The 57,671-nt window shown below is 59.1% G+C and carries 47 protein-coding genes, 1 tRNA gene and 1 riboswitch (2 of these 49 cut by a window edge); of the genes, 23 read left to right on the top strand and 25 right to left on the bottom strand.

Features of this window, described 5'->3' with window-relative positions:
* Positions 1-302 carry the beginning of a dipeptidase gene (locus DRW39_RS09915; protein ID WP_116106882.1) on the bottom strand. It extends 949 nt beyond the left edge of the window, so only the first 302 of its 1,251 coding nucleotides appear in the window; the start codon lies at positions 300-302; the stop codon falls past the left edge of the window.
* Between the two features lie 163 nt (positions 303-465).
* Between DRW39_RS09915 and DRW39_RS09910 the strand changes: the two genes are divergently transcribed.
* Together DRW39_RS09910 and DRW39_RS09905 are read left to right on the top strand one after the other, a co-directional pair.
* Positions 466-2,679: a transferrin receptor-like dimerization domain-containing protein gene (locus tag DRW39_RS09910; RefSeq protein WP_116106881.1), complete on the top strand. Its 2,214-nt coding sequence runs from the start codon at positions 466-468 to the stop codon at positions 2,677-2,679.
* A gap of 57 nt (positions 2,680-2,736) precedes the next feature.
* Complete coding sequence (locus tag DRW39_RS09905; protein WP_157976031.1) at positions 2,737-3,225, top strand: hypothetical protein; 489 nt, start codon at positions 2,737-2,739, stop codon at positions 3,223-3,225.
* On the opposite strand, the gene DRW39_RS09900 is transcribed toward DRW39_RS09905, so the two are convergent.
* Both DRW39_RS09900 and DRW39_RS09895 read right to left on the bottom strand, forming a co-directional pair.
* On the bottom strand, positions 3,222-4,322 hold the full coding sequence (locus DRW39_RS09900) for a VWA domain-containing protein (protein WP_232830112.1): 1,101 nt from the start codon (positions 4,320-4,322) through the stop codon (positions 3,222-3,224). The genes DRW39_RS09905 and DRW39_RS09900 overlap by 4 nt on opposite strands.
* Complete coding sequence (locus tag DRW39_RS09895) at positions 4,315-5,634, bottom strand: serine hydrolase domain-containing protein (protein WP_116106879.1); 1,320 nt, start codon at positions 5,632-5,634, stop codon at positions 4,315-4,317. The genes DRW39_RS09900 and DRW39_RS09895 overlap by 8 nt, the downstream gene beginning before the upstream one ends.
* Positions 5,635-5,746: 112 nt before the next feature.
* Here DRW39_RS09895 and DRW39_RS09890 point away from each other — a divergent pair, with 112 nt between their 5' ends.
* A complete protein-coding gene (locus DRW39_RS09890) occupies positions 5,747-8,032 on the top strand; it encodes a DUF5682 family protein (protein ID WP_116106878.1) in 2,286 nt (761 codons plus the stop codon).
* A 297-nt stretch (positions 8,033-8,329) separates the two neighbouring features.
* The gene (locus DRW39_RS09885) at positions 8,330-9,451 is read left to right on the top strand and encodes a P1 family peptidase (RefSeq protein ID WP_232830111.1); all 1,122 of its coding nucleotides are present in this window, start codon (positions 8,330-8,332) and stop codon (positions 9,449-9,451) included.
* A 182-nt stretch (positions 9,452-9,633) separates the two neighbouring features.
* Here DRW39_RS09885 and DRW39_RS09880 read toward each other — a convergent pair whose 3' ends face one another.
* The 3 genes from DRW39_RS09880 to DRW39_RS22830 form a co-directional block, all read right to left on the bottom strand.
* A complete protein-coding gene (locus DRW39_RS09880; RefSeq protein WP_116106877.1) occupies positions 9,634-11,541 on the bottom strand; it encodes a TonB-dependent receptor plug domain-containing protein in 1,908 nt (635 codons plus the stop codon).
* A gap of 168 nt (positions 11,542-11,709) precedes the next feature.
* Positions 11,710-11,905: riboswitch (cobalamin riboswitch) on the bottom strand.
* Positions 11,891-12,631 carry a hypothetical protein gene (locus tag DRW39_RS09875; RefSeq protein ID WP_116106876.1) on the bottom strand — a complete coding sequence of 247 codons (741 nt, stop codon included), beginning with the start codon at positions 12,629-12,631 and terminating at the stop codon, positions 11,891-11,893. (Overlaps the previous riboswitch by 15 nt.)
* 69 nt (positions 12,632-12,700) lie before the next feature.
* The gene (locus tag DRW39_RS22830) at positions 12,701-13,696 is read right to left on the bottom strand and encodes a helix-turn-helix transcriptional regulator (RefSeq protein WP_116106875.1); all 996 of its coding nucleotides are present in this window, start codon (positions 13,694-13,696) and stop codon (positions 12,701-12,703) included.
* A 199-nt stretch (positions 13,697-13,895) separates the two neighbouring features.
* Between DRW39_RS22830 and DRW39_RS09865 the strand changes: the two genes are divergently transcribed.
* Positions 13,896-16,118, top strand: a complete 2,223-nt coding sequence (locus DRW39_RS09865) for a DUF5916 domain-containing protein (RefSeq protein ID WP_198664837.1) — start codon at positions 13,896-13,898, stop codon at positions 16,116-16,118.
* Between the two features lie 77 nt (positions 16,119-16,195).
* Positions 16,196-17,086, top strand: a complete 891-nt coding sequence (locus tag DRW39_RS09860) for a DUF6089 family protein (RefSeq protein WP_232830110.1) — start codon at positions 16,196-16,198, stop codon at positions 17,084-17,086.
* On the opposite strand, the gene DRW39_RS09855 is transcribed toward DRW39_RS09860, so the two are convergent.
* Together DRW39_RS09855 and DRW39_RS09850 are read right to left on the bottom strand one after the other, a co-directional pair.
* Complete coding sequence (locus tag DRW39_RS09855) at positions 17,058-18,161, bottom strand: quinone-dependent dihydroorotate dehydrogenase (RefSeq protein WP_116106873.1); 1,104 nt, start codon at positions 18,159-18,161, stop codon at positions 17,058-17,060. The genes DRW39_RS09860 and DRW39_RS09855 overlap by 29 nt on opposite strands.
* Positions 18,162-18,170: 9 nt before the next feature.
* Complete coding sequence (locus DRW39_RS09850; protein WP_116106872.1) at positions 18,171-18,986, bottom strand: universal stress protein; 816 nt, start codon at positions 18,984-18,986, stop codon at positions 18,171-18,173.
* 157 nt (positions 18,987-19,143) lie between these two features.
* Here DRW39_RS09850 and DRW39_RS09845 point away from each other — a divergent pair, with 157 nt between their 5' ends.
* The 3 genes from DRW39_RS09845 to lpdA all read left to right on the top strand — a co-directional run bounded on the left by DRW39_RS09845 (position 19,144) and on the right by lpdA (position 23,012).
* Positions 19,144-20,286 carry an ATP-binding protein gene (locus DRW39_RS09845; protein WP_116106871.1) on the top strand — a complete coding sequence of 381 codons (1,143 nt, stop codon included), beginning with the start codon at positions 19,144-19,146 and terminating at the stop codon, positions 20,284-20,286.
* Positions 20,287-20,379: 93 nt separating this feature from the next.
* A complete protein-coding gene (locus DRW39_RS09840; RefSeq protein WP_232830109.1) occupies positions 20,380-21,540 on the top strand; it encodes a stage 0 sporulation family protein in 1,161 nt (386 codons plus the stop codon).
* 68 nt (positions 21,541-21,608) lie between these two features.
* Positions 21,609-23,012: a dihydrolipoyl dehydrogenase gene (lpdA, locus tag DRW39_RS09835; protein ID WP_116106869.1), complete on the top strand. Its 1,404-nt coding sequence runs from the start codon at positions 21,609-21,611 to the stop codon at positions 23,010-23,012.
* 56 nt (positions 23,013-23,068) lie between these two features.
* On the opposite strand, the gene DRW39_RS09830 is transcribed toward lpdA, so the two are convergent.
* The 5 genes from DRW39_RS09830 to DRW39_RS09810 form a co-directional block, all read right to left on the bottom strand.
* Positions 23,069-24,103 (bottom strand): endonuclease/exonuclease/phosphatase family protein, encoded by a 1,035-nt coding sequence (locus tag DRW39_RS09830; RefSeq protein ID WP_116106868.1) that lies wholly within the window; start codon positions 24,101-24,103, stop codon positions 23,069-23,071.
* 6 nt (positions 24,104-24,109) lie between these two features.
* Positions 24,110-25,114 carry a rhomboid family protein gene (locus tag DRW39_RS09825; RefSeq protein WP_116106867.1) on the bottom strand — a complete coding sequence of 335 codons (1,005 nt, stop codon included), beginning with the start codon at positions 25,112-25,114 and terminating at the stop codon, positions 24,110-24,112.
* A gap of 96 nt (positions 25,115-25,210) precedes the next feature.
* Positions 25,211-26,077, bottom strand: coding sequence for a rhomboid family intramembrane serine protease (locus DRW39_RS09820; RefSeq protein WP_116106866.1), 867 nt, complete (start codon positions 26,075-26,077; stop codon positions 25,211-25,213).
* A gap of 62 nt (positions 26,078-26,139) precedes the next feature.
* Positions 26,140-27,990 (bottom strand): DNA mismatch repair endonuclease MutL, encoded by a 1,851-nt coding sequence (mutL, locus tag DRW39_RS09815; RefSeq protein ID WP_116106865.1) that lies wholly within the window; start codon positions 27,988-27,990, stop codon positions 26,140-26,142.
* Between the two features lie 37 nt (positions 27,991-28,027).
* Positions 28,028-28,348 carry a hypothetical protein gene (locus tag DRW39_RS09810; protein WP_116106864.1) on the bottom strand — a complete coding sequence of 107 codons (321 nt, stop codon included), beginning with the start codon at positions 28,346-28,348 and terminating at the stop codon, positions 28,028-28,030.
* A gap of 214 nt (positions 28,349-28,562) precedes the next feature.
* Here DRW39_RS09810 and DRW39_RS09805 point away from each other — a divergent pair, with 214 nt between their 5' ends.
* From DRW39_RS09805 to metF, 7 genes are all read left to right on the top strand, one after another.
* On the top strand, positions 28,563-28,928 hold the full coding sequence (locus tag DRW39_RS09805; protein ID WP_116106863.1) for a BlaI/MecI/CopY family transcriptional regulator: 366 nt from the start codon (positions 28,563-28,565) through the stop codon (positions 28,926-28,928).
* Positions 28,925-30,211 carry a M56 family metallopeptidase gene (locus tag DRW39_RS09800; protein WP_116106862.1) on the top strand — a complete coding sequence of 429 codons (1,287 nt, stop codon included), beginning with the start codon at positions 28,925-28,927 and terminating at the stop codon, positions 30,209-30,211. Before DRW39_RS09805 ends, DRW39_RS09800 begins: the two co-directional genes overlap by 4 nt.
* 1 nt (position 30,212) lies before the next feature.
* On the top strand, positions 30,213-31,535 hold the full coding sequence (locus DRW39_RS09795) for a M56 family metallopeptidase (RefSeq protein ID WP_116106861.1): 1,323 nt from the start codon (positions 30,213-30,215) through the stop codon (positions 31,533-31,535).
* Between the two features lie 141 nt (positions 31,536-31,676).
* Entirely contained in the window at positions 31,677-32,171 is a 495-nt protein-coding gene (locus DRW39_RS09790; protein WP_116106860.1) for a hypothetical protein, read from the top strand.
* Between the two features lie 91 nt (positions 32,172-32,262).
* Positions 32,263-32,754 (top strand): DUF6702 family protein, encoded by a 492-nt coding sequence (locus DRW39_RS09785; protein ID WP_116106859.1) that lies wholly within the window; start codon positions 32,263-32,265, stop codon positions 32,752-32,754.
* Between the two features lie 5 nt (positions 32,755-32,759).
* Positions 32,760-33,839 (top strand): ATP-binding protein, encoded by a 1,080-nt coding sequence (locus DRW39_RS09780; RefSeq protein ID WP_116106858.1) that lies wholly within the window; start codon positions 32,760-32,762, stop codon positions 33,837-33,839.
* Between the two features lie 553 nt (positions 33,840-34,392).
* A complete protein-coding gene (metF, locus tag DRW39_RS09775) occupies positions 34,393-35,355 on the top strand; it encodes a methylenetetrahydrofolate reductase [NAD(P)H] (RefSeq protein WP_116106857.1) in 963 nt (320 codons plus the stop codon).
* A gap of 105 nt (positions 35,356-35,460) precedes the next feature.
* Here metF and DRW39_RS09770 read toward each other — a convergent pair.
* Together DRW39_RS09770 and DRW39_RS09765 are read right to left on the bottom strand one after the other, a co-directional pair.
* A tRNA-Met gene (locus DRW39_RS09770) sits at positions 35,461-35,534 on the bottom strand.
* Between the two features lie 263 nt (positions 35,535-35,797).
* On the bottom strand, positions 35,798-36,562 hold the full coding sequence (locus DRW39_RS09765; RefSeq protein WP_116106856.1) for an NIPSNAP family protein: 765 nt from the start codon (positions 36,560-36,562) through the stop codon (positions 35,798-35,800).
* A gap of 199 nt (positions 36,563-36,761) precedes the next feature.
* On the opposite strand from DRW39_RS09765, the gene DRW39_RS09760 reads away from it, so the two are divergent.
* Positions 36,762-38,036: an alpha-amylase family glycosyl hydrolase gene (locus DRW39_RS09760; RefSeq protein ID WP_116106855.1), complete on the top strand. Its 1,275-nt coding sequence runs from the start codon at positions 36,762-36,764 to the stop codon at positions 38,034-38,036.
* A gap of 86 nt (positions 38,037-38,122) precedes the next feature.
* Here DRW39_RS09760 and DRW39_RS09755 read toward each other — a convergent pair whose 3' ends face one another.
* On the bottom strand, positions 38,123-38,989 hold the full coding sequence (locus DRW39_RS09755; protein ID WP_116106854.1) for an aldo/keto reductase: 867 nt from the start codon (positions 38,987-38,989) through the stop codon (positions 38,123-38,125).
* A 69-nt stretch (positions 38,990-39,058) separates the two neighbouring features.
* Here DRW39_RS09755 and DRW39_RS22890 point away from each other — a divergent pair, with 69 nt between their 5' ends.
* Positions 39,059-39,313, top strand: a complete 255-nt coding sequence (locus DRW39_RS22890; protein ID WP_116106853.1) for a DUF3253 domain-containing protein — start codon at positions 39,059-39,061, stop codon at positions 39,311-39,313.
* Here DRW39_RS22890 and DRW39_RS09745 read toward each other — a convergent pair.
* The 5 genes from DRW39_RS09745 to DRW39_RS09725 form a co-directional block, all read right to left on the bottom strand.
* The gene (locus tag DRW39_RS09745; protein WP_116106852.1) at positions 39,310-42,711 is read right to left on the bottom strand and encodes a HEAT repeat domain-containing protein; all 3,402 of its coding nucleotides are present in this window, start codon (positions 42,709-42,711) and stop codon (positions 39,310-39,312) included. The two genes, DRW39_RS22890 and DRW39_RS09745, sit on opposite strands and share 4 nt — an antisense overlap.
* Before the next feature lie 232 nt (positions 42,712-42,943).
* Positions 42,944-43,426, bottom strand: a complete 483-nt coding sequence (locus DRW39_RS09740) for a DUF4199 domain-containing protein (RefSeq protein WP_116106851.1) — start codon at positions 43,424-43,426, stop codon at positions 42,944-42,946.
* Between the two features lie 271 nt (positions 43,427-43,697).
* Positions 43,698-46,523, bottom strand: coding sequence for an ATP-dependent chaperone ClpB (gene clpB, locus DRW39_RS09735; RefSeq protein WP_116106850.1), 2,826 nt, complete (start codon positions 46,521-46,523; stop codon positions 43,698-43,700).
* A gap of 14 nt (positions 46,524-46,537) precedes the next feature.
* Complete coding sequence (locus DRW39_RS09730; protein ID WP_116106849.1) at positions 46,538-47,776, bottom strand: carboxypeptidase-like regulatory domain-containing protein; 1,239 nt, start codon at positions 47,774-47,776, stop codon at positions 46,538-46,540.
* Positions 47,763-48,338: an RNA polymerase sigma factor gene (locus DRW39_RS09725; protein ID WP_116106848.1), complete on the bottom strand. Its 576-nt coding sequence runs from the start codon at positions 48,336-48,338 to the stop codon at positions 47,763-47,765. The genes DRW39_RS09730 and DRW39_RS09725 overlap by 14 nt, the downstream gene beginning before the upstream one ends.
* A 161-nt stretch (positions 48,339-48,499) precedes the next feature.
* Here DRW39_RS09725 and DRW39_RS09720 point away from each other — a divergent pair, with 161 nt between their 5' ends.
* On the top strand, positions 48,500-49,162 hold the full coding sequence (locus DRW39_RS09720; RefSeq protein WP_116106847.1) for a transposase: 663 nt from the start codon (positions 48,500-48,502) through the stop codon (positions 49,160-49,162).
* A gap of 114 nt (positions 49,163-49,276) precedes the next feature.
* A complete protein-coding gene (locus DRW39_RS09715) occupies positions 49,277-50,359 on the top strand; it encodes a mannose-1-phosphate guanylyltransferase (RefSeq protein WP_232830108.1) in 1,083 nt (360 codons plus the stop codon).
* 161 nt (positions 50,360-50,520) lie between these two features.
* Here DRW39_RS09715 and DRW39_RS09710 read toward each other — a convergent pair whose 3' ends face one another.
* From DRW39_RS09710 to DRW39_RS09695, 4 genes are all read right to left on the bottom strand, one after another.
* A complete protein-coding gene (locus tag DRW39_RS09710) occupies positions 50,521-50,949 on the bottom strand; it encodes a hypothetical protein (protein ID WP_157976030.1) in 429 nt (142 codons plus the stop codon).
* A complete protein-coding gene (locus DRW39_RS09705) occupies positions 50,936-52,768 on the bottom strand; it encodes a peptide MFS transporter (RefSeq protein ID WP_116106845.1) in 1,833 nt (610 codons plus the stop codon). The genes DRW39_RS09710 and DRW39_RS09705 overlap by 14 nt, the downstream gene beginning before the upstream one ends.
* Before the next feature lie 128 nt (positions 52,769-52,896).
* On the bottom strand, positions 52,897-53,256 hold the full coding sequence (locus DRW39_RS09700; protein WP_116106844.1) for a hypothetical protein: 360 nt from the start codon (positions 53,254-53,256) through the stop codon (positions 52,897-52,899).
* Positions 53,257-53,261: 5 nt separating this feature from the next.
* Positions 53,262-55,682 (bottom strand): penicillin acylase family protein, encoded by a 2,421-nt coding sequence (locus DRW39_RS09695; RefSeq protein ID WP_116106843.1) that lies wholly within the window; start codon positions 55,680-55,682, stop codon positions 53,262-53,264.
* Between the two features lie 194 nt (positions 55,683-55,876).
* On the opposite strand from DRW39_RS09695, the gene DRW39_RS09690 reads away from it, so the two are divergent.
* The 3 genes from DRW39_RS09690 to DRW39_RS09680 all read left to right on the top strand — a co-directional run.
* Positions 55,877-56,293 carry a hypothetical protein gene (locus tag DRW39_RS09690; protein WP_116106842.1) on the top strand — a complete coding sequence of 139 codons (417 nt, stop codon included), beginning with the start codon at positions 55,877-55,879 and terminating at the stop codon, positions 56,291-56,293.
* A gap of 34 nt (positions 56,294-56,327) precedes the next feature.
* Positions 56,328-57,125, top strand: a complete 798-nt coding sequence (locus DRW39_RS09685) for a TIGR02757 family protein (RefSeq protein WP_116106841.1) — start codon at positions 56,328-56,330, stop codon at positions 57,123-57,125.
* Positions 57,126-57,237: 112 nt separating this feature from the next.
* Positions 57,238-57,671: the 5' portion of an alpha/beta fold hydrolase gene (locus DRW39_RS09680; protein WP_116106840.1), read on the top strand. 412 nt of this gene lie beyond the right edge of the window; the window shows 434 of its 846 coding nt (coding positions 1-434); the start codon lies at positions 57,238-57,240; the stop codon falls past the right edge of the window.

Genomic DNA, 57,671 nt, shown 5'->3' with positions numbered 1-57,671 from the left:
GCGGGAATGTAGATCGACATGAAGGGGGCATCAAGCCCACCCTCGACGGCGCGAACGTAATCAAAGTCTCCCTCGTCGGTTTCCACGGGGATTCCGAGCATCTCCCGTTCGAGGCGAAAGTTGGTAACCTTCAGGCGGTAGGGCAGGTCGACGTGTCCGTCGATGATGATGGTTTGCTGGGCCAGGCTGTCGGCGTGCGCGCGGAGTTCGACGTCGGACATTTCGCCGGCCGGGGTCGAACCGCTGTTACCGCAGGCTTGTAGGATGAAAAAAAGGAGGAGGGGCAGAAGGAGGCGGGTCATCTGTCTTGGTTGTGCGTAGATATGTAAGGAGATCGACTCCGGCGTGCCGGTACGAACAAACATAACCAGAATTTTGGAAGCCGCAGCCGGATGTTTTGCCATAGTCGCGATCGGATAATCGCAACCGTGATTTTTGCCTACATTTCATGCTCAATCCCTGACCATGACCGCCACCAAATCAATCTGCCTGCTTATCGTTGCGCTGCTCTCATTACCGGTGCACGGCCAGGAGGCATCGCTGATGGGGTTCACCGAGAAATCCGCCGCCACGGAGCGGGAAACGGAGGCCGCTTACGATGAGAAAATCACCCCGTCAAATCTCGACGAGTGGATGCAGTATATGACGGCGCACCCCCACCACGTGGGCTCGCCCTACGATAAAAAGGTCGTTGATTTTATGGCCGAGAAGTTCCGCTCCTGGGGCTACGACGTCGAGGTGGAACGCTTTGACGTTTTGTTCCCCACGCCAAAGGTGCGCAAGCTGGAACTGCTCGAGCCTGCTACCTACACGGCTATGCTGCAGGAGCCACCCGTTGATGGAGATCCTGCAACCAACCAGACGGACGAAGCCCTACCCCCCTATAATGCTTTTTCCATCGACGGGGATGTCACCGCCGAACTGGTTTTCGTCAACTACGGCGTCCCGGCGGACTACGAAGAGCTGGAAAAGCGGGGCATCAGCGTGGAAGGCAAGATCGTCATCGCAAAATACCAGGGATCGTGGCGTGGTATTAAGCCGAAAGTAGCCGCCGAGAAGGGCGCGATCGGTTGTATTTTGTATTCCGATCCCGAAGACGACGGCTACTACCGGGGAGAAACCTACCCGGAGGGAGCCTATAAGAATGAGTACGGTGTCCAACGGGGAGCCGTGATGGATCTTCCCCGCGCTCCCGGGGATCCGCTTACCCCCGGCTACGGTGCTACGCAAGATGCCGAGCGGCTGGATATATCGGAGGCCGAGGGGTTGACCGAAATTCCCGTGCTTCCCATCTCCTACCACGACGCCGAACCCCTGTTACGTGCCCTCGGCGGACCGGTAGCACCATCAAGTTGGCGCGGTGCCCTTCCGATGACCTACCACATCGGTCCCGGGCCGGCCAAGGTGCACCTGCAATTGGAATTTAACTGGGAACTCGCCCCGGCCTATGACGTGATTGCTACCCTGGAGGGAGCGGAATACCCCGATGAATGGGTCATCCGCGGAAACCACCACGACGCCTGGGTACACGGGGCCAACGATCCCATCAGTGGAATGGTGGCCGTGATGGAGGAGGCGCGCGCGGTGGGTGAGCTGGCCAAGGCCGGCATGCGTCCGAAGCGAACCATCAAGTACGCCGCCTGGGGAGCCGAGGAGCCCGGCCTGCTGGGGTCGACCGAATGGGTGGAAACCCACGCCGATGAGCTGAAAGATAAAGCCGTGGCTTACATCAATACCGATGGCTCCGGCCGTGGATTCCTTCAAGCCGGCGGCTCGCATACCCTGGAAAAATTTTTCGGACAGATCACCGAAGACGTTGAAGATCCGCAGACCGGTGTCACCGTTTTCGAACGGCGCAAAGCCGCCGAAGCCGTAGGAGGCACGGATATCGCTTCCTTCCCCCTTTCCGCCCTTGGGTCAGGTTCCGACTATTCGCCCTTCTTCCAACACCTGGGCATCGCCGCATTCAACATGGGATTTGGCGGGGAGAGCAGTGGTGGGGAGTACCATACGATGTACGATTCCTACGCCCACTATAAACGATTCAAGGATCCCGACTTCAGCTACGGGGGCGCGCTTGCCAAGGTTGCCGGGCGGACCACCCTGCGACTGGCCAACGCCGACGTGCTGCCTTTCGAATTCACCCGCATGGCCCAGACCTTGCGGGAGTACGGTGACGAAGTCATGAAGCTGGCGGAGGATGCCCGTAAGCAGACCGAACGGGAAAACCGGCTCGTCCGGGAAAATGCGTACGTGCTGGCAGCCGATCCGAAGGAAGCTTTCTCGGCCCCCGAGGAGAAGGAAGAAGTTCCCTACCTCAACTTTGCCCCGCTGCAAAATGGCCTGGGCCGCATCAGCGAGCTGGCGGATGACTACAGCGCCGCGGCGGCTACGGAGCTCTCCGAAGGTCAACGGGAGGAGATCAACCGCCTCTTCATGGACCTCGAACGCCAACTGACCCGCGAGGAGGGCCTGCCCCGGCGGCCGTGGTTCGTTCACCACGTATACGCCCCCGGTTTCTACACCGGATACGGCGTGAAAACCCTTCCGGGGGTGCGCGAGGCGATCGAGCAGCGCAACTTTGACGAAGCGCAGGAGCAGATCGACAAACTGGGTGAGGTACTTGGCGCCTATGCCGACCAGATGCAGAACATTATCGGTATTGTTGCCACCAAATAACCAACCTCTCAGTCCAGGTCCTTGTCCTTACCCCGCACCCCGCACCCCGCACCGCCTATGCGTTTGATTCTACTCTTGTCCGCCTTCCTATTCACGACTGGCGTTTTCGCCCAGCGCGTCATGCTTTTTGAAAAGCTGACGAGTTCCCGAAGTGAACGGGTTTACGAAGGCGAATTGCTCCGCTTTCGGATGGAGGGCGATAAGTTTTGGCAGGAAGGTTACATCCGGGAAATGCGACCGGATATTCAGGCACTGGTCATCAACGATCGCTACATTCTGCTCGACGAAATAGACGCGGTATACCGGGGAAGCACCATTGCGAACCGTCTCGGTTATGGGCTAATCACCTTCGGAGCCGGTTGGTCGCTGTTTGCCGCCCTGGGTTATGCCACCGATAAAATTGATTCAACGAACTACAGCGCAGATGATGCCCTCGTGACGGCTACCTCCGTCGGCGTGGGATATCTCCTCGTGAAGCTTCTGGGGCGGCGTAAGTTCCGTACCAACAAGTATAAAAGGCTGCGTATCGTCGACCTCAATTTTTAACCGTACAAGGCCCGCGCCAGGGTTTCGGGGAAAGCTCCCGGAGTACTGGAGAACGGACGTAGGCCAAGTTCAGTCAGCTGCGCCGCAACGTCGTGGTCGTAGGCCGGGGCCCCCTGGTCGTTAAGGGCCAGAACAGGAAGGAAAGTTAGCCCGCTCTGCACCAGGCGCCGGGCGCTCTGTAGCATATTTGGTACCGACCCGCCTTCGAAGAGATCGCTCAGCAGCACCAACACGGTATCGCGCGGGGCGACATTCAGTTGTTCGGCGTACCGCAGGGCCCGTCCGATATCCGTGCCTCCGCCGAGTTGTAACGCGAACAGTAGCTCGATGGGGTCGGGGAGTTCGGCGGTCAGGTCGACCACGCTGGTGTCGAAGGCAATGACGTGCGTTTTTACGCTTGGCAGACTGGCAAGAATACAGGAGAGTACCCCGGCGTACACGACCGAGGTGGCCATGGATCCGCTTTGGTCGATGAGCAGGATCACGTGTTTCAGGCTGCTGCGGCTGCGTTGGTGGCCCCTTAAGTTTACGGGTAAAACGGTGCGGTGCTCCGGCTGGTAGTGCTTTAGGTTGACGCGTATCGTCTGGTGCCAGTCGATATCGCTGTGCTTGGGCCGTCGGTTTCTGGCTTGCTGCCGGCGGCGTCCGCTCACCGCTTGCAGCAACGGTTGGCGCAGTTTCTTTTCAATTTCCTCCACGACCCGCTTCACTACCTGACGGGCGCTCTCGCGGCTGCGCTCTGGAAGAACGTTCTTCAGACTGAGCAGGGTGCCGACCAGGTGAACGTCAGGCTGGATCGTTTCCAGTAGTTCCGGTTCGAGTAGCATCTCCTGCAGGCCCAGGCGCTCCAGCGCATCTCGCTGCAGCATTTGTACGGTATCCGTAGGAAAGTACTTGCGAATGTCCCCGAGCCAGCGATTGACGTTCGGACTGGATGGGCCGAGGCCGCCCTTGCGGTCCTCGCTGTTGTACAGGGCTTCGAGTACGGCATCCATGCCCTGCGCCCGGCCGGGTAGGGGTGGACCCCCATCGGAGCTCTGCGCGTCCTGCCCGAGGATCAGGCGCCACTTGCGAAGGTGTTCGTCGCGGTCACTCACGGGCGGCAAGGATGCGGCTGATCAGCCCTTCGAAATCGGTGACTTTATCCTCTCCGTGTCCGAGGCGGGCAATGACCAGGTTGCGACTGGGAATGATAAAAACCCGCTGGTCCTGAAAGCCCCGCATCATGAAGGCGTCTTCGGGCAGGGAGGGCGTTTCCGGTCCGGGTAGCCACAGTTGCGCCCCGTACAAATCCTCGCTACCCGCGGCGGGTTCACGCATATAGTCGATCCAACCGGGGGGAAGTAGGGTATCTCCCTGCCAGACGCCATTTTGGAGCATGAACTGGCCGAGGCGTGCCCAATCCCGGGTCGTAGCCCAACCGTAGCTACTCCCGACGGGGCGGCCGGACTGGTCGGGTTCGATCACTAAGCTAGGGGCTATAGGCCCGTAGAGGGAATCGAGAAACGCATAGAGCCGGTCGTTTCCACCCAGTTCTTCGCGGAGGAAGTCCATCAGCATATTCGTAGTGCCGCTGGAGTAGTTCCAAACGGTACCGGGAGCTTGAGTCAGACGGTGGCGCTGGGCGAACTCCGCGAAATCGGCTTTTTCGTGCAGCATAACCGTGGCATCCGTGATGCTCCCATATCCTTCGTTCCATTCGATGCCGGAATTCATGTGCATCAGGTCGGTGAGTGCGACCCGCGAGCGGTCATCCGTCCAGATACCCGGGAAGAGTTGGTTGGTCCGTTCCACCGTTTCCGTAGGGGATAATCCATTTGATGCATGCGATTCCAGGTAAACACCGATAGCCATACCGGTCAGCGTCTTGGTCATCGACCAGCCGAGCAGGGGGGTGGTGGCATCGAAGCCCTCGCGGTAGCGCTCCGCGACGAGTCGGCCGTTTTCAAGGATCACCATTCCCCGTGCTCCGCCCCCCGGTACGTCCCGCATGCCGTAGTCGAGGGCGTCGTCGTAATCCGGAAGGAGTTCCGTTGACAGTTCGGCCGGATCGGGGAAAACAGGGGTGTTTTCAACCACCGTAGGTAGCGGCATGGCATCGTCGTTGATCAGGACGCATCCACGTTCACCAAGGAACGCCGCACGCCGCGTCACCAGACCGAAAAGGGAAGATTCGACTGTTCTGTCCTGTACACCGAGGCTAAATTGACCCAGCACGCTAAAATTAAGGTCGTTTTCACTGATATCTTCCAGCGTCCGTCCCTGTAGAAAGTGGCAGCTACAGGCATGCTTCGCCGCATATCCCCCGCCGATATGAAGTAGCGGCTTCACCCAGAGAAAGGCGCTGAACAGTAAAACGGCGACCAGAGTAAGTCCGACCAACCATCGCTTGCTTGAGGAAACGTGCATGGGGCGAAGATAAGCAGGCTTAGAGCGGGGCGGGCAATTACGGCAGCTAACCCGAATAGCCGCATCGGCGAACACACGTAGGGCTCAGCCACCAAAGCGATACCTTTGCGTCATGCAGCTCCGCACCTTCGGCATCCGGCACCACGGACCGGGCTCCGCCCGGCGCCTAAGGACTATGCTGGAGACTTGGAAACCCAACCTGATCCTGTTGGAGATGCCCGCCGACGCGCAGCCGGCCCTGCGTCAATTGCTGTACGACGGCATGCGACCGCCCCTGGCCCTGGTGCTCTACGACGCGAAGGATATTGAACGGGCCAGCTTCTTCCCCTTTGCCCGCTTTAGCCCGGAATACCAGGCCATTCAGTGGGCCGCGGAAAACGGAACGGAAGTTCGGGCGATCGATCTGCCGGCGAAAAACTTCCTGGCCGTAAGGGAAGAAGAACAGTTTATCCTTTTTCCAACCGAAGAGCCCGACGCTCCGTCGGTCGTTCCGGGCAAATCCCGCAAGCAACTGGCTCGCCAGCTCCGCTCCGACCCCCTGTCGCTGGTAGCGGAATTGGCCGGCTACCCCGACAGCGAGAGCTGGTGGGATGCCACCCTCGAGCGGACGGCTCAGGGACCGGAAGCGACCTTTGCCGCGATCGAGAATATTGTCTCTGAGCTCCGGAATGCCTTCCCCGAAGCCTCCAACGACGAGAACGAGCAAAGGGAAGCCTTCATGCGGGGCGAGGTCCGCAAGGCCCTGAAAGAAGATGTTGATCGAATTGCGGTGGTCGTCGGCGCCTGGCACGTACCCGCCGTGCAGGACACACCCAACCGCCGCGCCGCCGCCGACAAGGCCATCCTCCGGGGGCTACCGAAGGTGAAGGTTAGCCAGGCCTGGGTACCCTGGTCATTTCCCCGCCTCGCCCGGAGTGGCGGTTACGGAGCCGGTGTCACCTCTCCGGCCTGGTATGCCACTCTGTTCGACTTTCCGGATTGCGCGGTGGATCGCTGGATGGCTTCCGCCGGGCAACTCCTCCGGGCGGAAGGATTCGAAGCGAGTCCGGCCATGGCCACCGAGGCCGTCGGGCTGGCGACCACCCTTGCCACCATTCGCGACCACGAACGGCCGGGGATCGAGGAGCTCGAGCAGGCGGTGCTCAGCACCCTGGCGGCCGGAAAGCGGGAGCGACTGGAACTGATCCACAAACGGCTTACGGTGGGGGAGACCGTCGGCTTTGTTCCCCCGGGCGTAACTACAGTGCCGCTGCTGGAAGATCTGCGTGCCGAGGTGAAGAGTACCCGCATGAGCAAGTTGTGGGAAAGCGCCGGTGAACAATACCTGAAGGCCACCAAGTCCGACCCCCGCGGAGGGATCGATCTCCGCCAGGCGAATGACCTCCGAAAAAGCCACCTGCTACACCGGTTGAACCTGCTGGATATTCGCTGGGGCAAACTCCAACCCGGCGGCCCCGACAGCCTGAGCAGCTTCAAGGAAGTCTGGCTCATGGAATGGCAGCCCGAGTTCAGCCTGCTCGTCATCGAACGGGGGAGCTACGGTAATACGGTGGCCACCGCGGCGGCAGCCTACAGCCGGGAAAAGGCGGCGAGCCTGACGTCCGTGCGGTCGCTGGCGGATCTGACGCTGCAGTGCCTGCAAGCCGGATTGGCCGGCGTCGTACCCCGCCTCATGGCGCTGCTGCGGCAGCGGGCCGCCGAAACGACGGATGTTACGGCCCTCTTACAGGCGCTGCCGGCCCTGGTACAGACCAGCCGCTACGGAGACAGCCGTAAAACCGATACCACCGCCCTACTGCTGGTCATCGACGAGATCGTCCCCCGGCTGGCCGCGGGCCTCCCGGCCGCCGCTACCAATATCGACGACGAGCAGGGGGAAGACATGGTCAAGCTCATCGCGTCGGCGCACTATCACCTGGCCCAACTGGGTAACGAGGAACTGGACGATGTGTGGTTGTCCGGCCTGCTACGCGCGGCGAACGCCGGAGTGTACGCCGGGGTAGAAGGGCACTGCGTACGCTTACTCTACGACCGGGACAGGCTTGCCGCCGGTGTAACGGCTGACCGGTTCTCCCTGGCGCTATCGAGAGCACGGGGGGCCGGGGCGGTCGCCGCCTGGATTGGTGGCTTCCTGTATGGGGGCGGCCAAATGCTGTTACACCACGTACCCTTGTTCCGGTTGATCGATGATTGGGTGGCTGATTTACCGTGGGAAACTTTTGAAGAAATAATCCCGCAACTGCGCCGAACATTCGCGGAATTCTCCCGGTTTGACCGTCAACGCCTGATGCAATTGGTTGATTCTGATGAGAACGAGCAATTGGATGTAGAGATTTCTGCCGACCAGGTGCCCCAGACAAATGAACTACTTCAGGATTTGCTGAAGTGGGTCGCTTGAATCCATTCCGAAAAAATAGTTTCCCCTTCACCGTTACCCTTTTATAAGGTTGACGTCTGACCCTCAAGTTTTGGCTACATAACAGTTTTAACCGGATGCCCAACCCGGCATGACTCTATGGACAAGAATTATTTTGACACTTTTGAATAGACACGATTTTTACAGACACTAGCAACACACGTTTTTTTTACAGACACGAACAACACACGTTTTTTTACAGACACTATCAACACAATGCGCGCGCTTTCTCCACGGAAGGCGCGCTTTTTTTGTCCCTATGCCTCGTACTTTCGGGTCATGACTATCTCCCGCATCCTCTTAGTTCCTATTCTGTTCTTTAGCTTATCCGTCATGGCACAGCAACGACCCCGCGAGCGGGGCATCCCATTCGGCGTGATGACCCCCGGCGAATTCAACGCCATAACGGATGTCACCGGCGTGCGGGTAGGCCACACCACGCTGGTGCGGGGCGATAGTGTACGCACGGGGGTGACCGCCATCTTACCGCATGCCGACGATCTCTACCGGCAGAAGGTACCCGCCGCCATTTACCTGGGTAACGGCTATGGCAAACTGGCCGGCTATAGTCAGGTGAAGGAACTGGGCGAACTCGAAACCCCGATCGTTCTGACAAATACCCTGAGCGTGGCTACCGGTATGAATGCCCTCATTACCGCCTGCCTTCGCGACAATCCGGAGGTCGGAAGCGTGAATGCGGTCGTGGGCGAAACCAACGATGGCTACCTTAATGACATCCGGGGGCGTCACGTCACCGAATCCGATGTTTTGGCCGCCCTGGCAGCCGCCTCGGCGGGTCCCGTAGTGGAAGGCAACGTAGGTGCGGGCACCGGCACGCTCTGTTTCGGATGGAAGGGGGGTATCGGAACCTCCAGCCGCAAGCTACCCGGCAGTCTTGGTGGGTATACGGTTGGCGTACTCGTACAGACCAATTTCGGCGGAGTGATGCAGGTCGCGGGGGTACCCGTGGGGCCGCTACTGGGTGAATACTACTGGAAGGAGGAGATCGAGCGTAGCGCCGACGGCAGTTGCATGATCGTCGTGGCCACGGACGCCCCCATCAGTGCCCGCAACCTGGAACGGGTAGCCAAGCGGGCCATGCTCGGACTGGCCCGCACGGGCGGTATCGCCAGCAACGGCAGCGGGGATTACGTCATCGCCTTTTCTACCGCCGCCGAAAATCGAATCAGCCCGGGCCTGACGGAGCCCACCACCGTAACCGAGCTGCCCAACGGCGCCGTTTCCCCGCTCTTCCTGGCCACCATCGAGGCCACGGAGGAAGCCATCATCAATTCCCTCTTCGCCGCCGATGATATGACCGGCTTTCAGGGCCATTCCCGGGAGGCACTGCCCAAAGATAAAGTGATGGACCTGCTCCGGGAAAGGGGAGTGGTGAAGTAGGCTCCCTGGTCTGCCCCCCCTGGTCCGCCCAGCGCTAGCTGGTCTGCCCAGGGGGGGAGAGATTCTCTTCCAACCCGTCGGCGGACGAACTGCGCTACGCTCCGTTCGGCGGACGACTTGCGATCCCACCGACCCGTCGGCGGACGAACTCCGCTACGCTCCGTTTGGCAGACGACGGGCGACTAGTACGTCCAGGCCACCCCCAACCGCGGCGTAATCCCCAGCGTCGAGTAGCCGCTGACCTCCGTGAAGTCCGTATCCGTCAGGTTGCGGATTTCTGCGAAGAGGCTCAGGTTTCGGTTTTCCAGCAGCTTATATTCGGCGTATAGGTTGACGATGAGGTAGGGGTCGAGGTCCAACGTAACGGGGGAGAAATTCGCATCGTAGTAAATATCCGGGCGCTCACCGGTGTAGGCCGCGGTCAGCCGGGCGGAGAAGGCTTGGTTGGCCCGGTAGGTCAGTCCCAGCAAGCCGGTCGTACGGGGCCGGCGATAAAATTCGTCGCTTTCCGTCGTACCACCCGATCCGTCGGGAGAACGAAGTTGCCCTTTTACGTAGGTGAAATTACCGTCCAGCCGGAAGCGTGCGCTTAGATCGGTGAACCCCTCCACCTCGACACCACGGTCGCGCAGTTCGTCCTGGTTCTGGTAGCCGAGCGTACCGTCGTAGGTGACCACCTGGTCGATCTGCCGCTGGAATACGGTCACCGTGGCCCGGCGTTCCCCGCGACGGCTTTGCACACGCAGACCGGCCTCGTAGGAGGTGGATACCTGGGGTTGCAGCTCCGCGTTCGCTCCGAAGGGACCGTAGAGCTGATCCAGTGTCGGACTCTGGAAGGCGCTGCCCACCGAGAGACGGCTACTCACGCGATCCGTGTGCCGGTAGCCCACGGCCAGCGACCCGTTGCTCTGGCCGCCGAACACCGAGTGGTGATTGTAGCGGTAGCCCCCTTCGAGTAGGAGTCTTTCGGCGACGTTGAGATTCGCTTGCAGGTAGGGGCTGATATTCGTGACCGTAGGGGTTTCCGCCTCGGTGGCCAGGCTTTCGTGGCGTACTTGCCCGCCGACCGTCAGGGAGAAGGCCTCTGAAGGGAGGTAGTTGTAAAAGACGTCTCCCTGCTGGGCACGGCCCTTGTAGATCGATTCACCGAATGCGGCATCGTCGAATACCCGGTCCGTAGCGGCGTAATTGTAGCGCCCCCCCAGCTCCCAGGTCGCCTGGCGGTAGTTCACGGCCAGACTCGGAAGCCACAGGTCGTTGCGGTACTCGTTCTCGGCGTCGGTGAAGGCCCCTCGGTCGTAGTCACCGGTAAAAATAGCCCGCCGCAGGGCCGGCCGGATAGTGAGGGACTCGGTAGGTCGCCAGGTCAGGTTGCCGTAAACGGTGCGTCGGGCGGATCCGTCACGGTTGAAGTCCTCGGTGGTCTCGTCCATCGGTTCCGCCTCGCTGATCCCGTCCGTGGTGAAGTAGTCGTAGCCCAGCCGGTAGTCCAGCTTTTCAGTACTACCCGCGATCGCCGCGGTACCCGTGTAGGTACTGTAGCGTTCTGCGGCGGCGCGCAGGTTAATGCGAAATGGCAGCGGGGAATTCCCTTTTTCATACTCGGATCCCTGCCCTCCCGATGAGGTAACCAGGTTAATGACCCCGGCAACCGCGTCGGAACCGTAGAGTAACGAACGGGCTCCCCGCAGGATCTCGATCCGCTCCACTCCCTCCAGCGACAGCAGGCGAAGGTCTACGGCTCCCCCGAGCGAGGAGGGGTCGATCAGCGGCTGGCCGTCTACCAGGATGAGGGTGTACTGATTAGCGCCGTTACGCAGGAAAATGCTACGGTCCTTGCCGTAGTTGGAATAGGCGCCATTCACCACGATACCCGCCTGCTCGTTCAGCAGCTGCGCCAGACTCGGTGCCCGGGCCACGGCGGCCGAATCGATGATCGTCACGTGCTGCGGGCTCTCGGCGAGCGTACGTGCATAACGCGCTCCGGTGACGATCACCTCGTCCGAAGTCGTGGAAAGGGGAGGGGCGTCCTGCGCGGAGACGGCGAGCGAGAAGAGTAGAAAAAGGAAGAATAAGGAATGCCGGTACATGCGGTTGTGGTTGCCGGCGGGATCGTACGGTACACGAATAGTAGGTAGTGCGGTAGCAGCCGGCAGTCTGACGCAGGCGTCCGCATTGCTGCCGGGGCGCTACCGTACTGCCGGAATACCGTACTGTGTACTACCATCCGATTCCCATCCTTTCTCACCGAAAGACGAAGAAATATGACGCTACCGGGCAGGTCTTCTGGCTCGCTCCACCCGGCCGTCGCCTTCCCGGAGCGGACTCCAGTGACATCATGACGGCGGGCATTTGGGGCTTACAGCTGCGGGGACAGCTCCGGATTCTCACCGGATTCCCTTTTCCCGATTGCGCGGCGAAGGTAGACGCAATTCCCGGTTACAGGCTTCCCGGCTGGGTGAAAAATTCCATGATTTCCGATTTGGCCGCCAGCGACCGCTCGAAATCGGCGATGACACCCGCGTTATAAACTTCCCCCTCCCGGCCGGAGCGGAGCCATTCCGGAGATTCCCGTAGTTGTTGGAAACGCAGGGAGCCATCGCGGAGGGGGGCGACCAGGATCGTCCGGCCCTGGTGAAGGTCAAAGTACTGGCGGGATACGAGCGCCAGGTTGCCACCGTCGGCGAGGGAAAGCTGTACGTACGATACGTCACCGATTGCCGTACGTTGTTTTCCTGCCGCGAGGTAGTGGGGGTAGTTGCGCGAGATGACGGCACTGGCTCGATCTTCTACGTGGGCCGAATCGGTTAGGATGTAGATCGTGAAATACGTCCGGTAATAGGCTAGCGAATCTTCCGAGGAGGCAGGGCGGTAAGCATCGTAAGCGTAGGCATAGGTAATTCCTTGGACGGTCTTTCCCGGCACCTCCAGGGCGGTAAGCCGCGAACTGACGTAGCCCCAGTTGTATTGCGGCACGGGGGAGGGTAGGGTGACCACCGGAGGAGGCACATCCAGGGAATCGAATGAAAAGCTTAGGTCTTCCATGAGTCTGGGCATATCCCAGAGGCTCGAGTCGGTCCGTTCCCGGGCGTAGCGGGCGGCGTCGCTGTCGGTCCAGGGTGTTTGGGCAATGATGGACGGCCCGAAAATCAGGCAGAGAAAAATCAGTCGGTAGGTCATGGGAATGGTTTCCCGCAAGTAGGCTACTTTCCCCTTCGCTTTCCCGGACTACCGGGGTGGAAAAGGGGACTAGACCGGGGTGGAATCCGCCGAAACCCTCGCTTCCAGCTCCTCGCGCGAGTTCACGCCCAGCTTGCGGTAGATGCTGTTGACGTGGGTTTTGACCGTCGATACCGATACGTACAGCTCGGCGGCCGCCTCCTTGTTGCTGCAGCCGGCCGCGATCAATTCGGCCACTTCGCGTTCCTTAGGAGAGAGTTCCTCGGCGGCTGAAGGTACGATCGGTTGGGCCCGGTGCCGCCTGGCCAAGAGTAGATAAGCGAGTACAGCGCAGGATAATCCGGTAACCAGTAGGGCAACCCAAAGGAAGGTGTTCTGGCGGCGCAGGCGATGATATTCCAGTCCGCCAAGGTGTTGCTCCACGGCATCCAGGTAGGTAACCGGCAGACCGGCCGTTTTCGTGGCGTGGTGTGCGGCCTCCAGATCGGATCGGGTGGGCGTATCCGGTCCGAGCATACCCAGCGCGAAGACCGCTACGTAGGGGTCGGTGTCAGGATGGTGGAGCAGGCCTCGCAGGTAGCCTTCCCGCAGTTCCGTCGCCAGCGACTCCTGCCGGTCGGGCACTATGTAGATACCGGTCGAGAGGCTATCCAGCTGCCGCTGCGCCGCCAGCAGGCTACGATTAGTGGGGGAGGGGAACTGTAACGTCATTCCTGCTACTTTCAGGTTGGCTTCCCCATCTAAGACAAAGGTGAGGTAGTGCCGTTGCGCGAAGTTCATGCTGATGGGCGGCTCGCTGCGATCGCGGTAACGCAGCCGATAGAAGGTGGGGGCATCCGGGAGAGCGAGGTGGGGGAAGGTGAAGTGCCCGGTGCTGTCGATCTCAGCCCGGGCCAGCAACTGGTAATCGGCGATGGTGATCATATCGAGGGGAACCTCGAGCAAGTCCAGGTACACGACCTGTCCCCGGTAAGCTTCCGGTGACGTACCCGTCAGGCGAACGGGGCCGCCGAGCAGGGCAACGGTCGGCAGACAGAGTAATACCCAGACCAAGTAGCGGATCATGAACCAAAAATACGAGAGGAAGCGATGGCGGCGGGTGTGACCGCCGGATTTAACCGAAGTTTAGGGTCGTGCGAACTGACCGGGATGCTGGTTCGCTATTATGCACGAATCTAGGGAAGCGGTTTTCTACCTGCGCTCCGCCGCCGAAATGTTTAAGCTCGTACCTTTAGCGTACTTACCTCAGCTTACGCCCTCGCTAGTGAAACCATTTTTCTTCTGCCTCGCCCTCGCGTGCCATACGGTTGCGTGGGCGCAAACGCTCACCTTCGACGAGCACGATGCCAACCGGGCGCCCGAAGCCATTGCCGTCCGCTTTACGGATGGCATCGATTTGGACGGTCAACTCGACGAACTGGAATGGCAGAATGGCGCCCCGGCTAAGGACTTCTGGGAAACCTTCCCGTCGGATACCTCGCGATCGACCTATCCGACGGAGATCTACTTCGGCTTCGACGACCAAAACCTGTACGTGGCCGCCATCTGCCGTACCCCGGGTAGTGCCTTTGTCATTCCCAGCCTGCGGCGCGATTACCGGGCGGGGGGGAACGATAACATCACCTTCGTTTTTAATCCGTTCCGCGATAAAACCAACGCGATCGTGTTCGGCATGAACCCCTACGGCGTGAACCGGGAGGCGCTGATCTACAACGGCGGGGAAAGCAGCGAGGACTTCCGGGAGGAATGGGATAATAAATGGCGGGGGGAAAGCTATATCGGCGAAGACTACTGGTCTTGCGAGCTGGTCATCCCCTTCTCCAGCCTGCGCTTTCCCAGCGGGGCTACCGAGTGGTTCTTCAATAGCTACCGGATGGATACGCAGAGCAACACCCGGAGTACCTGGCACCGGATACCCCAGAACCAGACCATCATGAGTCTGGCTTACATGGGGTCGCTGAAGTTTCAGGGGGGAGCGCCCGCCGCGCAGGGTAAGAACATTGCCGTCATTCCCTACGCGGGGGGCGGCATGCGTAAGGACTACCAGGCGGATACCCCCACTGACTTTGACGGGGACATCGGCGGGGATGCCAAGGTCGGCATCGGCAGCGGACTGAACCTGGACCTGACGGTCAACCCCGACTTCAGCCAGGTGGAGGTGGACGAGCAGGTCATCAATACGACCCGCTTCGAGGTTTTCTTTCCCGAGCGGCGGCAGTTCTTCCTGGAGAACGCGGATCTGTTCGGCTCCTTCGGCTTCGAGCGGGCCAATCCCTTCTTCAGCCGCCGCATCGGCGTCACGCGGGATACGACCACCGGCGAAGGGCTGCAGAATGCGATCTACTTCGGCGCCCGCCTGAGCGGCAAGCTCAACGACGACTGGCGGGTCGGGCTGCTCAACATGCAGGCGGCTAAGAATAGCGATCAAGGGCTGCCCAGTTTCAACTACACGGTGGCCGCCACGCAACGGCGCATCGGAGCCCGTAGCAACGTGGGGGGCATCTTCGTGAACAAGCAGAATTTTACCAACTTCTCCGACTCCACGGAGCGCAACCCCGATTTTAACCGGGTCGCCGGTCTGGACTTCAACTTGGCTACCCGCGACAATGCCTGGAACGGCAAAACCTTTGTCCACCGCAGCTTCAGCCAGCTTGACGGCGGCGACGACTATACCCACGGGCTGAACCTGGAGTACCGCCACCGCAACTGGAACATCGAATACGACCACCTGTACGTGGGGGAGGAGTTTAACGCCGAAGTGGGCTTCGTGCCCCGGCGGGGTTATTTCACGAGCGGACTGCAGGCAGCCTACATTACGTACCCAACCAATCCGGGCGTCATCCAGAAAGGACCAGTTTTTGAAGCCCGGCTATTCTCCCAACCGGGGGATGGCCTGACCGACCGAAATGTTAGCGGCGGCTACCAGTGGCGCTTCGCCAATACCAGCCGCTTCAATACCGGGGCGGGCTACGAGTACATCTTTCTGTTTGACGACTTCGATCCGTCGCGGACGGGAGCTACCCCGCTGCCCGGCGACCGCGGCTACGGTTTCTGGCGGGCCGGGGCCGAGTACGAAAGCGACAGCCGGAAACGCGTGAGTACGGGACTGGAAACGGAGGTCGGGGAGTTCTTTAATGGCTACGGGTACAGTCTGAGCGGTAATCTCCAGTACCGTTACCAGCCCTTCGGGAGCATCGACCTGCGCTTCAGCTATCAGTACATCGACCTCCCCGACCCCTACGCGAGCAAGGCGCTCTTCCTGATCGGCCCCCGGATCGATTTTACTTTTACCAAATCGGTCTTCCTCACCACCTTTCTGCAGTACAACGACCAGATCAACAATATTAACGTCAATGCTCGCCTCCAGTGGCGCTTCGCGCCGGTGAGCGATTTCTTCCTGGTGTACACCGATAACTACGACAGCCTTGACCTAGGCGTCAAGAATCGGGCGATCGTAGCCAAAGTGACGTACTGGCTCAATATTTAGACGGCGAAAAGACGTCACGACGGTCGGTTTTCCGTTCAAGACAATCTTTCGTCCGTACCAGGCGTTACCCTGACCACTTGAGTAACACTATGCGGCCAACGACCTTGCTTTTATTTCTGGGATTCCTTTGCTTTACCGGGACCGCTCATGCGCAGCTACAGATGCGCGGACTCGAGGTCGGTCCCTGGCTCGGCGGCGCTTTTTACCTCGGTGATTTGAATACGGAATTCCGCTTCAACCGGCCCAAACCCGCCGGCGGCATCGGCGCCCGCTACAACTTCAACCATCGCCTGGCCGCCCGCGCCAGCCTGAATTACGGACGGCTGGTAGCCTACGATAAGGACAGCGGTAACACCTTCGAGCAGCGCCGTAACTTGAATTTCGTTTCCGACGTCTTCGACTTCACCGGCCAGTTCGAGTTCAACTTTCTGCCCTACTACCACGGAAGCCCCAAGTACTTCTTTACGCCCTACGCCTTCGTCGGCTTTTCCGCCTTTCACTTCAACCCGCAGGGCGTCACGCCGGACGGACAGACCATCAAACTGCAGCGCCTGGGCACGGAAGGGCAGGCCGTAGGTGACGAGTACCACCGGGTCAGCGTAGCGCTGGCCTACGGGGTTGGTGTGCGCTGGGACCTGACTTACGAGCTCAGTATGGATGCCAGCCTTAGCCTGCGGAACACCGCTACCGACTACCTGGACGATGTGAGCACCACCTATCCCGATCCCGAACAATTGCGGCGGTTGCGTCCGAACAGTCCTGCCGTCCGGATGAGTGATCGCAGCTTGCCGGGCCCCGATGGTGATCAGATCGATCGTACCGGTACCCAGCGTGGCGACGATACCAACAACGACCACTACCTCTTCCTGGGCATCGGCATCAATTACTACTTCGGCGACGTGCTGTGCCCTAAGGTCTTCAAGGGTAAGAAGGTCAGGGTCAAGAAGGTGAAGGAGCGCCGGAACTGACCAGGTCCCGCTTGATATCGCGGACCAATCCGGGGCCGGCGTATACCATCCCGCTGTAGAGTTGGATCAGCTTAGCCCCTGCGGCCAGTTTCTCGCGGGCCGATGCCACGTCTTCAATGCCGCCCACTCCTACGATATCGAGGGTTTTGTCACTTTGCTCGTAGAGGTAGCGGATAACCTCCGTGGACCGCTGCCGCAGGGGAGCACCACTCAATCCGCCATTACCGATTCGCGCTACCTTATTCGGGCTCGTGACCAGCGGTTCCCGGGCAACGGTGGTATTGGTGGCGATGATGCCGGCGATGGCGGTATCGCCCACGATCTGGAGGATGTCATCCAGTTGGGCCTCGTTTAAGTCGGGGGCTATTTTCAGCAGAATGGGTTTGCGCTGCCACAGTTCCCCGGGTCGTCCGAGGCCCAGGCGTGGGCGCTCGGTCCCCCGGTCAAGTTTGTCGTTGAGTTCCTGCAGGGTGGTGAGTAGGCGGGTCAGCGGCTCGCGGTCCTGGAGCGCCCGTAGATTGGGTGTATTCGGCGAACTGACGTTGACCACGAAGTAATCGACGAGCGGGAAGAGCTTTTCGAAGCAGTGGACGTAATCCGATGCCGCCTCCTCATTGGGGGTATCCTTATTCTTGCCGATGTTGCCCCCGAGCACGGTCATACCGGGCCGGCCGTCGCGGAGCAAACGGCGGGCGAGGGCGTCCACGCCTTCATTGTTGAAACCCATGCGATTGATCAGCGCGCGATCGGCGGGCAGCCGGAACAGGCGGGGGGTAGGGTTGCCGGGCTGGGGTCGTGGAGTGACCGTACCTAACTCCAGGAAACCAAAACCGAGGCTGGACATATCGCGGTAGTACTTACCGTCCTTGTCGAAACCGGCGGCCAGTCCGACCGGGTTGGAGAAGGGAAGTCCGAAGACGTTCCGCTGTAGGGATTCATGACTGTAGGCGTACTGTTTGCGGAAGGCTGCACTGACGCCGGGCAGACTCAGCGTGGCGGCGAGCCCCTGCACGGTCAGGTGGTGCGCCCGTTCGGGAGCAATACGAAATAGTAAAGGCTTCAGAATGCGGTACATGCCGCGAAGCTACGCATCTTGCAGCACCAGCAGGGGTACGGTGCTGTTGAACACCACCTTGCTAACCGTGCTCTCGTTGAACAGCCGACCGAAGAAACCGCGGTCGTGGTAGATCATCACCAGCAGGTCGGCATCGTGAAGCTTCACGGCCTGCTTGATTCCGGTGGCGATGTTATCATCCTTTCCGCTCCGGATTTCGAAGCGATGGTTGATGCCCTCTAGGTATTCAGGAAGTTTGGGGTCGTAGCCCATACCGTCTCCGTCTTCGTCGCCGTGATAGACGATCAGTTCGGCGTTGTACGCCTTCAGGATAGCCTTCAACGGTTGTAGAACGTGCGCGCCGGCCAGTTGCTTCTCGTCAACGGCTACGAGCACGCGCCGGAACTCCTGAAAGCCGACCTTATCGGGTACCACCAGCACGGGAATTTTGGAATTCTTGATCACGGAGTTGGCCACACTACCCGTGAACATCTCGCGGGCGGCATCGCTGCCCTTGGTTCCGGTGACCAGCAGGTCATAGTTTTTAGCCTTGGCCACGCGGGTGATGGTGGGCCCGGGATCACCGTCAACGGTGTGGGTGTCGATGGTGGCGCCGTTGGACAGGCGGCTACTGATGTCTTGTTTCACCTTCCCCATGGTCTCCATGGCTTCTTCCCGGATGTGATCTTTCATGTCGACCAGGGCCCCCGCGGCGGCGGAGTAGGGCTCATCGACGGCGGAAACCAGGGATAGTAAGCTACCGAAATGATTTGCCAGGGAGACGCCGTACTGAACGGGGCTGCTGGCACTTTCGGAGTAATCGGTGGCGACCATGATCTTTTTCATCGGGATGTTTCTTGGTTGGAACGGGATAAAGGGCCGGGGGTTTGCGGCGCGGCGGCGCGACTTCACTATAGCGGGCTAATGGCAGCTTGCGTTACCTGGGTGGTGTCGTAGCCGACGAACTCGGGTGCTAATCTTTCGTACCTTCGTCTTTGAAAACATGCGCTTCGATCAGCTCATACACCAGCCCCCCGGGCTTGACCAGTTGCGGCAAATGGCAGCCATCGATAGGCTTCCCCACGCCAATATGCTGCTGGCGCCTCCGGGTGGGGGCGGGCTACCCGCCGCCCTGGCCGTAGCGACGCTTCTGTTGTGCGAAAATCGACAGGGTCCGGAACACGATACGCCCTGCGGACAGTGCCGGGCGTGCCGGAAGACGGCCGGATGCGTCCATCCCGATCTCCACTTCGCATTTCCTACGGTCGGATCCAAGGCGACCAGCGATCAGTTTCTCCCCCAGTGGCGGGAGGCCATTAAGGAGAATCCGTACCTGGAAGCCAACGACTGGTTGCAGCGTATCGGTGCCGAAAACAAGCAGGGGAATATTAACCGGGATAACTGCGCGGCTATCCTGCGGAAGCTCAATCTGAAAATTTTCGAAGGTCGGTACAAGATCATGCTGATCTGGCTTCCTGAATATTTGGGTAACGAGGGAAACCGCCTGCTGAAGATGATCGAAGAACCACCGGAGAATACCATCTTTCTGCTGGTGACGGAGCGGCTGGAGCTTATTCTGACCACGATCCTCAGTCGTTGTCAGCTCACCAAACTGCTCCCTCCCAACAACGAAGAGATAGCCGCGGCCCTGCAGGCCCGCGGACTACCGGAACTCCGGGCAACCGCCGCCGCCCGGCTGGCCGCCGGTAATTATAACGTATCGTTGTCGCTGGCGGATAGCGATGCCGACGCCCACGGAACCTTGCTACTGGACTGGATGCGCGCCTGCTTTCAGGGAAGTCCGGCGCGGCTTGTCGCCTGGACGGACGACTTCGCTAAGCTTGGCCGGGAAACGCAGAAGCATTTCTTACGTTACTGCCTGCATTTTTGGCGCGAATTTCTGTTACTATCCGTTACCGGGAACGCCGGACAGGGTGTCCGTCTTCCCGAAGCCGAACTGGCTAGTGCCACGAAGATGTTGTCGCTGATCGATGCCGATCAGCTGGCCGACATCGCCGGGTTGTTGAGCGAGTGCGCCGAGCATATCGAGCGCAACGCCAACCCGAAAATCCTTTTTCTCGATGCGGGTATCCGCATACATCAAATACTCCGCCACCGCGAGCCCGTCAGGGCGGCAAGGGCGTAGACATAAATGACCTGACCAATGGGATGTACATCCTGCGGAACACCACAAGGCTGCGGTAGCAAAGGCAACTGCGGCACCGGTTCTTGTAATAAAATGAGCACCTTCGATTGGCTCAGCCATCTCGGGGTAGACGATGCCTACACCACCGACATTGTCGAAGTTAGCTTCAAAGATGGCGCTTCCAAAGGCTTTTACCACGCGCCACCCGAGCTGGGGGTCTTCACCGGCGATTTCGTGGCCGTTGAGACCAGCAATGGCTACAACGTAGGATCCATATCCCTGAGCGGTGAACTCGTGCGGCTACAGCTCAAAAAGAAGAACGTCAAGGAGGCTAAGGTGACGGAAAGTGTCCTCCGCAAAGCCAATGATCGCGACCTGGAAAAAATGCACGAGGCGCGCCGCCAGGAAATCCAGGCCCTGACGACCGCCCGCGCTATCGCGCGGACGAATCACATGGCGATGAAAATCACCGATGTGGAATTTCAGGGGGACGGGCGCAAGGCTACCATCTATTATACCGCCGATAACCGGATCGACTTCCGGCAGTTGGTAAGGCAGTTTTCCCACCAGTTACGGGTAAAAATCGAGATGCGGCAGATCGGACCAAGACAGGAGTCCGGCCGCCTTGGGGGAATTGGAAGCTGCGGTCGTGAGTTGTGTTGTTCGACCTGGCTCAGCGACTTTCAAAGCGTAAATACCGCGGCGGCCCGCTACCAGAACATTGCCATCAATCAGAGCAAGCTGTCCGGACAGTGCGGGCGACTCAAGTGTTGCCTGAACTACGAGCTCAATACCTATATGGAGGCTCTGGAAGCCTTTCCCAAGAAAGCAGATAAATTGCGTACCGAGGCGGGCACCGGGCAGTTGGTCAAAACCGATATTTTCAAAGGGTTGATGTACTATACTTACCGGGAAAATCGGGGTTTATTGTTCCCGATTCCGGTCGAGAAGGTCCACGAGATACTGGCCATGAACCGGGATGGAAACAAGCCGGCCGATCTGCAGACCTTTCAGCAGGCGGTGGATACCAAAGAAGACTTCGTCTACGAAGACGTCACCGGGGCCGTTGAGTTGCCCGCCGAAAAACGCCAGCGCAAGCGGAGCAACAAGTCCAATAAGCGGCGCAAAAATTCCGGTAACGCTCCGAAGTCCGAGAAGGCGGACGGCTCCGGGAATTCGGGAAAATCACGCCGTAAAAAGCGTAGCCGGAACCGCAGGAAGCCCCGCAAGGGCGGTGATGGAAATAAGGAATAAGCCCCGCAGCAGTCATCTTTTCGGCAGGTAATCAGTTACTTTACCCAACCACCTCTAAAGATATATTCATGAATTTCGACCTCACCATTATCGGTAGTGGCCCCGGCGGCTACGTAGCCGCCATTCGCGCTGCCCAGTTGGGAATGAAAGTCGCCATCGTAGAGCGTTACAACAGCCTGGGAGGCACCTGCCTCAATGTGGGATGTATCCCATCTAAAGCACTGCTGGACAGCTCCGAGCATTACCACAACGCGCACGAGAAATTTACGGAGCACGGCATCGATCTGAGCGGATTGGCGGTCAATATGCCGCAGATGATCAAGCGCAAGAATGAGGTCGTCGATCAAACCGTCAAGGGGGTGCAATTCCTGATGAAGAAGAACAAAATCGAAGTCTTCTACGGTCACGGAACCTTCACCAGCCCCACGGAATTGTCCGTCAAAATGAATGAGGGCGAGGATCAGACCATCACTTCCAAGAACTTCATCATTGCTACCGGATCGAAGCCCATCACCCCGGGGATGTTCAACTACGACAAGAAGCGGGTCATCACCAGTACCGAGGCCCTGAATATATCGGAGGTTCCGAAGAGCATGGCCATCATCGGCGGAGGAGTCATCGGACTGGAGCTCGGAAGCGTGTTCGGGCGATTGGGCACCGAGGTCGACGTCATCGAGTTGGAAGACCGCATCCTGCCAACAATGGATAAGGACTGTAGCAAGGAGTTGACGCGTGCTCTAAAGAAAACCGGTCTGAACTTCTACACCAGCCACAAGGTGACCCAAGTGAAGGGGGGAGACACCTCGGCTACGTTGACCTTCGAGAAGCAGAGCAACGGAGAAGCTACCACCAAAGAATATGACTATGTCCTGCTGGCCATGGGCCGGCGTCCCTACACGGACAAGCTCGGTCTTGATAAGGCAGGCGTGGAACTCGACGATCGCGGTCGGGTAAAGGTCGACGATCACTTGCAGACCAACGTCGCCCACATCTACGCCATCGGCGACGTGATACGGGGAGCTATGCTCGCTCACAAAGCGGAAGAAGAAGGTATCTACGCCGTGGAGCACATGGCCGGCGAGAAGCCGCACGTAGATTATAATCTCATCCCCGGTGTGGTGTATACCTGGCCCGAAGTAGCGGCCGTCGGGAAGACCGAAGAGGAGCTGAAAGAAGCCGGCGTCAAGTACAAGTCCGGTAAATTCCCATTCAAGGCACTCGGGCGGGCCCGCGCCAGTATGGATATTGAAGGAATGGTGAAGGTGCTGGCCGACGCGGAAACCGACGAGATACTTGGCGTCCATATGGTCGGGGCCCGCACAGCGGACATGATTTCGGAAGCGGTAGCGTTGATGGAATTCCGTGCAAGCGCGGAGGACGTTGCCCGTATGAGTCATGCCCACCCAACCTATACAGAGGCCTTCCGGGAAGCGGCACTGGCGGCTACTGGCGACCGGGCCCTCCACGTATAATCAGTCGAGAAAAGAAAAGGACCAGCGTGTCTGACTGGTTGGGTATGTCCTCCCGCTTACTTGGTCACCACCAGTTTGAGTAGGCGGTGATCCGACCAGGGGGAATTAACCCGCTCCACATCGACTACCGTGAGTGCGGTATCGACCATGAAGTAGTCGATACGTAGCCCCGGCAGCGGACCGGTAAAGGTTGTTCCCAAGCCGGTACCTGCCTCCGCCCAGGCATCCCGTAGACGGGGCGAAAGTACCGTATTGTAGGTATAGGAAGACGGCACATCGTTGAAGTCACCACCAAGAATAACCGGATACGGGCTTTCTTCCACTAGCCTGCGGATGAGTTGCGCCTGCGCGGCCCGTTGTCGGGTGGTTCGTCCGTACCCGGCCAGCATCTGCCCGAAGGTGGTGACTTTGTCGGAAACGGATTCCTTATCGCTGATACCCTCCGCCATCCCACTAATCTTATTGGATTGCAGGTGCGTATTGATGACCCGAACGGTCCCTATCTCGCTGCGTACATCGGTCAGTAAGACACCGTGGTAGGAACTTTCGAAGTATTCGGTCCGGCCAACGATGTCGTTCGCATAGGTTGCCACCATCGTTTTTTCCTGCTGGTGACGTTCCCGCAGTTTACTACCTGCCTTGATCTGATCGATATAAGTAACCTTCCGGTAAGTAGGCCATACCTCCTGTAGTAAGAGGACCTCGGCACCTAGCTGGCCGAAAAAATCGCGGGCGACCTCCAGTCCGGCATCGGAGCGATCGGAGCGGCGAAACATGCGTTGGTTTCCGGTCACCAGGGTGAGCGTTGCCGTTTCGTCGGTAACCTTAGTGGATGAGGACGGCCAGGCGAAAAGACGATCCAGGATGGGGCTAGCAAAGACAATTACCAGGACCGGAAGGATGATGGATCGCCACTGCTTTCGGGAAACCTGAATGAGAATGAAGACAATAGTAATTAGCAGTAAGCCCGGAAGTAAGAGCGCGATGATTGCGGGAGGCCAAAAGATCTCCGGGGATACGTACCGCGCCAACAGCCCGAAACCGGCGGTTAGGGCAATAAGATTTCCTACAAGCGAAAAGAGGGTACGCACCGGTAATTAATTTCGATTGCTCGCTCGGAATAAAAATTCCTTCTCGTCCTTGGTCAGGCTGTTGTATCCGTCCTCCTTGATCTTGTCGAGAATGGCATCGAGTTGTTCCTGATGGCTTAGTGTGCTTTCATCTGACGCACCACTTCCTCCGGATGATGGTTTCGACCGGGAACTTCCGCCCGCGCGCCGCATGAAACTAGGCCGTTCCTTCGCCGCGGTCTCCTTGACCGATCGACCACCCCGAAAGGCCGCCCGGGGTCCGCGACTACGGTGGTCCTTACTCGGACGGAGGATGCTGTGATAAAATCCGTTGATTCGTTCAATGGCCGTAGCCACCGGTGCGGTTAAATCCGTACCCCGTCGCAGGTACCAGGAAAAGAGAAAGCCGACAAAGATGCCGCCGAGGTGCCCGAAGGCCCCTCCCGTATTCATATCGCCGCCGATCCCAATGATATTCATGATCACGATGAAGGCGGCGATGTACTTCAGTTTGACGTTACCCAGCAACAACAGCCGGACGCTATAGTCCGGGGCGAAGACCGCAGCGGCAACTACGATGCTCATGACGGCGGCACTGGCTCCGAAGGCAACGCCACCCCCACCGGGAAAATTAGGCAGGGCGGCACCGATGAAGAAGAAAAGAGCACCTCCCAGCCCACCGAGTATGTACAGCGGGAGCACCCGACGGTCGCCCAGCAGGTCACCGAAGATGCGTCCGAACCAGAACAGGAACAGCATATTCCAGAGGATATGCCAGAAGCCCTCGTGGAGGAACATATGGGTAATAATCGACCACGGATGGGTGAGCATATGCCAGCCCGAGCTGGAGATTGCCAGGAAATCGCGGATGTCATAGTACAGGTTCGGCGTTTCCCAGCCTTCGAAAACCCGTAAGAACACCCAGGCCAGGTTGATGACCAGGTAAACCGCGACATTCACGATGATAATGCGGTTGATCATGTTGCCATAATCGAACTCCCGGCGAATATCGTCCCAGATGGATTGTAGCATAATTGGCGAAGGTGTGCCTTTACAAACGTTTACACGGGGAAAAGATTTACCCGGTCGGCAATTATGGCCGGTAAACTACATAATTAGCACCAACCTTTAGCGCGGTACGCCCCGGTCCCACCGCTGTGCTCCGGCGGGCGGATCGGTTTTGTACCAGATGAAAGCCAACAACCCACCCGCCAGGGCGCCGCCCAGGTGAGCGAAGTGAGCGATCGGATCCCAACTGAATTGCATGACGCCCAGGAAAAGGTCGACTGCCAGCAGAATGGGGACGAAGAACTTCGCGCGAATAGGAATCGGCAGGAAGATCAGCATCAGCGGAAAACTGGGGTAAAGGATCGCGAAGGCGGCCACCACACCGTACAGGGCTCCCGAAGCACCGACCATCGGGACATTAGTCTTGAATTCGATGTACTCCTGCATCATGATCACGGCATCCTGGCGAACACGGTCCGGATCGTCGCTGTTCAGCGTCAGTTCGGTTTTGATATCCCCGACGACTTGGCTGACGGGGGTGCCGTCATCCATAGTCAGACTTTTGGTATCCACGGATGAGAAGAAATCGTTGAATGCAGACAGGGTAGGGTTGCTCCGGAAATTATCCACGATGGCCTCCATGGAATGGATTTCGTACCAGGTCCAACCGAAGTGCAGCGCCACGGCGCCCGCGGCCGCAACGAGGTAGAGAATGAGGAAGCGTTGGCCACCGTAGCGCCGCTCCAGCAGCGGTCCGAACATGACCAGTCCGAACATATTGAAGAAAATATGGGTGAGCCCGCCGTGAACGAAGAAGTGGGAAACCAACTGGATGGGGTGGAAGGCCTCGCTCGTCGGATAATGAAGGGCCAGGTACGACGACATCCCCGCCGTGGGTATGCCCAGGTAGGGCAGCAGGTTCAGCAAGGCGAAAACCACCACGTTTATAATGAGGAGGTTCTTCACCAAAGGAGTCATCGGCGGCATGCGCAGGAAGATTTGTTAACTAATGCTTGGGAGGCCCCCAGGGTTCCCGCTCGCCTGCTTGCTCATCCCGCAAACATTCTTTCCACCTCGTCCAGGGTGTACTTGATGAAACACTTTTTACCGTTGGGAGCCACGCGCGGCTGTTCGCAGGCAAACAGCCGGTCGATCAGCGATCGCATCTCCGTTTCTTCCAGCCCCGTACCCCGTTTGATGGCGGCGGCTCGGGCCAGGGTGCGGGCCAGCCGGTCGTGGCCGTCACTGCTCAGGTCGACATTTGTTTTATACTGCTGCAGGAGGCGCTCGAGCAGGTCCAGCTCGTTGTTCCGCCCGGCCAGCTCGGCGGGGATGCCGCGGACGATAAAGCTGCCACCACCGAAAGCTTCCAGGTCGAAGCCCAGTTGATTTAGCTGCGGCAGGAGGGACTGCATCAGATCGGCGTCCGCGTGCGCCAGATCCAGTGTCTGGGGGAAAAGCGAGGTCTGAGAGGTGGCGGGTTTGTCGCGGAGCGTTTGCAGGAAGCCCTCGTAGAGAATGCGTTCGTGGGCCGCCTGTTGATCGATCAACAGCCAGCCACTTTTGATGGCGCTTACGATGTAGCGGTGGTGCAACTGGAACGGAGCTCTGCCGTGGGGGGAGGGGGCATCGGTATCCTCCTCCTGTCCGAGGCGACTCTGTAGTACCTCTCCGGTATCCGTATCGACCTCCACCTCCAGGTTTTCGTAGAGTTGTTCCCACTGCCGAAGGTTGTTGGCGTGACGCTTCGCTTCGCTGGGTGGAGTAGGGGAGCCCGAGCGCGGCGTTTCCCGGTTCATCTTGCTGGGCAGAGGCTGCTCGGAGTCGGACTGGGACATAGTGGGCGAATAACTGGTCCGGGAGGGCGAGAAGGGGTTGTCCGATTCGAAGTCGATGGTCGGCATGATGCTGGCCCGGCCGAGGCCATGGCGGATGGTAGCTTTGAGGTAGTTATAGATCAGCCGTTCGTCCTCAAATTTGATCTCCTGCTTGGTGGGATGCACATTTACGTCGATACGCGCGGGGTCGATCTCCAGGAAGATGACGTAGAACGGATAGCTTTCCTTGCTGAGCAGCTCATCGTAGGCCATAGTCACCGCGTGGTGCAGGTAGCTGCTGCGGATGTAGCGGTCATTGATGAAGAAGAACTGGCCGACCTTGCTCTTGCGCGCGGCCTCCGGTTTGCCTACGTAACCGCCAATGCTGAGCACGTCGGTGGCCTCTTCGATGGGAACCAGCAGGTCGCGGTATTTCTTGCCGAAAATGGCGATGACCCGTTGCCGGAGATTGCCGGAGACGAGGGATAGGTCCAGCTTGTCGTTAACGTGCAGGTCGAAACGCACACTGGGGTGGGCCAGCGCAATGCGGATATACTCTTCCCGGATGTGGCGCAGCTCGACGGAGTCGCTTTTCAGAAAGTTCCGGCGGGCGGGGACATTGTAAAAGAGGTTGCGTACCGCGATACTCGTACCCGGTGGAGCGGCGACCGGTTCCTGGGCCTGTACCTCGCTACCCTCGACAGCGATGCGGGTGCCCAGGTCGTCGGTAGCGCGCCGGGTCTTCATTTCCACCTGCGCGATCGCTACGATACTGGCTAATGCCTCGCCGCGGAAGCCCATCGTATGGAGTGAAAAAAGGTCGGCGGCCGTGCGAAGCTTACTGGTGGCGTGGCGCTCCAACGACATGCGCGCGTCCGTCTCGGACATACCACAGCCGTTATCGATCACCTGGATCAGGTTCTTACCCGCGTCCTTTATAATGAGGTTGATCTCGTCGGCCCCGGCATCCACGGCATTCTCAACCAGTTCCTTAACCACGCTGGCGGGTCGCTGGATGACCTCTCCGGCGGCAATCTGGTTGGCTATGGCATCAGGAAGAAGTTGGACGAGATTGTCCGACATAAACTAGGGCAGGTTTCAATGGCCAAAGTACTAACTATTAACCGAGGAGTTGCTCTAGTTCCGGGAAATAAAGGACGTATACGACGTAACTTAATACGACCAGGGTAACGAGTATGATCACCAAGCTGTAATTGGAACGGCGCACGCGCTCGTTGCGGTAGCGTCCGGCGGCCTCGCCCCCGGCGCCTTTCCGGAAACCGCCCCGCAGCCTTTCCTTCATGCCATCCACACCCCCCTGTTGCAGCATTTCGATCCGCTGCCGGCGTTCTTCGGCTTCCTCCTTCTTAGGATCCCAGTAGCGGGGCTTATAGGAGAACTGCTGATTGCGGGGTGGCTTGAAGAGGCGGAGAAAGGCCATGATTCGGTGTTTGTGTCGGGGAAAGTAACAAATACGGTAAGGAAAGGATGCATTCGCCCGGTCTTTTGGCCGACCGCCCGCGGGATGCGCGCTCCTCCGACGGGTAGCGGTGCAACCGTCACCCGTCGGGCCACTACCCGTCCGACTGCTTTTCTCACCAGCGGGTATTGCATCTTAACGATACGTAACGTATACTTACGTTAAATAACTAATCATGCAAAAACTGACTCGCGCTCAGGAGGATTTGATGCACCATGTCTGGCAGCTGGGCGAATGCACCGTCGGCGATCTGCGGCAGAGCATTCTGGAGCAAAGCGGGAAGCTTCCCGCCCACAGTACCGTATCCACCCTTATCCTGGCATTGGACGAGCGGGGCTTCGTCAGCCACCGGGAGTACGGCCGCACCTTTGTTTACACGCCGAAGATCAGCCGCGAGGAATATGGACGCCAGCGACTGGGTCGCCTGGTCAAGAGCTTCTTCGGCGGCTCCGGCTCGGCGGCGGTGAGCTACCTGGTCAAGGACGAGAACCTTAGCCTGGACGAGCTCAACGCCCTGGTCCGTCAATTGGAGGAAGAATGAGCACCGACCTTACCCGACTGCTACTGGAGGCCACCCTCGTATGGTCCGTACTGCTGGTGTTTTACTGGCTGGCTTTGCGCAAGAACGGCAACTGGCGACTCCACCGCCACTTACTCCTCTCCTTCCTGGCGGCCGGGGCCTGCCTGCCCCTCCTCCCAAAGGTGCAGACGGAACTGAAGGTCCCTTTGGAAGGCCTTACCGAGAGCGCCGTGGCTTACGTCGCTTCGCAGTTTTCCGGCCCGGAGCCCGCCACGCCTGCAGCCGTGTCCTGGACCGAACTACTGCTGATTGTTTGGTCGGCCGGCACGCTGACGGCCCTAGCGCTACTAGCCTACCGGACCTGCCGCCACTTTCGCACGGGGGAGGATACGGACACGAAGTACGCGGGCTATCCCGTAGTCCATTCCCCGCAGATACCCAGTCCCTACGCCGCATTCGGGCGCATCTATCTGCCTGAAGGCCTGGCGCCGGAGCTGGAATACGCCGCACTGCTGCACGAAGCCGCCCACCTGCGGCACGGACACTTCGCCGAAAAGCTACTGGCCCAGCTGACGGTAGCCGCACTTTGGTTTCATCCACTGCCGTGGATCTACGCCAGACGGCTGAGCGTCGTCCATGAATACGAGGCCGACGCGGAGGTCACCGAAAAGCTCCCGACTGCCGACTACGGAAAGCTATTACTGCGGGCCACGATGCAGAGCCCCTTCGGACCCGGACTTTTCACTTCTCCCCTCCAAAATAGAATTGCCATGTTACAATCCAGATTACCCGCCGCGTCACTCGGCGGAAAGCATCTCACCCTGCTTGCTTTACTAGGAATGGCCCTGGTGTTGACTTGCAGCATTAGCCGTGTAATTTCGGAGGGAGGCACGTCGAAGGAAACGGTCCCCGCAATGGCCAGCAGCGATTCTACTTGGCAGGACCAGTTCCTCGCGGCGGTCTACTATCCGGAAGAAGCCTTTCAGGATGCGGTGTATGACGAAATGGCCCGCATTACCGTCGACATCCGGATTCTAGCTAATGGGAAGGTCTCCCGTATCACCCTGAACCAGGTAGACTTGGATCAGCAACGGCCGGAGTTTCCTACCCTGACGGTCGTGGGCGATCAAGCACCGGTCAAGGATTTGCTCATTCGGGTACACAATGCGCCGAAGCACTTCAGGCGCGCGGTCGAGCAGGCCATACAGGAGGTGAGCAACTTTCCGATTGCCGAACAGGACGGTAAGCCGGTCGCGTCCGAGCTAAGTTTCGACGTCTTCTTTTTCCCCCAGAAAGGCGCCTAGCATGACCTTTAATATCCTTCAGTACCTCCTCGAAGCCACCCTGGTCTGGGCCGCGCTGCTCGTATTCTACCTCTTTGTTTTCCGTCGTACCACCGACTGGCGCACCCGGCGCGGATTTCTGCTGGCGGCGGTACTGGCGGGCGTGGTCATACCGCTGCTGCCGTCCTTTCCGGTGGGCAGTTCGGCCGGGGTGACGCAGTTGCCCGCCCACGTGCTGGCGTATATCGTACCCGCCGGTGGAGTGGACTCCAATGGCGGTACGTCAGCCGGTGCTGCCTTGTCCTGGTCCGATTTCGGCCTGACGGTATATCTGGCCGGGCTGGTCGGCGGCATTGGGCTCACCGTTTACCGATTAGCCGTTCACCTGCGCCCCGCCGCGAAAACCGAAGAACGATTCCGGGGGTACCGCGTCGTGCGCCGTGTCATGGTCCGCTCTCCCTATGCGGCCTTCGGGCGCATTTACCTGCCCGCTGATATCGATCCGGAATTGGAAAGGACCGCGCTGCTCCACGAAGCGGCCCACCTGCGGGCCGGCCACCACTGGGAGCGGTTGCTGCTGACCATCGCTACGGTAATCCTATGGTTTCACCCCCTGGTCTGGCTCTATTCCCGGCTGCTCGGCGAAGTCCACGAGTACGAAGCGGATGCCGCGGTGCTGCGGGAAGTGCCCCCCAAAACTTACGGGCGTCAGCTGCTGCTGGCCACCCAGTCGTCGACCCTCGTGCCGGCACTATTTTCTTCACCCCTTAAAAAGCGTATTGCCATGTTAACCCAGCAAACCAACCGCCGGCTGCGTGCCGCCCACTGGTCCGTTCTCTTTCTACTGTTAGGCTCTTTAGTCGTCGCCTGTACCGCCGAGGACCTGGGGGCCGACATGATACCCGCGCCGGAAGCGCGCGTCTTTACCCTGCCGGATTTGCAAAATGATGAGACCGCTCCGGTCCCCGAAAATATGGAGTACCCCACTTTCCTGCACGGCTTTTACGCGCAAATACGCTACCCGGACGTGGAGCGCAATATGGGACAGGTCGGGACCATAGCGACGGAAGTGCGTCTTTCCGCGGAGGGCGAAATTGTAGATATAACTTCGGAAATTATTGGGGGAACCAAAGCGGCCGGCCCCGAAAGCTTTGTCGTCGTGGGGTATACCGAAAATTCGCAAAGACCTGATTTCGATCCGGTGATCACCATTCCCGAATATGGACTTGATGAGGAAGTGGAGCGTGCGGTTCGGTCCATCGGCAAATTTAGGCCGGCGACTAAAGATGGACTACCGGTACCCGCTCTGCTGAAGTTCGAGGTGCAGTTTTCGCTGGAATATTAATGCTTTTCGCGGCGGAGCGCAGGTAGAAGCCTTTTCGTAAAACGGTGGGCTGTCCCACTCCCGACAGCCAAAATCAGTAAGCGGTCTGATCAATCGGCAGGGGATGCGGGTTGATAGCCTACCGAAATATAACTGGACACTATGACACGCTTTTTTCGATCCCCGCAGCTGATGCGGAAACTGACTTATGCCCTACTCCTGGCGATCTTCACCCTGCCCCTCGCCGCCCAGCAGGCCAAACCCGCGCTACGGGGTGCCGCCGATGGCGACTCTCCGCAGAAACACTTGGTTAAGACCGTCTACGGTACGGTCATCTATCCGCCGGCGGCACTGGAGTCGCGGCGTACCGGCCCTTACCTGCTGAAAATCTACGTCAATGAGGACGGTTCCGACTTCAAAGCCATGCCCCTCACGAATCAGGTAAGCGTCGCCGACCCGATGAATCTGACCGTCGTCGCTCCCGACAAAACACAGGGTGCCCCGGTCAGTGGACAGATGAAGGTGGCGGGCGATCGCGCCCTCCTCGAGGAGACCGAACGCATGGGCCGCTACCTTGTCAGCAAGGGATTCGACCGCGCCGACGGCGCAGCCACCGATTCCATTGAGCTCGTGCTGTACTACCAGCTGGAAGAGTAACACCATCCAACCGTCCCCCGCGACGTATCGTTCTAATAGCCCGTTGCCCGCAGCGGGCTATTTTTGTGTCCGTTGCCCTAATTGATACCCCATGCTGCTGCTTTTATCTCTTCTGCTGCTGTTTGCTCCGCCCGTCCACGACTACCACGTCAGTAAAACGAATGTCCGCTACGTTGCCGATCGCAACCAGCTGCAAATCGAAATGCAGGTCTTCGTCGACGACATCGAGGAAGCGATGGAAGAGGCCGGGGCACCCCGGCTCCGACTCGGCACCCCCAAGGAGCACGCCGAGGCCGAACGTTTCCTGACTGCCTACCTCGATAAGCACTTCCGGATCGACTGGAACGGGGAACGCCTGCCCGTGGAGATGATCGGCTACGAACTGGAGGACGATATGCACGGCCTATGGATTTACCTGGCGGCCAACGACGTCGCCGATCCGGAAGGCATCACGGTGGAGAATAGTGTGTTGACCGAGTACTACGCCGACCAGAAGAATATCGTTAAGCTCTATGACGGCGAACGCCGGGTAGCGACGATGCTGATGGACCGCAACAAGCCCTCTTCCGCCGAAACCTTCTGAGCTGCATGAATGAAATCCTCCGTCCCCACGCCGAAGACGCCTACGCCGACGAACTTACCGCCCTGGAAAAGGTGGACGAGGGCGTACGACCCGACGGCTGGCGCCTGAGCCCGACGGTGGTCGTCCGCTACATTATGGGCGATACGCTCGACGATGGCACGGAAATTACCCCCAAATACTTCGGCGACCGCCGCCTCATCGAGGTAGCCGTAGCCAGTTTGGTCACGGACCGTGCCCTTCTCCTGGTGGGTGTCCCCGGTACGGCCAAGACATGGGTCAGCGAGCATTTAACAGCCGCCATCAGCGGAGATTCCACCCTGCTGGTCCAGGGAACGGCCGGCATGAGCGAGGATGCCCTCCGCTACGGCTGGAACTACGCCCGCCTGCTGGCCGAGGGGCCGAGTGAGGAAGCCCTGGTGCCAAGTCCGGTGATGATGGGCATGCGGGAGGGAAAGCTGGTCCGCATCGAGGAGCTGACCCGGGTACCGAGTGACGTGCAGGATGCCCTGATCACCGTCTTATCCGAAAAGATCCTCCCGATCCCCGAACTGAACCGGGAGACCCAGGCCCGCCGCGGCTTCAACGTCATCGCTACGGCCAACGACCGCGACCGCGGCGTCAACGAACTGTCCAGCGCCCTGCGTCGCCGCTTCAACACGGTCGTGATGCCCCTGCCCGCCACCCTGGAGGAAGAGGTGCGTATTGTCACCGACCGGAGCCGCGCCGCCGCCGAGCGGATGCAACTTCCCCCGGTCAAGCAGGATGCGGCAACGGAGATCACTCGCTTGGTCACCATTTTCCGCGAGCTGCGCAACGGCCGCACCGAGGACGGGCGTACGCAACTAAAATCCCCGAGTTCGACGCTGTCCACCGCGGAAGCGATTTCCGTCGTCAATCAGAGCCGGGCGCTCAGTCATCACTTCGGCAACGGCGATATCGAAACCGAGCACCTGGCGGCCAGTCTGTCGGGCGCGGTCGTCAAGGATCCCGAGCAGGACGGCGCCGTGTGGCGGGAGTACGTGGACGTGGTGGTGCGGAACCGGAAGGGGTGGGAAGGGTTGTTTGAGTCGCTGCGCTCGTCTTAGAGGTTCGCTGCGCTCATGTTTAGAGGACTTACTTCGTTCGTCGGTAGAGACTCGCTGCGCTCGCGTTTAGAGGACTTACTTCGTTCGTCGGTAGAGACTCGCTGCGCTCGCGTTTAGAGGACTTACTTCGTTCGTCGGTAGAGACTTGCTGCGCTCACGTTTGGAGGACTCACTTCGTTCGTCGGTAGAGACTCGCTGCGCTTGCGGTAGAGGGCATTCTCGCATTGCTCGACTGCCATTGGGGGACTCGCATTGCTCGTCGGTAGAGCTCGCTGCGGTCGCGGTAGAGGGCCTTGTTGCTTTGTTTGACTGCCGGTAGAGGACTCGCATTGCTCGTCGGTAGAGCTCCCTGCGGTCGCGGTAATGGGGGGGAAGGGGCTTGAACGAATTGTTCCGGGGGAGGTTACGTACTTTTGATTCCCCAAAAAATGAAGGGCCTGCTTACGGGTGGCACTGGCTGTGGCCTGCGTCTACCGCGAGCGAAGCGAGTCTCTCCGGCCGCAGGCCTCTACCGGGCCGTAGGCCCTCTAATAAGGGCGAGAGCCCGTCTACTATGCGAGTAACCGAGCATTTTGAAAAGGCCGACGGCCAGACCTTGATCAGTTTTGAAGTCCTTCCGCCGCTGAAGGGGGGAAGCATGCAGGCCATCTTCGATACGCTGGATCCGCTGATGGAATTCAAGCCGCCCTTCATTGACGTGACCTATCACCGGGAGGAGTACGTGTATAAAAAGCGTGCGAGTGGCTACTACGAAAAGACCGCCATTCGCAAGCGGCCGGGCACCGTGGGGATCTGCGCGGCCATCATGCACCGCTACGGGGTGGATGCCGTGCCGCACCTGCTCTGCGGCGGCTTTACCAAGCAGGATACCGAGAATGCCCTGATCGACCTGGCCTTTCTCGACGTGCAAAACGTGCTGGCCCTGCGGGGCGACGCGCGGAAGTTCGAGGGGCGCTTCGTACCCGAGGACGACGGCCACAATTATGCCTGTGAGTTGGTAGGGCAGATCGTGGAAATGAACGAGGGTAAGTATCTGGACGAACTCATCAAAGGCGAACACGCGAGCAAGACCGACTTCTGCATCGGCGTGGCGGGCTACCCGGAAAAACACTTCGAAGCTGCTAACCTGGATCACGATCTACGCTACGTGAAGCAAAAAGTCGACGCGGGCGCTCACTACATCGTCACCCAGATGTTCTTCGACAACCAGAAGTACTTCGACTACGTCGACGCCTGCCGGAAGGTGGGCATCAACGTCCCCATTGTACCGGGACTGAAGCCGGTGACCAAGCTGTACCAGCTGAATTCGCTGCCGCGCCTGTTCCACGTCGACCTGCCGGACGAGTTGGTCAGCGAAGTCTCCAAAGCAAAGAACGCCGAGGCCCGGACCCAGGCCGGTATCGAATGGTGCGCCGCTCAGAGCAAAGAACTGAAGGAACGGGGCGTCCCGTGTCTGCACTATTACACGATGGGGGACAGCTCTACCATTCAGGCTATTGCGGAACAGGTGGCGTAGCGCGCAGCAACCGGTAAAAACCTGATCTTCATCAGGATCTGGCTTCTTTGTAAACCGCAAGCAAAAAAAATGGCCCGCCGACGATTCGTCGACGGGCCATTATCGTAGCGCGAGGGTGACTCGAACACCCGACCTCAGGATTATGAATCCTGCGCTCTAACCGGCTGAGCTACCGCGCCATTATCCTTCGCCGCTGGGTCAGTTAACCCCATGGTTTCCGGAAGCGGCTGCAAAGATAAAGCGTCCGTTTAACTCTACCAAACAGTGGGCCCCTGAAGATATTTTCGGAAGGATGCGGCTTGCCGCACTGATTCACTATCAGACGATTGGCTGAGGCAGGGCTGACTACCTGGATAGATATTACCAGAAACGAGGGGCAAGGGATCGCGGGTAGGCTGCGTATTTCGTGGATCGAACTCACCCATCCACGGGCAGTGCCGGACTATACGGGTTTGAGAAAGATGCGGCGAATATTGCTGACCGAATCCGCAAACTCCGGCAAATCCTTGATCCGGTTCCACTCCGGGTGACTACCGAATTTCCCCCAGTTGACATCGCGTTCCTCCATATCGGCGAACTGCAGGAGGTAGACCAGCGCAGGCCGGTAGGGGCCGGCGATCATATCTCCGTAGAAAACGGCATCCAGATCGGTATCCTTGAATATGTCCACTTCGAACTCGTTGAACATGCGGATCTTGCGCCGCGTGGCATCTTCCGAGTACCCTTCGTAGATACGTAGCTCGAATACGCCGGCCTCCGGGTCCGTAGCGACCGACTGCGGCATGCCGTCGAAGGCATTCATCAGCCAGGAGGAGTACCGCGCATAGATGGGCTGTCCGGCACCTACTGCATCGTAAGATTCCGACGCGGTTTTAAATTCTTGGTCATCTCCGAGCGATTGCGCGGCGAGGTAGGCGGCGGCATCCCGGTAAGCAATCATGGCGTGCAACTTGACGGGGTTGCTATCGCCGTATTCCGTAAACAGCGCAAACTGAGTAGCACCTTTGCGGCGGAGCGCAGGTTGAAGCGTATCCAGTAGATGACTGCGTAAGAGACCCTGATTCCCTCCCCAGGCCATCTCGTATACCCGCCATTCGATGATTTCCTTTTCCGCCACTTGGTTTGGACGTGGGGTGGCGGCCAGTTGACTTCCCGCTACGGCCATGGCTCCCGCGGCTCCCGCCCGAATGAATTTTCTACGCTGCATGTTCGATCTTTTCGGAAAGATAGAACTTCTGTACGGCTAGAGGACTGTATAGGTTAGTGGACGTAGGTGACGGGTTGCAGCTGGACATACCTTCATGCTGACGGCCTTGACTGATTTACCACCGCGATCTCCCATTATAAAACGCGTAACCTGCTTTCTACACCCCTAATTACTGCCCCTTACTCCCTACCCCCTGCCTATGCAACACCCCGATTGGTCCCAAAATGCCGTCCTCTACCAAATCAATACCCGTCAGTTTACCCCGGAGGGGACATTTGTCGCCGCCGCCGGGGAACTTCCCCGCCTGAAGGACCTCGGCGTGGATATCCTGTGGCTCATGCCGATCCATCCCATCGGAGAGAAGAATCGGAAGGGGGAGCTGGGAAGCCCGTATTCGATCAAGGATTACTACGGCGTAAATCCGGAATTCGGTGACCTGGACGATCTGAAAGATTTCGTCCGGCAGGCCCACGAGCAGGGGATGTACGTCATCCTCGACTGGGTAGCTAATCACACGGCTTGGGACAACGTCCTGGTCGATGAGCACCCCGATTGGTACGCCCGCGACTACAAGGGCGATTTCCGACCTACGCCCTGGTGGGACTGGTCGGACATCATCGACCTCGACTACTGGCAAGAGGGTACCCGCAACTACATGCTCGACGTTATGGAATGGTGGGTACGCGAATGCGACATCGACGGCTACCGCTGCGACGTGGCCGGGTATGTGCCAACGGTCTTCTGGGAGGCCGTGCGCGAACGACTCGACGCGATCAAACCGGTCTTTATGCTTGCCGAATGGGAGGCACGGGACCTGCACCGCGGTGCCTTCGATGCCACCTACGCGTGGAGCTGGCACGAAACCCTTCACCGCATCACCCACGGCAAGGATGGGGTAGGGGCCTTGTTCGTCTACTACTCCTGGAACGAGCGCGCCTGGCCGGCGGACGCCATGCGGCTCACCTTCACCGACAATCACGACAAAAACGCCTGGGAGGGTACCATGTACGAAATGCTCGGTGATGGCTTAGAGGCTTGCATCGCACTTTCATTCATCGGAGAAGGCATCCCCCTCATTTACAACGGTCAGGAAGCCGGACTGGACAAACGGCTGGCCTTCTTCCGCAAAGACCCGATCGAGTGGAAAGAGCACGAGTTTGCCGGTCTCTTCCGTAAACTCATCACCCTCAGAAAAGAACACACGGCCCTGGCCAATGCACCCCACGGTGCCACGATGATCCGGGTACCGAATAACTACGAATCCGAAGTCCTCAGCTTCGTTCGTCAGGACGACAACGGCAAAATCTTCGCCATTTTCAATTTTTGCGGTGAAACGCGGGAAGTGCGCTTTTCGGAAACGCTCTATCCGGGCACCTACCGCGACGGCCTGACCGGAGCCGAGCAGGAGATCTCGGAGGGGGAGGAGGTCGCACTACAGCCCTGGGCGTGGCGGGTTTTTGTAGCTAAGGAATAGGATATAGGTAATAGGTAATAGGGTATAGGCCCGCAGCCGACAGCCTATACCCTATGACCTATATCCTATGACCTATATCCTACACCCTAACCCTGAAGACTATCCAAAGTCCGCACGTCCTCATCTTCGAGTTCGATGGCTGCAGCCTGGGTGTTCTCTTTCAGGTGACTGACCGAGCTGGTGCCGGGGATGGGAAGGATATTATCGCTGTGGGCAAGGAGCCATGCGAGGGCTATCTGGTAGACGCTGCTGTCGTACTTCTTGGCGATGCGCTGCAGATCCTTATTTTCCAGGGCGCCGGCGTCGAGGGGGTACCAGGGAATGAAGGCGATGTTGTTTTCGCGCGTCCACGTCACCTCGTCCTCCCACTGCCGGTCGGTGAGGCTGTACTTATTCTGTACACTGACGACCTCGAAGTGTTGCTGCGCTTGTTTGATCTGCTCTACGTTGACCTCCGACAGGCCCAGGTGGCGGATATATCCTTGTTGCTGGAGCTCGGCCAGTTTGCCAAGAAATTCGTCGGTGGGCACCTTTTCGTCGAAACGGTGCAGTTGGTAGAGATCGATACGTTCGAGCTTTAGGCGCTTCAAACTTCCCTTCAGGGCCGCTTCGAGGTGCTCGGGGCGACCGTTCACGGGCCATTCGTTCGGGCCGGTCCGCTCTAGTCCGCCTTTCGTGGCGACCAAGAGACCGTCGGGATAGGGATGGAGGGCTTTGGCAATCAGTTCCTCGGATACATTCGGGCCGTAACTATCGGCGGTATCGATGAAGTTGATACCCACATCCTGCGTTGCCTTCAGTACCCGGATGGCTTCGTCGCGATCCTTTGGTGGGCCCCAGATGCCATCTCCGGTAATCCGCATGGCGCCGTAGCCGAGGCGGTGAATCGTGATATCGTCTCCGATCGTATAGGTGCCGGATTTTTCGGCAATATTAGCTGTCGTGGTAGGCATAACTTAATGATTTAATGTACCTACATAAGGCCGTTAACGGTCAAGATTGTTCACAAACAGCGCGCCAGCATGACGGATGAGGAGATCGACGCGGACATATTATCCCGTACCAGAGAACGGGGCGGCAGCAAAACGGTTTGCCCATCGGAGGTTGCACGGAGCTTAGCGCCGCAGGATTGGCGTCCGCTGATGGACTCCGTCAGACAGCGCGCAAGAACACTGGCATTGGCCGGGCGGATCGATATTACGCAGTCCGGCGAGGTTATCGACCCATCCGCGGAGTGGAAAGGGCCGATACGACTCCGGCACCGTGAAGTTGACTAAGACTCCTCTGCGTGCAGGGTAGACAGAAAGGCGACCAGGTCGCGAATCTCCCGGCGGTCCAGGCGCTCCTCCATGGAGGGCATGCTCGAGGGGACGGTTTCTTCCTCCGAGATGTCGCTGCGCTGCAGGGTCTGTATATCCTCCTTACCGATTTTCAGCGTAATCTCATCCGGGGTACGCTTCATGACGGTGCCGGCGGTTACGGTACCGTCGTTCATGGTCACCAGGATCGTTTCGTAGCCAGGAGCCAGACGGGCGCTCGGGCGGATGAGTGCCTCTAGTAATTGCCGCTGATCCAGTCGGTCGGCGATGCCTTCCAGGCCCGGGCCTACATTGGCGCCGTATTCGAAGATGGCGTGGCACCGGACGCACTGGGCGGATTCGTTGCGGTAGAACAGATTACGGCCGCGGCCCGCGTTGCCCCCCTCCAGGGCGAAGGCGTACAGACCGAGGGTGCTATCTACGGTTCCGGCATAGTCGGTCAGGATAGCGTTGAGTTGGGGATTGCCGTGCTGCTCGACGGCCTCGGCCAGGTCGAGTTTCACTTCGGTCGGAATGTTATCGGCCTCGAGACGGTCCAGCAGGCGGCCGAATAGTTCGTCGGCGGATTCTCCTTCGATCTGGGATAGGCCCAGCAAGGCGGCTTGCTGCTCTACGACGGTTCCCCGTTCCAGTACTTTGTCGTACAGCAGGACAGAACGGTCCCCGGATATACCGGAGCTGGGAAGAATCTCCAGGGCGCGGGCCCTTACGTTTCCATCCCGGTCTGCCAGGGCGGTTTCCAGGTTTTGGTCCAGGTCGGGGGCACCCAAATCGTTTAGCGCATTTAGGGCGGCGGTGCGGACCAAGGTAGACCGGTCGCGCGACAGCAACTCCGTAAGCTGGGGAATAGTTTCCTGGAGGTTCAGCTTGCCGGCCGCTTCGATGGCCGCCGTACGAACCGCTTCGTCACCCCGGCTCATCAGTTCCGCGATCTTCGGAGCGAGGGCGGCAGCGGCCACGGTGGAGTCCTGCTCGAACTCTCCGCGGTAGCGTCCGTCCACGCGATCGAATACGCTGGGATGGGCCCAGACGGACAGTGCTGAAATTGCTTCCGCGCGTAGTTCCGCCGGGGCATTACCGTTGCCGGCATAGGCCACGAGGCGCTCGACGCTCTCCTGGGCGCCTACCCGAACGTTCGCATTGATCGCCCGGCGGAGCAGTGCCTCGGAGGTAAAGCGGGGATCATCCAGCGTGGCCGCAAGGGCGGGCAGCGCATCCGGGATGCTGTAGTCGTCGTTGATACCGCGGGCGGCCTCGGCCACGATGTATTCGTCTTCATCCTGCAAGAATTGGGCAATCTCGGGAGACTCCATCCGACGCAAGGCCACGACGGCAGCGGTGCGCAGGGCCCGCGACGGACTGTCCTTCAGGGCAACCAGCGGGTCCGACTGCCCGATCCGCCCCAGGGCGATCATGCCAACCATGCGTAGGTAGATATCCTGATCGTCGTTGCGTTCCAGCATGTCCAGGATGGGCTGTACCGCATCCTGATTATCCGTGCGTCCGAGCGCTTCGGTCGCCATAAATACGACGCGCGGTTCCTCGCGGTCGAGCAAATCGATCAGCTGATCGCCGGCGCCATCCATTCGGACGTCGCCGATCATGCGTGCCGACTGAGCTACGATCTCGGGGTCGCTGTCACCGAGCAAGGAGGCAAGTTCGTCTGCCAGGTCGATATCCACGCGGGCCATTTGTCCGATGCCCCAAATCCCGTGAATGCGGGCCAGTTGGTTCTCACCGCTGCGGGCGGTACGCAGCAGGGCCTGGTAGCCTTCCTCACCCCGGGTGACCAGTTCAAATTGGGCGTTTTTTCGGACGCGCTGATCCTGGTGGGCCAGCAACAGCTCAAGGCTGTCGGTACCCAACTCATCCATTCGAAGGTTAAGGAGTCGTTTTACTTCCCGGCGGATAGGCTGATCGGCTCCGCCCGGAACGTCAAGCTTCCAGATCCGGCCTTCCTGTTTAGGATTCCATCCGTTAATCCAGTCGGAGAAGTAGAGTGCCCCGTCAGGTCCGAAGTCGAGTCCGGTGGGAAGCAGGCCGGAAACGACCTGTTTGGTCGACCCGAGTTTGAATCCCGCCCCCTCCGGCTCCAGGGTGAAGGCGTGCACGGGCGAGTTAGCGGGGTTGCCACGGAATTCGGCTACGAAAAAGTGCTGGTAGTACTCCGGTCCCAATGCGGTGCCGGGGTTGTAAACGAAGCCCGTCGGGCCGTTCACGTAATTCTGGATCGGTGGCAGGAAGTAGGCGGCCTGTCCCTCCCAGCGGGGTTCGTACATCCGCTCTTCCATCCATACCTTATAGTCGTTATTGGTCGGGTCGGTATACTTTCCGAACTGCCAGTTGATGCGCCAGCCGGAGTCCGATCCGTCGATGAGGTAGACCAGACGCTCACTTTCACCGCTGTGGTCGCCGTCGTTATCTTCGGTGATCAGGTTGCCCAGGTCGTCGAAGACAAACTCGTGGGTGTTGCGCAACCCGTGGGCGAAAACCTCGAAATTTTTACCGTCCGGATCGCAGCGGACAATGGTCCCCTCGTTGGGGTATTTGTGTTCCTTACCGTCTTTGTCGATGACGTTCATGCCGACGTCGCCGCCGCCCCACCAGATACGGCCCTGCGGACCTACGGTCACGCCCGACATGCCATGGCCGCCGAATCCGATGTGGACGATCCAGCCGTGGCTGATGGATTCTTTCTCATCGGCAATACCGTCATCGTCGGTGTCGGCGGTCTTCCACAGATCGGGGCCGACGGAGATGTACACCTCGCCGTTGTGGTACTCCACGCCATTGGTCACGTCGGTCACTTCCTCGTTGAAGTCCTCGATGTACAGCTTAGCGTGATCGGCCACCCCGTTGCCGCTACGGTCTTCCACGAACCATACCTCGTCCTTCTCTACGGTCAGGTCGCGCCAGTCGCGCACCCCGTCCTCGTTCAGGTCTTTGAGGTGGCGTTCGGACTGATCGCTATCGGCTTCAAAGGTTTTCCGGAGAAATTCCCGCCGGTCTTCCACCGTCTCGAAGGAGATGGAGGCGGTCATCCAGTCGCGATGTCCCCGGATATCGAATTCGGAGCTGATGGGCCGGTTCGCGCTGGTGTAGAAGATGCGTCCGTCGGGGGCCACGCTGATGGCTACGGGGTCGGCGACGAGGGTATCGCTGGCCCACAGCGTGAGTTCAAAGTCCTCTACGACTTCGACGTTGGTTTCCGTCCGGATTTTGCTAGCCAGGTCGGCGGCCGCCGCCGGTTCGAGATCGATATCCCGCTCGGGGTAAATCGGGCCCGTGGTTTCGGGTTGCTGGGCACAGTAGACCAGCGTCAAAAGGACGAAAAGTAAGGGAAGAAAGCGTTGCATGATGACTGATTGACGTCGGATAAATATACATCAATCAGGTTCACTAAAATGATTTAGTCCTGCGCTCCGCCGCAATAACCATTTTCCCTACTCGTTCCAGGTGCAGCTTCCGGCAAACGTACGGTTAGTACGGATCGGCTGGTAAATACGCAGGGACCTTCGCCAGTATTTCGGTATAACGCTAGGGCAGAGCAACCAACCCGTCCAAGCCGCAGCCCCCCGGAAAGCACGATTACTCCACCGCCGAGCGCCGACTGGCGTAAGCGATGTCGGCCGTCCCTTTCTTTTCCAAACGGGCATCGACGTAGCGGGTAAGCATGTAGGAGCCGATCAGGCTGACGGCCACCCCCTCCATCAGGATGAAGACGCCGGCGGTGAGGGGCGTGAGGGCGGTACCGATCGGTGTGTCGGCCTGTAACCTGGCCATCAGGTCGGGAGCGCTGAAGAGGAACAAGGCCGTGAAAATGGAGAACAGGACGGTACCCACGGCACCTATGTACAGGCCCTGGGCGACACCGCTAACGTAATTCTGGTGGGTTTCAGGCTGCGTCAAGCGCAATTGCTTGATCCCGTAATAGAGGATCACCATATGCAGCACACCGTTGACCACCCGCAACTCGTAGTTCTCCGCCAGACCCAGCACGTAGCTGAGGAGAAAGATGGCTACTAACCCACCGAAGAAATAAAGGCCGAACTTGATTGCTATGGTTTTCATGTTTGATGTTTAAACAAACTTCAAACTGCATCTTTCGTTTTTGGTTCACGGAAAAGGCCTTTTAGAAGCATTATTACGGTGGTTTATCTCTCTGAAAATCAAAGGGATAAATCAGGTCGCCTCCTGCCGTTCACGCCAGGCATGGCGGAGTCGGTCCTATCGCTGTAGAACGTTGTCGGACAGACGTGGTCATATCTATCGATTCAAATCGGATTTATCGGTATTCGCGAGCAATCGGCCGGATCGTAAGGATCCATTTCGGCCCACCGGCCTATTCCTTCTTCGCGTCTTCCGTAGCATCCAGCAGGTCTTGGGTCGCTTTCTTAAGCTCCTCCACCGTTCCTTCGGGCGCCTCGGTCTCCTCGGATTTCTTCCGGCTCCGGCGGGTTTTCTTCTTCTCCGTTTGATCGTCGGCCGAGCGTTCCCGGGCTACGGCCTCCGCTTCGGCGGCATCCTCGGCGCTGCTTTCGGCGGCCGGCTCGGCGGGGAAGGGTTCCTTGGTGAATACCAGGGCATCGTCACCTAAATCGGTATAGATCGTATCGCCGGCGATGAACTTGCCCGCAATCAGATCTTTGGAAAGCTCGTCGGCCAGGTCCGCCTGCAACACCCGCTTCATGGGGCGGGCACCGTACTGCGGATCGTAGCCGCGCTTGGCCAACCAGCCCAGGGCACGGTCGCTGATCTTGATGATCATGCCCTGGCGCGCAAGCATCTTCTCGGTTCTATGCAGCAACAGCCGTGCGATGTGCTTGATTTCCTTGCGGGTCAGCGGCGTAAACATGATGCGCTCGTCGATCCGATTGAGGAACTCCGGCCGGAGATTTTCCTGTAAAGTTTCGAAAACTTCCTCCTTGGTGGTCTGGATGATCTCCTGCCGGTGGCGCTCGTCTACGTTAGCCAGGTCCTCGAAGTTTTCCAGGATCGTATCGGACCCCATATTCGAGGTCATGATGATGATGGTATTCTTGAAGTTGGCCACCCGTCCACGGTTGTCGGTGAGCCGGCCGTCGTCCAGCACTTGCAAGAGGATATTGAAGGTGTCCGGGTGGGCCTTTTCGATCTCGTCAAGCAGGACGATGGAGTAGGGGCGCTGACGTACGGCTTCGGTGAGTTGTCCGCCCTCGTCGTATCCGACGTAGCCCGGAGGCGCCCCCACGAGCCGGCTGACGGTATGGCGTTCCTGGTATTCGCTCATGTCGATGCGGGTGATGGCCCGCTCGTCGTTGAAAAGTACTTCGGCCAGGGCCTTGGCGAGCTCGGTTTTACCCACTCCCGTCGGGCCGAGGAAGATGAAACTGCCGATGGGTCGGTTCTCGTCCTGCAGTCCGGCCCGGCTGCGCCGAACGGCATCCGAAACGGCGTGGACGGCTTCTTCCTGTCCGATCAACCGCTTGTGCAGTTCGTCTTCGAGTTTGAGGAGTTTGTCCCGTTCGCTCTGCAGCATGCGCTGGACGGGGATCCCCGTCCAGCGGGCCACCACCTCGGCGATGTCGTTGGCCGTGACTTCCTCGTTGGTGAAGCGGTTCTCGTCGGGCAGGTTTTCGAGCTCCTTATCTGCCGTAGCCAGTTGCTTTTTCAGGTCCTGCAGCTGACCGTACCGAATCTTGGCCACCGTTTCGAAGTCGCTGTTACGCTCGGCTTTTTCGGCCTCGTGCTCCAGCTCCTCGATGGTCTTTTTAATGTTCTGGCTGGCGTCGACCAGTTCCTTTTCGTTGCGCCAGCGGGCCCGGAGGCTGTCGCGCTTCTCGCGGGCGTTGGCGATCTGCTCCTCGATGAGTTGCAGTTTGGGCGCGCTGCCCTCGCGCTTGATGGCTTCCCGCTCGATCTCCAATTGACGGACGCGGCGTTCCCACTCGTCGATCTCTTCGGGTACGCTGTCCAGCTCCAGCCGCAGGCGGGCGGCGCTCTCGTCGATAAGGTCGATGGCCTTATCGGGCAGAAAGCGGTCGCTGATGTAGCGGTTGCTCAGTTCGGCGGCGGCTACCAGCGCCTCGTCCAGGATCTCGATCTTATGGTACACTTCGTAGCGTTCTTGTAATCCTCGGAGGATCGAAATGGTGTCCTCCACGGTGGGCTCCTCGATGCGCACCGTCTGAAAGCGGCGGACGAGGGCCTTATCTTTCTCGAAGTACTTCTGGTATTCGTCCAGCGTAGTGGCACCGATGGTGCGCAGATCGCCCCGGGCGAGGGCGGGTTTAAGGATGTTGGCGGCGTCCATGGCCCCGTTGCCGCCACCCGCGCCGATGAGGGTATGGATCTCGTCTACGAAGAGGATGTAGCGGCCGTTGCTGCTGGTGACCTCTTTGATCACCCCTTTCAGGCGTTCCTCGAAGTCACCCTTGTACTTGGCGCCCGCCAGCATACCGGCGATGTCCAGCACGAAAATCTTTTTCTCCCGCAGGCTTTCCGGAACGTCGCCCTTGACGATCCGCCAGGCGATGCCCTCCACGATGGCCGTCTTGCCCACGCCGGGCTCGCCGATGAGGAGCGGGTTGTTTTTCTTGCGCCGACTCAAAATTTGCAGCAGGCGGCGAATCTCTTCGTCGCGACCTACGATGGGGTCCAGCTTGCCGTTTTCCGCCCGATCGTTGAGGTTCACCGTGAATTTGTCCAGCAGGTTGTACGTATCGTCGCTGGACGGATCGGTGACGGTCTTGCCCTTACGCAGTTCCTGGATGGCCGTGCGAATGCCTTCGTTGCTGGCGCCGAGGTCCTTCAGGATGCGGGCCCCCTTATCGCTGGCTCCCTGGATGATGCCGAGCATCATCAGTTCGATGCTGATGTACTGATCGCCGAAGTCGGTGAGCATTTTCTTGGCCCGGCTGAGGGCGCGGTTCGCGTCACCGGTGAGGTACTGTTTATTCTGCCCCTTCACGCGGGGATAGTCCTGCAATACCTGCTTGAGTTCCCGCCGCACTTCGGGCAGGCCGACCCCCACTTTCTTAAAAATGAAGTCGGCGACACTTTCGTCAACCGTGATGATGCCCGCCAGGAGGTGGGGGGTATCCACCTGCTGCTGGTCCATCTCCTTTGCGATCTTCTGGGCCTGGATGATGGCTTCCTGCGCCTTGGTGGTAAAATTCTCGTAGGTCATATCCCTATTATAAGCTATTCAAAACGTAAGGTAAAGTAAACCCGGACGGGGGCAATCGGATCAGGGGTCCCTTCCCCGGAGTCCGGTTTTACGACCTGCCACGTGGAAGACTCGACGAGCGCATTGCCCACGTAGTCCATAGTGGCCTTATCGGGTTGCCCGCGGAAGCGAAAGTCACTGAGGCTGCCGTCCGGATGGACCAAAAAGCTGACCCTCACCTTTCCGGGGGGCAGCCCGTCGGGCCGGTCGGCTTCTATCCGGTTGCGGAGTTGTCGATACCCATCTTCGGGCCGCGCCTCGGGGCGTGTGGTCAGGTCGTCATCGAGGGGCACGTTGACCACCGATGCCGTTTCCATCCACAGTTCCGAGCGGGCCCTACGGGTCACTTCGTTCAGGCTGATCTGCAGCAGGGCGGAAGTATCGAATACTTCCACGGTTTCTTCTTCGTAGTCGGGATGAATCACCTCGATCTGGTTGAGCGTCACGTCGGCCGGGAGGCTGAAATTCCCCAGGCTGTCCGTCGTCGTGCCGAGCGGTAACCCGAGCCGGCGTACCTCCGCGTTGGCAATGGGCTCCCCGTCGGCATCGGTGACCCGGCCGCTAACGGTTTGGGGAGCCGGCGCTGCGGCGACCCGGGATCTTACCGCCCGATTGCCCAGTGGGCGGGGCGGCGGCAGCACCGGGGCGGTAGTCGCGCGGCGCGCTTGCGGGGCGGGCGCGCCCTCGGCTGCGGATTCCTGCACGTCTTCCATATCATCCATGAGGACCTCTTCCTCCACTACCTCCTCTTTGGCGGCCGGTTCCGGCTCGCTTTCGGGCGTTACCTTTCGGCTTGCCGTTACCGCTTCATCCGCTTCCGCGGCAGGTGATGGCGGCGGGGGCGCAGGTAACGTGCTTTTCGGGGTGGGGGAGGGTGCCGGAGATTCCCGTTCCATGGCCACGGGGGCATCCGGTTCCCCGAAGTACCGCGGCAACACCAGGATGGCAATACCCAACAACACCAGAATCGAGGCGGCGGCGGCGTAGCGCGAAAAGAGGGACCGCCGGCTGGCGGAGGGCTTGACGCGACCGTTCATGGACCGTACATGGGCGGCGTGGTCTTCGGCGGGGTATTCCTCTAGTCCGGCCAGCGCTTCTCGTAACTCGGGATCGGTCCGGGCACGCCGCTCCAGTTCCGCTTCCTCCGGCGCGGTGATGGCCCCGCTGATCCAGCGGTGCAACAACTCTTGGTCACGGTATTCATTCGGGAGCACGGTCGTTGTTCTTAAGGCCGTCGAGGCAGATTTTTAGATTTCGACGGCCGTTCTGTAAATGGGAACGCACCTGACCCACGCTTAGATGTAAGGCTTCGGCGATCGTCTGGTAGCTCGCTCCCTCCTCCAGGTAAAAGCGTCGGATGCACTGCCTTTGTTTCTCCTTGAGTTCTTTCAGGCAGTGGTAGAGCGGGCGGGTATCCTCCACTTCCGGCTGTCCCAAAAACCGTAGATGCTCTTCCAGTCCGGATTGCATAAACACCGGCTCACTCAACTGCAGCGGATCCCGCTTCTCCCGCCGCAGCTGCATCAGGCAGTGGTTGCGCACCACCGTCTGCAACCAGGAGCGGAAGTTAGTCACCTCGTGGCGGGGGAGCTTTTCCAGCAGCACGGTAAAGATCTCCGCGCCGGCATCCTCGGCGCGCTGCGGCGTGCCCAGGTAGCGGAGGCACCAGGCGTAGATGAGTTCGGCGTAGCGGTGGTAGAGGGGGTAGAGGTCCCGGGACTTCCGGCTCATGCGGAAGCGGTCGACTAAAGATTGGTCGCTATCGGACGGGGACATAAAGCAAAGGTACCAAAGCCAGAATGTCAGGTTCTGCGGAACGGTAAGAAGCGGTTTCCAACCGCGCCGTTCGATGCAGTCTCCGACTGCGACGAGAAAATAAATAAACTAAATGTTGTAAATAAAATTAAAAACAATAAATTTGGAGGAAATACGCCGCCATGAACGACTATCCCATTCCCTCCACTCCCGTCCACATCACCTATCGGCTCTACGGAAGCATACCGAATCTACCCATGCAAAGGCTCCACGAAAGCCATCGCTTGGCGCTGGTCGCTCTCAATCGGGAATTCCCTCATCAACTTCGAAGTACGAATGCATCCGCCAGAAAGAGGCACCGAGAGCTTAATGAGCACCAGGCGGTTCGCTTTTATCTCGGTTACGATAGCCTACTGGATAAAGCCGTTTACGGTCCTACCTTTCTGGACACCCCCGTAGCTAAGCAGATCATCATCGATTCTTGGCAGCACATCGCCCAACAAAGGAACTTGCAGATTTATGCCATCAGCGTGATGAGTAATCACGTGCACATCATCTTGTCCAGCGATGAGGCTAATTCATCCTGGATGCTGAAGGCCACGTTGCGTGATCATAAAAGATATACGGGCAGCATGCTCAATCGCCTCCATAAGACGCCCGGCCGTCGGGTATGGGCCGAGAAGGAGTACGATCGGGCAATTCGACGGGGGAAATTCGAAAGTGTGTTGTGGTACGTGCTAAATAATCCGGTGAAGGCCGGTATTACGGATGATCCGTTAAGCTGGTTTGGTAACTGGTGGGCCCCGGAGCTTCACGAGAGTTTTATCAAGTTACGGGTAGCTTAAAAACATATTCATTAAGAATATTGATTGCAGCGCGGCCGGAAGCCGCGTCGAACATCGCTGCCGGAGGCAGCATCCTACCCCACGTCGTACTTTTACCCCAAAGTATCCCACACCATGGAAAACCATACCTACGTAGCGATCATGGCCGGCGGCGTCGGCTCGCGATTCTGGCCCGCCAGCCGCGAGGATAAGCCCAAGCAGTTTCTCGATATCGCCGGGGACGGACGCAGCCTGCTGCGGATGACCTTCGAGCGCTTCCTGAAGCTTACCACGGCGGATAAGATATTCATCGTTACCAACGGTAAGTACAAAGACTTGGTCATGGAGCACATCCCGGAGATCGGCCCCGAGCAAATCCTCTGCGAGCCGAGCCGGAACAATACCGCTCCCTGCGTAGCGTACGCGGCATTTAAGCTGCAGAACCTCGATCCGGAGGCCAACTTCGTCATTGCCCCGAGCGACGCGCTCATCGTCAACGACTCCCTCTTCACGGCCAACATCCGCAAGGCCCTCAACTTCACGGCAAACAACGACGCCCTGGTCACCCTGGGTATCTCTCCCGACGCTCCCCACACGGGCTATGGCTACATCCAGTACCTGGATGAAACCACCGATACGGAGGATGTCTACCGCGTAAAACGCTTTACTGAAAAGCCCGATCTGGACACCGCCAAAGGATTTCTGCGCAGCGGCGATTACCTCTGGAATGCCGGTATCTTCATTTGGCGCGCCAAGACGGTCCTGGATGCCTACGAGCAATACGCCCCCGAGATATACGCCCTTCTCTCGCAGGGATTAAACTACTACAACACCGAACGGGAGCAATCCTTCATCGACGAATTCTACCCCCAAACGCCCAGCATCTCGGTAGACTACGCCATCATGGAGAATGCCGCCAATATTTTCACCATCCCCGCTCAGTTCGGCTGGTCGGATTTGGGAGCCTGGGGTGCCCTCTACCACGAGAGCTCCAAAGACAGTGAGGGGAATGTCATTACCGGCACCGTCATTACCGAAGACACCCACAACAGCCTCATCCGGGCACCCAAGAACAAGCTCGTCGTCGTCGGCGGCGTAGACGACCTGATGGTCATCGACGAAGGTGACGTCCTCCTCGTCTATCCCCGCAACCGCGAACAGGAGATCAAAGCCCTGCGCGCCCGCGCCGAAAGCGAATTTGGGGAAAATTTCGTGTAGAGGTGCTGGTTTCTGGTTGCTAGGTGCTGGTTGCTGGTTGCTGGTTGCTGGTTGCTATAATCTACTTTCTGGTTGTTCGTTGCTAGTCAAAGTATCTTCCAGTACCCAGTACCCAGTACCCAGCAACCACTACCCTGTACCCAGCAACCAGTACCCAGCCTTCACACATACCGCTCCGTAAACTGCAGCACCGTAGGCCGGAAGTACCAAAACGCACCCAGCATCAGGCACACCAATCCCAACGCCTCGTAATTATAGGTCAGTAGCGCGATGGTAGTGATCAGCAGGGTCGCGCTTTCCAGAATGGCGAGCCGGATAAAAACCGTAGCCCGGTAGCTGCTGGCCGCCCGGTCGCGGATGTTCTTCTGCTTCGTTACCGTCCTGGCGCGAAACTGATCCAGGAACCAGGCCCCCCCCACCATGCAGAGCGCGTAACCGGCCAGGATGTACAGATCCGCCTGCGGGTCCATAAAGAAGCGGGCCTCTTCCCCGCGAATCAGAAACCAGACCACTACCGCGTAGATGAGCTGCGCCATCAGCAGGGCGTAGAAAATCGTCTGCAATTGCTGGAACCACCTATTCGATGCCATGCATCATCTTTTTCATCCAGCCGGAGATGGCTACGAAGATCAGTGCAGCGGTAATCGGTACCGCGGCGAAGATGCCAAAAAAGCCACTCAATCCAACCGCCTCCGCAATCTCGTCGATGTACGACCCCGTCAGACCGGCCGCGAAATTGGCAATGAAGTTGGCCACGAAGAATACGCCGAACATGAGTCCCACCAGTCGTACGGGCGCGAGCTTGGATACGTAGCTGAGGCCCACCGGGGATATACACAGTTCACCGAGGGTGTGGAAGAGGTAAGCCGCGATCAGCCAGAACATGGAAACGCTGGCCGTCTTGGCCCCGTCGGGGATACTCAGGGAGCCTACGGCCAGGATGGCAAAACCCAAACCGAGCAGGGTAAGCCCCAGCGCAAATTTGATGGGTCCCCGCCGCAGGAAGGAAATCTTGCGCTCCCACAGTTTGGCAAAGGCCGGCGCGAAGCAAATAATGAAGAGACTATTGAAGATCTGGAACCATCCCGCCGGTACCTCCGGGGCAGCCTGCGTAAACTGCTCGTACAGCATGTTACCGATCAAAATCCAGATGATGACGAAAGCCAAGCCTAACACGATGTTAGATAGGCTGTAGTTTTTGAACGTAATGGTGAAGAGCTTGAACAGTACCCAGGTCAGTACCATCACCGGAATGACGGTAATCGCCGTATTCGCGATTCGGAAGTAGGTAGCCCCCTCACCCGTCAGATTCCGTTCGGTGTAGTCGAGCGCGAAGATGGTCATCGATCCGCCGGCTTGCTCGAACGCCCACCAGAAAAAGATGATGAAGAAGCTGAAGATCACGATCGACCAGACCCGGTCACGCTCCACTTTGGTCAGCGACTTATCGGCAACGATCCAGCCCACGAAGCCGACCACGGCCCCGAGGATGAGGGGCGGCATGAACTCCCGGCTAAGGGTCTGTAATGCATTCGCCTGCGGTTCGGCAAAGGCGGTAATGAGGAAATAGAATATCGCCGCTACGGCCAAGCCGATGCCCGCCCACACCAAGGCCCGCTGACCGTCGTCGTCACCGCCTACCGATGGGGTAAAGTCGTCCTCCGCCTCTACCGGCGCTATGGATGCATCCACGGTGAAGCCTTCCGGTTCCACCGCCCGGGACGCTGTTACTTCGGATTTGCTGGCTTCCAATTCCCGCGTTTGCCGGGGCGACAAGCCGATATCGCCGAAGATGTCCTGGGCAAACCAGAACTGCACCAGTCCGATAAACATGAAAATCCCGGCCAGCCCGAAGCCGTAGCCGTAACCCCAGTCCGCACTCTCGCCGTAGTAGCTACACAGCAGGATACCGAGGAATGCCCCCGCGTTGATGCCCATGTAGAAGATGGTGTACGCTCCGTCCTTACGCTCGGTATCCTTGTCGTAGAGCTGCCCGACGATGGAAGAGATGTTTGGCTTAAACAGGCCGTTGCCTACGATCAGCAGCCCTAAGCCCGTATAGAAAAGCAGCGAGGTTTCAAAGGCCATGGCCGCGTGGCCCAGCGTCATGATGAAGGCCCCGAGCACGACGGCCTTACGGTAGCCCAGCAAGCGGTCGGCCAGGATACCGCCGATCATCGGTGTAAAGTAGACCAGGCCCGTGTAGATACCGTATAACGCCAGGGCATCCGCCCGTTCCCAGGGGGTATCGCCGAAGGCGATGTTCACCAGGAAAACGACCAACAAAACCCGCATCCCGTAGTAACTGAAGCGCTCCCACATCTCCGTGAAGAAGAGTACGAAGAGTCCGGGCCGGTGGCCGAAGATGCTGCCCCCGTCTTCCGGGTGCCGTAGGGTGGTAGTATCCATTCAGTTTTGGTTAAGGTTGGTGCCGGCGGATAGCGCCGCGAATATCAAGATGTTGTCGGGAGGCTCGCCGTGGAACATCCGTGCGGTCCGCCGCTTCATCCGGGGTGAACCGCACCAAAGAAACAAAATTACCGCTTACCGCCGGCCAGTGCGATTCGCACCGAGGCGCCGAACAGCCCGCCAAGGCCCGCCGTGATCCCCCCAAATAGGGCCGTGATCACCACGAGCACCCATCCGGTCGGCACCCCGAAAGTCACCGCCAGCCGGTCGCCCAACCGGCCCTCCGAAAACAGGTGCAGGTAGCCGGCGTAGCAGCCCCAGACCATCACCGCGGCCAGGAAGGGAAAGTAGAATCCGCCGCGCCGCCACACCGGGTACAAAAATCCCAAGGCCACGCAGGCCAGGGCCGGGGCGTACCAGCTGGCATCCAGGTACAGGCACAGCGTGCAGACGAGCAGGGTAGACAGGAGAAGAAAGAAGCGGTACATATTCGTTATTCAAAGATCCAGCTGCCGATCGGTTCCACGGGCATCCTAGCCAGGGTCAGTTCGTGGTAGCGTCCCTCGGCCCACTCTTCGAAGCCGTTGTCGTAAAATTCACTCCCCGGATTACCGGACGCGCCGCCCGGCAAAGCACCCCAGCCCCGGGGGGAGTCACCTAATTCCACGACCATCCGCCAGCTGGCGCCGAAGCCGTCAGCCACCACCCGGGGGGTCATGCGTGCGCCACCGGTATTAATCTGTTCCGATCCCAGGCCCGGGATACGGGCGATGTGGTAGATCCGCGCATCGCGCTCATCCGCCCAGGTGAGGGGCAAACCGCCGTCCAGTTCGTCGAGGATCTCCTCGAAGGACCGCTGCACCAGGGTGGCACCGGTTTCCCGGAAGGTCGTGCTGTCGATGTCGAAGATGATGTCGTCCGGTCGGTTCTCCAGCAGGTCGGTCAGTTTCCACCACTCCGGATACAGCAACTCGCCGTCTTCCGGAAACTCATCGAAGGTCAGGCGGTACAGCCGGTTCCGCCAGGCATCGAAGAGGGTAGGGGCCCGGCTCTCTCCCGTGTAGCGGTAGTCCCACTCCGAGAGGATACGCAACAGGCGCTGCCCGTCTTCGTCCAGTGCGCGCCGGTTGATGCGGGCCAATAGAAAAGGAGATAATTCCTCCGCTAGGAGCGAATAGTCGTCCAGCTGCAGCTCCTTCATCCGCCGCTGGTTCATCGTAGGCTGACGGTCCAGTACGCGGTTGATGTACCGGCCCCGGTACTCATCAAAGCGACCCAGGTAGTAGTAAGGGTAGTTCGGGCCGGTGGTCACCTGATTCGCCGAGCTTACGTAACCCCGCGCCGGATTGTACTGCACCGGCCGCTCCGCGAAGGGTATCCAACCTTTCCAGGCATTCTTCAGGCTGTCCCCCTCCCGGATGAACCGCCCCTCTTCCTCCTCGCGCAACGGGAAAAAGCCGTTCGGCCGGATGGCAATATCGCCGTCCCGGGCGGCAAAGACGAAGTTCTGCGCCGGGTCGACGTAGCCCTTCAGGGCCGAAACGTAATCTTCGTAGTTCCGACTCTCCATCAGGTCGAGGAAAGTGCGCAGGATGGTGTGGGGGCGTACCGCTTTCCGGGGACTGTCCTGCGCGCGCCAACGCATGGCCATATCGGCGTACGGTCCCTCCGTGAAGGGCACCGGACCGAATACCGTATAGGGCGTTCGAACGATGGTCTCTTCTTCCCCCTTGATCCGCAGCGTGTCCGTTCGAATGGTCGCCGGCATAGGTTCCCCGTCGAGCAGGTATTCGGTGCGGGAGCTGTCCGTCCACGTGATGCGGTACCAGTCGGTGACGTCGTGCCCGACGTTGGTTTCTCCCCAGGCTACGTAATCGTTAAAGCCGATCATAATGCCCGGGGCCCCCGCCAGGCCGACGCCCCGCGCGTTGCATCCCGGGTAGGTGATCTGCACCTCGTACCACACGCTGGGGTAGGTCAAAGACAGGTGCGGATCGTTAGCCAGCAGCGGCAGCCGGGTATTGGAACGCCCCGGTCCTACGGCCCAGTTGTTGCTGCCGTTGTCCGGGTCCAGTGGAAAGTAGCGGAAGGCATTCGTATCGATCCGGTCAAAAGGAGGGCGGCGGAGCGCAGGTAAAGACCTTTCCAACGGCAGCATCGAAAGCTCACTTACCGGAGTCTCCGCATCCGGTACGACCGGACTGGCCTCCGGAAAGCGCTCGGGAAAGAGGCGGTCGAACTCCTCCCGGCCTAACTTTTTCAGGGTCGCCGTACTCTGTGCATCACTGTACCCTCCGCTAAGCCCTGACGACATTCCTTTGGTCAACAGGGCGATCCGGTAGGGCGTCCAACGGATGGGCTCGTGTCCCAGCAGCTTGTATTCTAAAGGATACGCTTCCGGTTCAAGCTGGTCCAGGTAGGCATTGATCCCGTCTGCGTAGGCGGTGAGGATCCGGTAGTCCTCGGGGAAATCCGCCCGGATCGTGTCGACCATCCGCTCGGCCATTTCCCGGTACCCGCTGCGAATCTGCCGCAGGTCGCGTTCTTTCATGCTTGCTCCCAGCACCTCCGACAGCGAGCCCTCGGTGGAGCGCGTGCTGATGTCCATTTGCCAAAGCCGGTCGTAGGCATTGACGTAGCCCTGCAGGAAAATGGCACTCTCCTGGCTGCCGGCAATGATATGCGGAACGCCCCGGTCGTCGAAGTGGATCTCTCCGCGGGCGATGGGGTTGTCCAGATTAAAGTTCAGCTCCTCCGTTCGGTCGCCTTCTCCGGTATTTTGCCAGAACCCGCGCGCCGGGTTGAAGAAGGGCCCCAGGGCCGGTAGGGGAAGTCCGAACAGCCCCGCTATACTTCCCAGGGCTAACCAGCCGATCAGGAGAAGGGCGGAAATGATCGGAACGGTCCAGCGCATAATCAAGGATAAGGACCGCGAAGGTAAGGGCTGGCGTGGGTTTTCCGAACCGGGTCACCGAGCGAGCGTTTGTACACCGCAGGACGGCACCCGGATAATAAGGAGTAGTTCAAGGCACTCCGGGGAGCAGGGGCCGATCGAGCGCTAAAAGGTTAAGCGCGAACTAAAGTCCGGACCTTATTATTTAGGTAGCCATGAACCACCTGCTTTGGCTACTCTCCGGCTGTATGCTGTGTATACTCATGACGGCCTGCGACGGCGACACCCGCAACCGGCGTGCCGAACGGGGGGATAACTACGTAAGCGATCCGGACCACCTCTTCTTCATGAACACCCGCAGCCGGGACTACCGGAGTACCACCGTGGAGGAGGGCATCGACGTATTCCGGCACGGCGATCTCGAAGGCGAGCACGAGCTGCTCATCCGGAATAACTGGCTTGAGGATCGCGCGGAACTCCTGCTGGACGGCCGGGTCCTTTCGACTACGGAAGCGCGTCGGCTACGGGATCAGCTAGGCAGCGGCAACGATACCCTTGAATTGACCACGGACACGCAGCGCGAGGCCGTCGCGGCAGTCCTCACGGATTACCTGCGCTTGGTCGGGAACTGACCCAACCTTTTGCCGGCTGGCGGGTAGATTATCCGTGGGTCGACGCAGAGGAAAAGAGTGGCAGCGGGAAGTATTAGAGCACTATCACGATCGGTATAATCGCCCGGAATTTATCCCGGACGATCCGATCGGGCTGGTCCACGCCTTCGATGACCCGCGCGACCGGGAGATCATCGGTTTCTGGGTGGCGATGCTGGCCTGGGGGCGTCGCGCCACCATCATCGACAAAGGGGAACAGCTCATTGAAGCCATGGGCGGCCAACCCTACCGCTTCATCATGGAGTGCGGCAACTGTACCGATACCATCGACCGCGAGTTGGGTCAGTGGAAGCACCGCACCTTTAACCATACCGATACCCGCTACTTTTTGCAGTGGCTGCACTGGTACTACCACCGCCACGACAGCCTCGAGGACGCCTTTGCCCGCTACTTAAGTCCGGACAGCCAGAATATCGAGCCCGCTTTACGAGGCTTTCACGATTATTTTTTCAGTCTGCCGGATGCCCCCCACCGTACCCGTAAGCACGTCGCCACGCCCGCCCGCAAATCCCGGTGTAAGCGACTTTGTATGTTCCTACGCTGGATGGTGCGCCAGGACGACCGGGGCGTAGACTTCGGACAGTGGCAGCGTATCCGCCCCGATCAGCTCTGTATGCCGCTGGACGTTCACGTGGAGCGGGTAGGGCGATCGTTGGGCTTACTGCGTCGCAAGCAGTGCGATTGGCTCGCCGTTGTGGAACTTACGGATAATCTTCGCCGGTTCGACGCGGACGATCCGACGCGCTTCGACTTCGCCCTGTTTGGAATGGGAGTGGAAGGGGTGGAGGTTTAGTCAGGTGTCAGTTTGGACGGAGTTTTGGGCTTTTGGAAAGTTTCGCCCGGGCCGGCATTAATACTTTCCCTTGGTTACGCTGTTCCCCAATCGAATCTAGTGTACCGCTTTCATGAATACGCATTTCTGGCTCACCGCAACCAAGCCGAAAAAAGACCCGGATGCCCCCGACGATCGTTTGTACGTCCGGCAGTACGGTACCGGCCGGGCCATATTACTGGCGCTGCACGGCTTTGGCCGCAACGGAGCCCGCATGGAGCGGTTGGGCTTGAATCTCGGGGATCAATTCACTACGCTGGCCCCCGACCTGCCCTACCACGGTAAGACGGAATGGTACAGCGACCGCTACGACATCGACGAGATGACCGGTTTATTACAGCAATTGCTGGATCGTTTTGCCGACCGGCCGGTGTTTCTACTCGGTCACAGCCTCGGCGGACGATACCTGAGTGCCTGTCTGAATGGTCTTCAACACGATCAACTGCAGGACCTGGCATTAGTCGCTCCGGACGGGGCGGGCGGCCGGTATACGAATTGGATAGATAC

It is taken from the genome of Lewinella sp. IMCC34191 (assembly GCF_003390935.1).
GTDB lineage: Bacteria > Bacteroidota > Bacteroidia > Chitinophagales > Saprospiraceae > Neolewinella.
This window is presented reverse-complemented; position numbering and strand designations above follow the sequence as displayed.

Coding starts and splice junctions, on each gene's coding strand:
- DRW39_RS09710 (WP_157976030.1), bottom strand. CDS start 50,949: ATGGCATCGAATAGGTGGTTCCAGCAATTGCAGACGATTTTCTACGCC.
- DRW39_RS09705 (WP_116106845.1), bottom strand. CDS start 52,768: ATGGATACTACCACCCTACGGCACCCGGAAGACGGGGGCAGCATCTTC.
- DRW39_RS09805 (WP_116106863.1), top strand. CDS start 28,563: ATGCAAAAACTGACTCGCGCTCAGGAGGATTTGATGCACCATGTCTGG.
- DRW39_RS09840 (WP_232830109.1), top strand. CDS start 20,380: ATGAGCACCTTCGATTGGCTCAGCCATCTCGGGGTAGACGATGCCTAC.
- DRW39_RS09810 (WP_116106864.1), bottom strand. CDS start 28,348: ATGGCCTTTCTCCGCCTCTTCAAGCCACCCCGCAATCAGCAGTTCTCC.
- DRW39_RS09855 (WP_116106873.1), bottom strand. CDS start 18,161: ATGTACCGCATTCTGAAGCCTTTACTATTTCGTATTGCTCCCGAACGG.
- DRW39_RS09795 (WP_116106861.1), top strand. CDS start 30,213: ATGACCTTTAATATCCTTCAGTACCTCCTCGAAGCCACCCTGGTCTGG.
- DRW39_RS09755 (WP_116106854.1), bottom strand. CDS start 38,989: ATGCCTACCACGACAGCTAATATTGCCGAAAAATCCGGCACCTATACG.
- lpdA (WP_116106869.1), top strand. CDS start 21,609: ATGAATTTCGACCTCACCATTATCGGTAGTGGCCCCGGCGGCTACGTA.
- DRW39_RS09745 (WP_116106852.1), bottom strand. CDS start 42,711: ATGCAACGCTTTCTTCCCTTACTTTTCGTCCTTTTGACGCTGGTCTAC.
- DRW39_RS09720 (WP_116106847.1), top strand. CDS start 48,500: ATGAACGACTATCCCATTCCCTCCACTCCCGTCCACATCACCTATCGG.
- DRW39_RS09740 (WP_116106851.1), bottom strand. CDS start 43,426: ATGAAAACCATAGCAATCAAGTTCGGCCTTTATTTCTTCGGTGGGTTA.
- DRW39_RS09800 (WP_116106862.1), top strand. CDS start 28,925: ATGAGCACCGACCTTACCCGACTGCTACTGGAGGCCACCCTCGTATGG.
- DRW39_RS09725 (WP_116106848.1), bottom strand. CDS start 48,338: ATGTCCCCGTCCGATAGCGACCAATCTTTAGTCGACCGCTTCCGCATG.
- DRW39_RS09790 (WP_116106860.1), top strand. CDS start 31,677: ATGACACGCTTTTTTCGATCCCCGCAGCTGATGCGGAAACTGACTTAT.
- mutL (WP_116106865.1), bottom strand. CDS start 27,990: ATGTCGGACAATCTCGTCCAACTTCTTCCTGATGCCATAGCCAACCAG.
- DRW39_RS09880 (WP_116106877.1), bottom strand. CDS start 11,541: ATGTACCGGCATTCCTTATTCTTCCTTTTTCTACTCTTCTCGCTCGCC.
- DRW39_RS09890 (WP_116106878.1), top strand. CDS start 5,747: ATGCAGCTCCGCACCTTCGGCATCCGGCACCACGGACCGGGCTCCGCC.
- DRW39_RS09690 (WP_116106842.1), top strand. CDS start 55,877: ATGAACCACCTGCTTTGGCTACTCTCCGGCTGTATGCTGTGTATACTC.
- DRW39_RS09885 (WP_232830111.1), top strand. CDS start 8,330: ATGACTATCTCCCGCATCCTCTTAGTTCCTATTCTGTTCTTTAGCTTA.
- DRW39_RS09850 (WP_116106872.1), bottom strand. CDS start 18,986: ATGAAAAAGATCATGGTCGCCACCGATTACTCCGAAAGTGCCAGCAGC.
- DRW39_RS09910 (WP_116106881.1), top strand. CDS start 466: ATGACCGCCACCAAATCAATCTGCCTGCTTATCGTTGCGCTGCTCTCA.
- DRW39_RS09760 (WP_116106855.1), top strand. CDS start 36,762: ATGCAACACCCCGATTGGTCCCAAAATGCCGTCCTCTACCAAATCAAT.
- DRW39_RS09845 (WP_116106871.1), top strand. CDS start 19,144: ATGCGCTTCGATCAGCTCATACACCAGCCCCCCGGGCTTGACCAGTTG.
- DRW39_RS09695 (WP_116106843.1), bottom strand. CDS start 55,682: ATGCGCTGGACCGTTCCGATCATTTCCGCCCTTCTCCTGATCGGCTGG.
- DRW39_RS09715 (WP_232830108.1), top strand. CDS start 49,277: ATGGAAAACCATACCTACGTAGCGATCATGGCCGGCGGCGTCGGCTCG.
- DRW39_RS09905 (WP_157976031.1), top strand. CDS start 2,737: ATGCGTTTGATTCTACTCTTGTCCGCCTTCCTATTCACGACTGGCGTT.
- clpB (WP_116106850.1), bottom strand. CDS start 46,523: ATGACCTACGAGAATTTTACCACCAAGGCGCAGGAAGCCATCATCCAG.
- DRW39_RS09820 (WP_116106866.1), bottom strand. CDS start 26,077: ATGCCGCCGATGACTCCTTTGGTGAAGAACCTCCTCATTATAAACGTG.
- DRW39_RS22890 (WP_116106853.1), top strand. CDS start 39,059: ATGACGGATGAGGAGATCGACGCGGACATATTATCCCGTACCAGAGAA.
- DRW39_RS09895 (WP_116106879.1), bottom strand. CDS start 5,634: ATGCACGTTTCCTCAAGCAAGCGATGGTTGGTCGGACTTACTCTGGTC.
- DRW39_RS09700 (WP_116106844.1), bottom strand. CDS start 53,256: ATGTACCGCTTCTTTCTTCTCCTGTCTACCCTGCTCGTCTGCACGCTG.
- DRW39_RS09765 (WP_116106856.1), bottom strand. CDS start 36,562: ATGCAGCGTAGAAAATTCATTCGGGCGGGAGCCGCGGGAGCCATGGCC.
- DRW39_RS09780 (WP_116106858.1), top strand. CDS start 32,760: ATGAATGAAATCCTCCGTCCCCACGCCGAAGACGCCTACGCCGACGAA.
- DRW39_RS22830 (WP_116106875.1), bottom strand. CDS start 13,696: ATGATCCGCTACTTGGTCTGGGTATTACTCTGTCTGCCGACCGTTGCC.
- DRW39_RS09825 (WP_116106867.1), bottom strand. CDS start 25,114: ATGCTACAATCCATCTGGGACGATATTCGCCGGGAGTTCGATTATGGC.
- DRW39_RS09875 (WP_116106876.1), bottom strand. CDS start 12,631: ATGACCTACCGACTGATTTTTCTCTGCCTGATTTTCGGGCCGTCCATC.
- DRW39_RS09785 (WP_116106859.1), top strand. CDS start 32,263: ATGCTGCTGCTTTTATCTCTTCTGCTGCTGTTTGCTCCGCCCGTCCAC.
- metF (WP_116106857.1), top strand. CDS start 34,393: ATGCGAGTAACCGAGCATTTTGAAAAGGCCGACGGCCAGACCTTGATC.